The organism is Campylobacter sp. MIT 97-5078, from assembly GCF_006864455.1.
Taxonomy (GTDB): Bacteria; Campylobacterota; Campylobacteria; order Campylobacterales; family Campylobacteraceae; genus Campylobacter_D.
Window position 1 is genome coordinate 1 of sequence record NZ_QHLK01000010.1, and the last position, 57671, is coordinate 57671.

General features: G+C 34.9%; 55 protein-coding genes and 1 pseudogene (1 of these 56 running past the window's edge). 26 read left to right on the forward strand and 30 right to left on the reverse strand.

Annotation, left to right across the window (positions count from 1 at the left end):
* The first annotated feature begins 385 nt into the window (after positions 1 to 385).
* Positions 386 to 766, forward strand: coding sequence for an ornithine carbamoyltransferase (locus DMB91_RS06055; RefSeq protein ID WP_143116865.1), 381 nt, complete (start codon positions 386 to 388; stop codon positions 764 to 766).
* Positions 759 to 1367, forward strand: coding sequence for an RsmD family RNA methyltransferase (locus DMB91_RS06060; protein ID WP_052043202.1), 609 nt, complete (start codon positions 759 to 761; stop codon positions 1365 to 1367). The genes DMB91_RS06055 and DMB91_RS06060 overlap by 8 nt, the downstream gene beginning before the upstream one ends.
* Here the strand turns inward: DMB91_RS06060 and xseA are convergent.
* The 11 genes from xseA to lysA form a co-directional block, all read right to left on the reverse strand.
* Entirely contained in the window at positions 1343 to 2506 is a 1164-nt protein-coding gene (gene xseA / locus DMB91_RS06065) for an exodeoxyribonuclease VII large subunit (protein WP_034904836.1), read from the reverse strand. The two genes, DMB91_RS06060 and xseA, sit on opposite strands and share 25 nt — an antisense overlap.
* Complete coding sequence (ubiE, locus tag DMB91_RS06070; protein ID WP_034904838.1) at positions 2503 to 3216, reverse strand: bifunctional demethylmenaquinone methyltransferase/2-methoxy-6-polyprenyl-1,4-benzoquinol methylase UbiE; 714 nt, start codon at positions 3214 to 3216, stop codon at positions 2503 to 2505. Before ubiE ends, xseA begins: the two co-directional genes overlap by 4 nt.
* Positions 3217 to 3230: 14 nt before the next feature.
* Positions 3231 to 3647 (reverse strand): peroxide-responsive transcriptional repressor PerR, encoded by a 417-nt coding sequence (gene perR / locus DMB91_RS06075; protein ID WP_034904840.1) that lies wholly within the window; start codon positions 3645 to 3647, stop codon positions 3231 to 3233.
* Positions 3648 to 3777: 130 nt separating this feature from the next.
* Positions 3778 to 5631, reverse strand: a complete 1854-nt coding sequence (dxs, locus tag DMB91_RS06080; protein WP_034904843.1) for a 1-deoxy-D-xylulose-5-phosphate synthase — start codon at positions 5629 to 5631, stop codon at positions 3778 to 3780.
* A complete protein-coding gene (gene fliH, locus DMB91_RS06085) occupies positions 5628 to 6476 on the reverse strand; it encodes a flagellar assembly protein FliH (protein WP_034904851.1) in 849 nt (282 codons plus the stop codon). Before fliH ends, dxs begins: the two co-directional genes overlap by 4 nt.
* A gap of 9 nt (positions 6477 to 6485) precedes the next feature.
* A complete protein-coding gene (gene fliG / locus DMB91_RS06090; RefSeq protein ID WP_034904855.1) occupies positions 6486 to 7514 on the reverse strand; it encodes a flagellar motor switch protein FliG in 1029 nt (342 codons plus the stop codon).
* Positions 7514 to 9202 (reverse strand): flagellar basal-body MS-ring/collar protein FliF, encoded by a 1689-nt coding sequence (fliF, locus tag DMB91_RS06095; RefSeq protein ID WP_034904869.1) that lies wholly within the window; start codon positions 9200 to 9202, stop codon positions 7514 to 7516. Before fliF ends, fliG begins: the two co-directional genes overlap by 1 nt.
* A 25-nt stretch (positions 9203 to 9227) precedes the next feature.
* Positions 9228 to 10319, reverse strand: coding sequence for a histidinol-phosphate transaminase (gene hisC / locus DMB91_RS06100; protein ID WP_034904870.1), 1092 nt, complete (start codon positions 10317 to 10319; stop codon positions 9228 to 9230).
* 21 nt (positions 10320 to 10340) lie between these two features.
* Positions 10341 to 11405 (reverse strand): prephenate dehydratase, encoded by a 1065-nt coding sequence (pheA, locus tag DMB91_RS06105; RefSeq protein WP_143116866.1) that lies wholly within the window; start codon positions 11403 to 11405, stop codon positions 10341 to 10343.
* Positions 11402 to 12166 carry an HAD-IIA family hydrolase gene (locus DMB91_RS06110; RefSeq protein ID WP_034904872.1) on the reverse strand — a complete coding sequence of 255 codons (765 nt, stop codon included), beginning with the start codon at positions 12164 to 12166 and terminating at the stop codon, positions 11402 to 11404. The genes pheA and DMB91_RS06110 overlap by 4 nt, the downstream gene beginning before the upstream one ends.
* A gap of 6 nt (positions 12167 to 12172) precedes the next feature.
* Positions 12173 to 13414 carry a diaminopimelate decarboxylase gene (gene lysA, locus DMB91_RS06115; RefSeq protein ID WP_034904873.1) on the reverse strand — a complete coding sequence of 414 codons (1242 nt, stop codon included), beginning with the start codon at positions 13412 to 13414 and terminating at the stop codon, positions 12173 to 12175.
* Positions 13415 to 13592: 178 nt separating this feature from the next.
* Here lysA and DMB91_RS09120 point away from each other — a divergent pair, with 178 nt between their 5' ends.
* The gene (locus tag DMB91_RS09120) at positions 13593 to 13724 is read left to right on the forward strand and encodes a hypothetical protein (RefSeq protein ID WP_260604882.1); all 132 of its coding nucleotides are present in this window, start codon (positions 13593 to 13595) and stop codon (positions 13722 to 13724) included.
* A gap of 49 nt (positions 13725 to 13773) precedes the next feature.
* Positions 13774 to 14361 carry an isochorismatase family protein gene (locus DMB91_RS06120; RefSeq protein ID WP_034904874.1) on the forward strand — a complete coding sequence of 196 codons (588 nt, stop codon included), beginning with the start codon at positions 13774 to 13776 and terminating at the stop codon, positions 14359 to 14361.
* Between the two features lie 167 nt (positions 14362 to 14528).
* On the opposite strand, the gene DMB91_RS06125 is transcribed toward DMB91_RS06120, so the two are convergent.
* The 10 genes from DMB91_RS06125 to bamA all read right to left on the reverse strand — a co-directional run bounded on the left by DMB91_RS06125 (position 14529) and on the right by bamA (position 25522).
* Positions 14529 to 16172, reverse strand: coding sequence for a flagellar hook-basal body complex protein (locus DMB91_RS06125; protein ID WP_034904875.1), 1644 nt, complete (start codon positions 16170 to 16172; stop codon positions 14529 to 14531).
* Positions 16173 to 16195: 23 nt separating this feature from the next.
* Positions 16196 to 16930: a flagellar basal body rod modification protein gene (locus DMB91_RS06130; RefSeq protein WP_034904991.1), complete on the reverse strand. Its 735-nt coding sequence runs from the start codon at positions 16928 to 16930 to the stop codon at positions 16196 to 16198.
* A 49-nt stretch (positions 16931 to 16979) separates the two neighbouring features.
* On the reverse strand, positions 16980 to 19112 hold the full coding sequence (locus tag DMB91_RS06135; protein ID WP_034904878.1) for a flagellar hook-length control protein FliK: 2133 nt from the start codon (positions 19110 to 19112) through the stop codon (positions 16980 to 16982).
* Positions 19113 to 19133: 21 nt separating this feature from the next.
* The gene (locus DMB91_RS06140; protein ID WP_034904880.1) at positions 19134 to 19460 is read right to left on the reverse strand and encodes a hypothetical protein; all 327 of its coding nucleotides are present in this window, start codon (positions 19458 to 19460) and stop codon (positions 19134 to 19136) included.
* A 190-nt stretch (positions 19461 to 19650) separates the two neighbouring features.
* Positions 19651 to 20568 carry a tRNA dihydrouridine synthase gene (locus DMB91_RS06145; protein ID WP_034904887.1) on the reverse strand — a complete coding sequence of 306 codons (918 nt, stop codon included), beginning with the start codon at positions 20566 to 20568 and terminating at the stop codon, positions 19651 to 19653.
* A 3-nt stretch (positions 20569 to 20571) separates the two neighbouring features.
* Positions 20572 to 21558, reverse strand: a complete 987-nt coding sequence (locus tag DMB91_RS06150; protein ID WP_034904893.1) for a hypothetical protein — start codon at positions 21556 to 21558, stop codon at positions 20572 to 20574.
* Positions 21555 to 21911 (reverse strand): RNA polymerase-binding protein DksA, encoded by a 357-nt coding sequence (gene dksA, locus DMB91_RS06155; protein WP_034904894.1) that lies wholly within the window; start codon positions 21909 to 21911, stop codon positions 21555 to 21557. Before dksA ends, DMB91_RS06150 begins: the two co-directional genes overlap by 4 nt.
* Positions 21912 to 21920: 9 nt before the next feature.
* Positions 21921 to 22373, reverse strand: a complete 453-nt coding sequence (locus tag DMB91_RS06160; RefSeq protein WP_034904895.1) for a 23S rRNA (pseudouridine(1915)-N(3))-methyltransferase RlmH — start codon at positions 22371 to 22373, stop codon at positions 21921 to 21923.
* A 3-nt stretch (positions 22374 to 22376) separates the two neighbouring features.
* Positions 22377 to 23219, reverse strand: coding sequence for an acetyl-CoA carboxylase, carboxyltransferase subunit beta (gene accD / locus DMB91_RS06165; protein ID WP_034904896.1), 843 nt, complete (start codon positions 23217 to 23219; stop codon positions 22377 to 22379).
* Positions 23220 to 23296: 77 nt separating this feature from the next.
* Positions 23297 to 25522 (reverse strand): outer membrane protein assembly factor BamA, encoded by a 2226-nt coding sequence (gene bamA, locus DMB91_RS06170; protein WP_034904898.1) that lies wholly within the window; start codon positions 25520 to 25522, stop codon positions 23297 to 23299.
* 80 nt (positions 25523 to 25602) lie between these two features.
* Between bamA and DMB91_RS06175 the strand changes: the two genes are divergently transcribed.
* From DMB91_RS06175 to DMB91_RS06225, 11 genes are all read left to right on the forward strand, one after another.
* Positions 25603 to 26430 carry a prephenate dehydrogenase gene (locus tag DMB91_RS06175; protein ID WP_034904901.1) on the forward strand — a complete coding sequence of 276 codons (828 nt, stop codon included), beginning with the start codon at positions 25603 to 25605 and terminating at the stop codon, positions 26428 to 26430.
* Positions 26431 to 26526: 96 nt separating this feature from the next.
* Complete coding sequence (locus tag DMB91_RS06180; protein WP_034904902.1) at positions 26527 to 27906, forward strand: M23 family metallopeptidase; 1380 nt, start codon at positions 26527 to 26529, stop codon at positions 27904 to 27906.
* Positions 27903 to 28787 carry a UDP-3-O-acyl-N-acetylglucosamine deacetylase gene (lpxC, locus tag DMB91_RS06185; protein WP_034904903.1) on the forward strand — a complete coding sequence of 295 codons (885 nt, stop codon included), beginning with the start codon at positions 27903 to 27905 and terminating at the stop codon, positions 28785 to 28787. Before DMB91_RS06180 ends, lpxC begins: the two co-directional genes overlap by 4 nt.
* 41 nt (positions 28788 to 28828) lie before the next feature.
* A complete protein-coding gene (locus tag DMB91_RS06190; RefSeq protein ID WP_034904993.1) occupies positions 28829 to 29236 on the forward strand; it encodes a glycoprotease in 408 nt (135 codons plus the stop codon).
* Between the two features lie 2 nt (positions 29237 to 29238).
* Positions 29239 to 30123: a homoserine kinase gene (gene thrB, locus DMB91_RS06195; RefSeq protein ID WP_034904907.1), complete on the forward strand. Its 885-nt coding sequence runs from the start codon at positions 29239 to 29241 to the stop codon at positions 30121 to 30123.
* A gap of 26 nt (positions 30124 to 30149) precedes the next feature.
* Complete coding sequence (locus DMB91_RS06200) at positions 30150 to 30422, forward strand: DUF448 domain-containing protein (RefSeq protein ID WP_052043203.1); 273 nt, start codon at positions 30150 to 30152, stop codon at positions 30420 to 30422.
* Positions 30391 to 33027, forward strand: a complete 2637-nt coding sequence (infB, locus tag DMB91_RS06205; RefSeq protein ID WP_034904908.1) for a translation initiation factor IF-2 — start codon at positions 30391 to 30393, stop codon at positions 33025 to 33027. Before DMB91_RS06200 ends, infB begins: the two co-directional genes overlap by 32 nt.
* An 18-nt stretch (positions 33028 to 33045) precedes the next feature.
* On the forward strand, positions 33046 to 33411 hold the full coding sequence (gene rbfA / locus DMB91_RS06210) for a 30S ribosome-binding factor RbfA (RefSeq protein WP_034904909.1): 366 nt from the start codon (positions 33046 to 33048) through the stop codon (positions 33409 to 33411).
* Entirely contained in the window at positions 33398 to 33832 is a 435-nt protein-coding gene (rimP, locus tag DMB91_RS06215) for a ribosome maturation factor RimP (protein WP_034904917.1), read from the forward strand. The genes rbfA and rimP overlap by 14 nt, the downstream gene beginning before the upstream one ends.
* 113 nt (positions 33833 to 33945) lie before the next feature.
* A complete protein-coding gene (gene ribD, locus DMB91_RS06220) occupies positions 33946 to 34938 on the forward strand; it encodes a bifunctional diaminohydroxyphosphoribosylaminopyrimidine deaminase/5-amino-6-(5-phosphoribosylamino)uracil reductase RibD (RefSeq protein ID WP_034904920.1) in 993 nt (330 codons plus the stop codon).
* Positions 34910 to 35401 carry a hypothetical protein gene (locus tag DMB91_RS06225; RefSeq protein ID WP_034904923.1) on the forward strand — a complete coding sequence of 164 codons (492 nt, stop codon included), beginning with the start codon at positions 34910 to 34912 and terminating at the stop codon, positions 35399 to 35401. The genes ribD and DMB91_RS06225 overlap by 29 nt, the downstream gene beginning before the upstream one ends.
* 45 nt (positions 35402 to 35446) lie before the next feature.
* Here the strand turns inward: DMB91_RS06225 and DMB91_RS06230 are convergent.
* The 5 genes and pseudogenes from DMB91_RS06230 to rmuC all read right to left on the reverse strand — a co-directional run bounded on the left by DMB91_RS06230 (position 35447) and on the right by rmuC (position 40221).
* Positions 35447 to 35744, reverse strand: a pseudogene (locus DMB91_RS06230) (hypothetical protein).
* A 208-nt stretch (positions 35745 to 35952) separates the two neighbouring features.
* Complete coding sequence (locus DMB91_RS06235; protein ID WP_034904930.1) at positions 35953 to 36750, reverse strand: TerC family protein; 798 nt, start codon at positions 36748 to 36750, stop codon at positions 35953 to 35955.
* A 47-nt stretch (positions 36751 to 36797) separates the two neighbouring features.
* On the reverse strand, positions 36798 to 37370 hold the full coding sequence (purN, locus tag DMB91_RS06240; protein ID WP_034904932.1) for a phosphoribosylglycinamide formyltransferase: 573 nt from the start codon (positions 37368 to 37370) through the stop codon (positions 36798 to 36800).
* Complete coding sequence (locus DMB91_RS06245; protein ID WP_034904933.1) at positions 37361 to 38749, reverse strand: bifunctional ADP-dependent NAD(P)H-hydrate dehydratase/NAD(P)H-hydrate epimerase; 1389 nt, start codon at positions 38747 to 38749, stop codon at positions 37361 to 37363. Before DMB91_RS06245 ends, purN begins: the two co-directional genes overlap by 10 nt.
* Positions 38749 to 40221: a DNA recombination protein RmuC gene (gene rmuC, locus DMB91_RS06250; RefSeq protein WP_081946917.1), complete on the reverse strand. Its 1473-nt coding sequence runs from the start codon at positions 40219 to 40221 to the stop codon at positions 38749 to 38751. The genes DMB91_RS06245 and rmuC overlap by 1 nt, the downstream gene beginning before the upstream one ends.
* Positions 40222 to 40349: 128 nt before the next feature.
* Here rmuC and DMB91_RS06255 point away from each other — a divergent pair, with 128 nt between their 5' ends.
* Positions 40350 to 42959: an autotransporter outer membrane beta-barrel domain-containing protein gene (locus DMB91_RS06255; protein WP_034904934.1), complete on the forward strand. Its 2610-nt coding sequence runs from the start codon at positions 40350 to 40352 to the stop codon at positions 42957 to 42959.
* A 113-nt stretch (positions 42960 to 43072) separates the two neighbouring features.
* Here DMB91_RS06255 and fumC read toward each other — a convergent pair whose 3' ends face one another.
* Positions 43073 to 44470 carry a class II fumarate hydratase gene (gene fumC, locus DMB91_RS06260; RefSeq protein WP_034904935.1) on the reverse strand — a complete coding sequence of 466 codons (1398 nt, stop codon included), beginning with the start codon at positions 44468 to 44470 and terminating at the stop codon, positions 43073 to 43075.
* Between the two features lie 189 nt (positions 44471 to 44659).
* Between fumC and DMB91_RS06265 the strand changes: the two genes are divergently transcribed.
* Entirely contained in the window at positions 44660 to 45229 is a 570-nt protein-coding gene (locus DMB91_RS06265) for a ribonuclease HII (protein WP_034904936.1), read from the forward strand.
* Positions 45230 to 45252: 23 nt separating this feature from the next.
* Here DMB91_RS06265 and dmeF read toward each other — a convergent pair whose 3' ends face one another.
* On the reverse strand, positions 45253 to 46230 hold the full coding sequence (gene dmeF / locus DMB91_RS06270; RefSeq protein WP_052043205.1) for a CDF family Co(II)/Ni(II) efflux transporter DmeF: 978 nt from the start codon (positions 46228 to 46230) through the stop codon (positions 45253 to 45255).
* Between the two features lie 118 nt (positions 46231 to 46348).
* Here dmeF and DMB91_RS06275 point away from each other — a divergent pair, with 118 nt between their 5' ends.
* The 5 genes from DMB91_RS06275 (at position 46349) to DMB91_RS06295 (ending at position 51386) form a co-directional block, all read left to right on the forward strand.
* A complete protein-coding gene (locus DMB91_RS06275) occupies positions 46349 to 46621 on the forward strand; it encodes a metal/formaldehyde-sensitive transcriptional repressor (RefSeq protein ID WP_034904956.1) in 273 nt (90 codons plus the stop codon).
* A 230-nt stretch (positions 46622 to 46851) separates the two neighbouring features.
* Entirely contained in the window at positions 46852 to 48495 is a 1644-nt protein-coding gene (locus tag DMB91_RS06280) for an L-lactate permease (protein ID WP_034904964.1), read from the forward strand.
* 53 nt (positions 48496 to 48548) lie between these two features.
* Complete coding sequence (locus DMB91_RS06285; RefSeq protein ID WP_143116868.1) at positions 48549 to 49289, forward strand: (Fe-S)-binding protein; 741 nt, start codon at positions 48549 to 48551, stop codon at positions 49287 to 49289.
* Entirely contained in the window at positions 49286 to 50728 is a 1443-nt protein-coding gene (locus DMB91_RS06290) for a LutB/LldF family L-lactate oxidation iron-sulfur protein (protein WP_034904965.1), read from the forward strand. The genes DMB91_RS06285 and DMB91_RS06290 overlap by 4 nt, the downstream gene beginning before the upstream one ends.
* Positions 50721 to 51386 (forward strand): lactate utilization protein C, encoded by a 666-nt coding sequence (locus DMB91_RS06295; protein WP_034904966.1) that lies wholly within the window; start codon positions 50721 to 50723, stop codon positions 51384 to 51386. Before DMB91_RS06290 ends, DMB91_RS06295 begins: the two co-directional genes overlap by 8 nt.
* A gap of 109 nt (positions 51387 to 51495) precedes the next feature.
* Here the strand turns inward: DMB91_RS06295 and DMB91_RS06300 are convergent, their stop codons facing one another.
* Positions 51496 to 52896 (reverse strand): OmpP1/FadL family transporter, encoded by a 1401-nt coding sequence (locus DMB91_RS06300; protein WP_034904974.1) that lies wholly within the window; start codon positions 52894 to 52896, stop codon positions 51496 to 51498.
* Between the two features lie 223 nt (positions 52897 to 53119).
* On the opposite strand from DMB91_RS06300, the gene DMB91_RS06305 reads away from it, so the two are divergent.
* The 3 genes from DMB91_RS06305 to DMB91_RS06315 are packed head-to-tail and all read left to right on the forward strand — an operon-like array spanning position 53120 to position 55262.
* Positions 53120 to 53656, forward strand: a complete 537-nt coding sequence (locus DMB91_RS06305) for a 50S ribosomal protein L25/general stress protein Ctc (protein WP_034904976.1) — start codon at positions 53120 to 53122, stop codon at positions 53654 to 53656.
* Entirely contained in the window at positions 53653 to 54204 is a 552-nt protein-coding gene (gene pth, locus DMB91_RS06310; RefSeq protein ID WP_034904979.1) for an aminoacyl-tRNA hydrolase, read from the forward strand. The genes DMB91_RS06305 and pth overlap by 4 nt, the downstream gene beginning before the upstream one ends.
* Positions 54201 to 55262: an LptF/LptG family permease gene (locus tag DMB91_RS06315; protein WP_034904981.1), complete on the forward strand. Its 1062-nt coding sequence runs from the start codon at positions 54201 to 54203 to the stop codon at positions 55260 to 55262. The genes pth and DMB91_RS06315 overlap by 4 nt, the downstream gene beginning before the upstream one ends.
* 13 nt (positions 55263 to 55275) lie before the next feature.
* Here the strand turns inward: DMB91_RS06315 and DMB91_RS06320 are convergent, their stop codons facing one another.
* The gene (locus DMB91_RS06320) at positions 55276 to 56211 is read right to left on the reverse strand and encodes a bile acid:sodium symporter family protein (protein WP_034904988.1); all 936 of its coding nucleotides are present in this window, start codon (positions 56209 to 56211) and stop codon (positions 55276 to 55278) included.
* A gap of 98 nt (positions 56212 to 56309) precedes the next feature.
* Here DMB91_RS06320 and ilvD point away from each other — a divergent pair, with 98 nt between their 5' ends.
* Positions 56310 to 57671 carry the 5' portion of a dihydroxy-acid dehydratase gene (gene ilvD, locus DMB91_RS06325; protein WP_034904989.1) on the forward strand. The gene runs 327 nt beyond the window's last position, so 1362 of the gene's 1689 nt are visible here — the first part of the coding sequence; its start codon is at positions 56310 to 56312; its stop codon lies beyond the right edge, outside the window.

Genomic DNA, 57671 nt, shown 5'->3' on the forward strand with positions numbered 1-57671 from the left:
TTTTTAAGTTAAGCTAAAATAAAAGCTTTTCAACAAAAGCTTTATAAATTTTTGATTATATCTTAAAAAGGCACTGGCGTGCAATACAAAAAAAAAAAAAAAAAAAAAACGGAAAATTCAAATTTAATGTTACTTTTTCACACTAACTAAAATATTTTTAACGAAAATTATAAATTTTATCCTTAAAAATATTTTAGTTAGTGTGAAAATTATCAGCTATTTATAAAGATAAACAAACTATAATTAAAGCTAAACATTACTCATCTAACAACAAAATTGTAAAATATTAAAAACATTTTACAATGCAAGCTCAAATCACAAAAAATTCCAAAAAATTTGATATAATATATATTTTTAAGAATGAAAATAAAATTAAAGTCAAAACATGAAAATAACTCTAGAATGCAAAGATATTATCCTTGAAAATGCCTTAAGACTTTTTTTAAGAGAGTATTTGGTGATGAAGAAGGACTGCGATTTTTTGGTGTGCGATGAAAAAAGTAATGAGCTAAAACCGCAATTCATCATCGCTAAATCTTCAAGCCAGCTTAGCGTGCCTTTTAGCAAGGAACAGCTTTTAAAGGCTTTATTTGAATTTCATACCGCACTTTGCGAGCTTGCTGAAAAAAAGGCTTTGGAGAAGAAAAAAGCCTTAGAAGAAAAGATAGAGCGTATCGCAAGTGAGTTTAGAAAGAGTTATCAAAACGAGATTGACATGGCTATTGACGCCTTAAAAACTAAGCTTCTTAATGCCCTTGATGAATAAAAAAACACTCAACAAAAAACTTTTTACCCTCATACAAAGCGGTAAATTTAAAGGCAAAAAGCTCATTTTACCAAGTTTAGAGACAACAAGAAGCACAAAAAGTATAGTCCAAGACTGCGTTTTCAATGTCTTACAAAACCAACTAAAAAATAGAATTTTTGTAGAAGCTTTTGGTGGAAGTGCTGTAATGGCTGCAAGTGCTTTAAGCCACTATGCTTTAAAAGCTTATGCCATAGAAAAAGATACTAAAGCTTATAAAATAGCCCTTTTAAACGCAAAGAGCATTGATGAAAATACACTTTTTGTGCATAAAGCAGATAGCTTTGTATTTTTGCCATACTTGCTTACAACACTCCAAGATGAAGTTGTTATTTACCTTGATCCACCTTTTGATATACGAGCTGGCTTTGAAGATATTTATGAAAAGATTATAAATTTGATCTTAAATTTGCATAGTAAAAATATAGTTTATATCATCATCGAACATCACTACAAAATACTATTTGATAAAACTTTAGGCGAATTTATACAAATTAAATATAAAAAATTTGGCAATACGAGTTTGAGTTTTTACACTCATAAAAGTTTAGCTTCTTTTTGAATGTCCTGAGAACAAAGTGTGATAATATCATCTTTTGAAAGCTCTTCAAGGCGAATTTTTTGTCCATTTTTTTGGATGCTTACAAGGTCTTTGCTCTTTTGAAAAAAAGCTTCGTGCTGTAAAAAAGCGTTGTTTAGACTCATAAGCTTGAGCTTAAAATACTCAAGTTTATTGCGTATGAGTGAGTTGAGTTGTTTTTGTAAAAACCCAATTTGTTTGATCTTGTCTTCAATAATGGCATGCAAAGATTTCGCTTTAAAAAGCCTTTCAAGGCTTAGTAAAGAAAAATCTGCATTATGAATTTTGTTTTTCAAACAAGTTTTAAGAGCAAATTCAAGCTCATCAAGCTTTTGCTCAAGCTCATTTTGACTCATAAAAACAAGATCAATCGCTGCACTTGGTGTTGGAGCCCTAAAATCAGCCACAAAATCACTAATCACATAATCAATCTCATGTCCAATAGCCGATATAATAGGTGTTTTAGCGTGAAAAATCGCTCTTGCTAAGCCCTCGTCATTAAAACAAAACAAGTCCTCCCTACTTCCACCGCCCCTTGCAATAATGATTAGATCAAAACCATACTCATCAGCCCTTTGCAAAGCTCTTATAAGAGAATTTGGTGCTATACTTCCTTGAGTAAGGGCATTGAAAATATAAATTTGGGCTAAAAAATAGCCTTTTTGATTGATAAGCTTAAGCATATCCTGCAAAGCAGCAGAGGTTAAGGAAGTGATAAGAGCGATTTTTGAGGGAAAATTTGGCAAGGGTTTTTTGTGAATTGTTTCAAATAAACCTTCTTTTTCAAGTTTCTCTTTAAGTGCTAAAAATTGTGCTTCTAAATCGCCAAAGCCCGAATTTTTCATATCCTTAGCGATAAACTGATACCGCCCACTTTCAGCATACAAGCTCACAAAGCCGTTTAATTCTAAAAAATCTCCTACTTTTGGTTTAAAATCAAGCTTTGAATTAAAGCCTTTAAACATGGCACATGTTATGCTTGATTTTTCATCTTTTAAGTCAAAATACCAATGCCCTGAACCATGAAAAGTGATCTTAGAGACTTCTCCACTAAGGCTAATATTCTCAAAATGTGCCTCAAGCAAACTTTTTGCCTTAAGATTAAGCTCACTGACTTTCATTTTTCTTTTAGAGCAACAAACATTGAACTTATACCAAAACTCAAACTTTCATAATACATCATCTTAAAACCAGCTTCTTCAAGCTCTGCAATCAGCTCTTCCTTGCTTAAAAATACATCGATTGAATGGGGAAGGTATTCATACGCCTGAGCGTTTTTACTGATTAATGAGCCAATTTTTGGCAGTATGTATTTAAGATAAAAATCCCTTATCCAAGCGACAAGCCCACCTTTTTCTCTTTTTGTAAATTCTAAAATCAGCAAAATCCCGCCCCTATCAAGCACTCTAAAAAACTCTTTTAAAGCCTCTTTTCTTTGCACGACATTGCGAATTCCATAACTTATGCTGATGATATTTGCACTTTTATCTTTAAGAGGAAGTTCTTGAGCTTTTGCCTCAATAAATTCAAGTTTTGAAAAGCGTTTTTTAGCAATTTTGAGCATTGAAGTGCTTGGATCTATACCGATGAGAGAAGAGATGGATTTGTGTAGCTCTTTAGCCTTTGCCTGCCAAATTTCAAGCATATCGCCTGTGCCACATGCCACATCAACGATTTTGAGTTTTTTATGCTCATCAAAGCATTTTAGCACTCTTTCACAAGCCTTTTTTCGCCAGCTTATGTCTACTCCAAAACTTAAAATTCGGTTTGCTTTATCATAGCTTGGAGCAATTTGGTTAAACATTTCTACGATTTGTTCTTGTTTTTGCATACGCTTTCCTAAATTTAGCGGTGGCAACATTTAGAGCAACCATCAACCCTTGCACTTATGCTTAAATGATCGATTAAATTGCCTATCTTTTTTTCTATCTCTTCTTGATAAAGGGCTAAGTTTGTGTCTTTAAAATTAAGATCATCTATATGACCGCATTTTAAACAAACAAGATGAATATGTGGCTCTTCGTATATATCATAATAGGTTTTTTGATTAGGCACATTCACTTCAACAACCAAACCTTGTTCTTGTAAGGTATTAAGGTTTTTATATACGGTGGCAAGCGAGATTGATGGATATTCCTCGCGTACTTGCTTATAAAGTTCGTCTATATTTGGGTGTTCGTGACGTTTAAGGATTTTAAGCACGCAAAGCCTTTGTGGAGTAGCTTTTAAATCGTGATTTTTTAAGAGTTGCACAAGTTCCATAAACGACCTTTTTTGTAATTTTATTCATTGTGTAATAATACAAAAAAAAGTTTAAAATAAGTTTATACTAAAGGATATTTTTTATTATTTAAGAATTTAAAAACTTTGTTCTCATCTATTCAAATTTGTTTCAAGTCCGTGCATATTGTTTTATCTGCAAGGCTAAACTTTGTGTATCTAGGCTTAAACTTTGCTCAACCTTATTTGTTTGTCCGTGGGTAATAAATTCATCTTTGTATTCAAAGCTGATAATTTGAATCTTTAAGCCGTGATCTTGTGCGAAAGTTTCAAGCAAACTTGCTATACCACCAATCTTTGCACTATCACTAAAAACAAACCAAATTTGACTTTGCAAGGCAAGTTCTTTTAAAAGCACCTCATCTAAAGGCTTAGCAAAAATCAAATCGATCAAATTTGCATAGTCTTTCAAGCCCTCTTTTTCAAGATATTTAAGCACTCCAAAAGCCCTACCAACACCTTGTCCGTAGCCTAAAAATGCAATTTTGCTTTCATTTTGTATAAGCCACTGAGCCTTTGCTTGCTTTATCTTACAAGGTTTAAACTCATCATTAAGCAAAAAACTTCCCCTTGGATAGCGAAAAGCTATGCAACCTTGATGATGATAAGTATAGTGCATAACTTCTTTCATCATCGCTTCATCTCTTGGTGCGATGAGAGTTAAATTTGGCACACAAGCTAAAAAGCTTATATCAAAGGCTCCTTGGTGCGTTTCGCCGTCCTCGCCGACGATGCCTGCTCTATCTATAGCAAAAACAACATTTAAATTCATAATCGCACAATCATGTATGATTTGATCATATGCTCTTTGTAAAAAGGTGCTATAAATAGCGATAAATGGTTTAAAGCCTTCTTTTGCCATCGCTGCCATGGAAGTTACGGCATGTTGTTCGGCAATTGCCACATCAAAAAATCGCTCTGGATAAAGCTCTATAAGCTTTTCAAGTCCTGTTCCACTTGGCATAGCTGCTGTAACGCCCACTACATCATCAAATTCTTTGGCAAGTTCGAGCAAATTTGTGCTAAAAAGTTCTGTAGCTGACTTTTGGATACTTGAGCTTTTCACAGCTTGTCCGGTTTGTATATCAAAAGCACCTACGCCGTGCCATTTAGCATTTTTACCCTCAGCCTTTTCATAGCCTTTACCTTTGATGGTTTGAGTATGCACAATGCAAGGTTTTTGCATAGCTTTAGCTTTTTTTAGGGCAGGGATAAGTTCATTTAAATTATGCCCATCAATTACTCCAATATACTCAAGTCCCAACTCTTCAAACAAAATTCCCGGAGTTATAAGCTTAAAACTCTCCTCAAAACGTTTTGCCATATAAGTTGCACTTTGAGGCAGATAACTTAAAACGCTTTCAATACGTCTTTTAATTTTTTGATACAATTCGCTTGCCATAGCTCCTGAAAGGTATCTTGAGATTGCTCCAATTGGCTTACTTATACTCATTTCATTATCATTTAAGATGATCACACAAGGATATTTTCTCTCACCGAGCTCATTTAAGGCTTCATATATCATTCCAGCACTCATCGCTCCATCGCCGATTAAAGCTACAGGTGTGCGGTTTTGTTTTTTAAGTCTTATGGCTTTACAGGCTCCAACAAGTAAGGATATACTTGTGCTTGAATGCCCAGCAACAAAATAATCTCCCTCCGTTTCTTTAGTATAACCACTTAAGCCCCTAAACTGCCTAAGAGTGTGAAAGAACTCAGCCCTGCCGGTAAGAAGCTTGTGTGTATAGCTTTGATGAGAAACATCAAAGATAAAAGGATCGTTTTTATGATCAAAAACGCAGTGCATAGCAATACTTAGCTCCACAACGCCCAAATTTGAGCTTAAGTGTCCGCCATTCTTACTCACAACTTCTATAATTCTTGATCTTAAATTCGCAGCAAGCTCATTTAAAGCCTGCAAATCAAGCTCTTGAAGCCTTTCGTGCTCTATACTTAAAGCTGTCATTGGCTAACCATTTTTTTGATTTTATTTAGACGAGAGTTTAAATTTGATTCTATATTTCCTACATCACTAAGCACGATAACGCTACCCTTTGAGATAGCATCATCAAGGCTAACTTTAAGATGAGCAAGTTCTTTAAGTTGAGATTTCACAAAATCATAATCACTTGGACTTACTTTAAGCTCTATACTTACAGCACCTTTAAGCTCTGAGATAAGCTCTTTTGAGAGATTCAAAGCAATTTGAGCTGAATGCTCTTCAAGCTCTTTGTTGATCACTTCTTTTGCAATTTCAATAGCGGTATTGGCAAGTTCTTGTTCGTTTTTAGCTACAAACACATCTAAATTCGCACAAGCTTCATCAAGCTTAGCTACACTTTTAAGATATTTATCTTTAAGCTCGTTTGTTTCTTTATCAAATTCAGCTTTAGCTTTGTTATAACCTTCTTGAGTAAATTTTTCTTTCGCTCCTTCAAGTTCAGCATTTAAGCGGTTGTTAAATTCACTTTCTTGACTTTCAATTTGCATTTGAAGCTTGATGATATTGCCAGACATTTCATCAGTCTTTTTCAGCAAATCCTCGACAAAGCTTGACTGAAAAGGAGTATTTGCCTCACTTTTGCTTTCTTCTAGTGGATCTTGCAAGGTTGGCTCAACTACTTGTGAATTAGGCTTTTCTTCCAAAGGCATAGCTGGGGTAGTGGCTGGAGGAACTGGCACATTTAAAGCCTCTTGTATGCGGTTTTGTTCTTGAGTGCTTGTAAATTCACTCATTACCTTAAAATGATAGTTTTCGACGATGTGTTCGTTTGCGTTGCTTTGTGAAATTACATTGGTATTTTTTGCCATATTTTAAGCCTATTCTATCATTTCATCAGCTTCGCCGGTTTGAACTAGTCCTTGCTCTGCAAGTCTTTGCACAACCTCGACAACTTTTCTTTGTGATTCCTCAACATCTTTAACCCGAACAGCTCCTAAAAAGCCCATTTCTTCAAGGAAAGCTTCACTCGCACGAGTAGACATATTGGCAAGAAATTTTTGCTTAAGTTCTTCGCTCGCACCCTTAAGTCCCACCATAAGGTCTCTTTTATCAGCAACTTTAAGAATTTCTCTAATCGCTTGTGTGCCAAGTTTAGCAATATCATCAAAGGTAAACATTAAGTCCTTAATCGTTTCAGCAAGCTTTTCATCACTTTGTTCGATATAAGTAATAGTTGATTTAGAAGCTTTTTGTCCTAAGCGGTTAAGCACTTCGGCCACAGCTCGTGGACCGCCCACTTCAACTTTATAACTTGCAAGGCTTTCAAGCTTGCTTTCAAGCACAGCAGAAACCCTTTTAATGATACTTGGAGAGATATCACCAAGATTTGCCATTCTAATAACAACCTCAGCTCTTAACTCATCACTAAAATACTCCAAAGTTTCAGCTGCATGAGTTGAATCCATATGAGCTAGGATTAAGGCTATGGTTTGAGGGTGTTCTTTAGTAATAAAGTCTGCAAGCTGTTGAGGCTTAATTTGTGCTAAGTATGCAAAATTTTGATTATTTTCCATACTTTTGGTGAGTTTTTCTAAAATTTTATTTGCGATTTCTGGACCAAAAGTTTTATAAAGTATCTCTTTGGCGTATTCTAAGCCACCGCTTTTGATGTATTGGTTTGATTGAAGTAGGGTATAAAACTCTTCTAAAACAGCTGTTGCGACGGTTTTATCTACCTGCTTTGCCATAGCTATGTAGCGAGAAACTTCAGTAATGATATTGATCTCCATATGAGAAAACACAACGGTCGTCACATCTTCTCCAAGTTGGATTAAAAAAATAGCGATCTTTTCTGGCATAGAAAGATCGTCATAGATCATCTTTTGTTCTTCGCTAAGCTTGATCATCATATATCCTTATGTTCATTATATTCGCTATCATTTTCCACTAAAGTTTGGAGCAAAGTAGCTACTTCTTGACTCTTATCATTCACTAAGGCTTTCAATTTTTCAAGTAAAACATCATACTGCAACGCATCTTCGTTGATATTATCGCCAAAACCAAGCTGCTCTTCCACCCTTTTTCGTGCAGCATTAAATTTCTCCAACGCATCTTCAGCATCTTCGATGAAGCCAGCATCTTTTTGCTCTTGCTCTTCAGCTGCAGCAACATCTGCAAGCATTTTTTGCGTAAATGGCACGATAACTTTTTTGTAAAAAATGAAAAGTAAAATCGCTGCAATAAAATATTTAATAGGTGGGATAAATGGCTCAATAAAGCGACCATAAAAGGTTTTAACCTTACTTTCAACCTTAACATCACTTTTCGCAAATTCTAAGTTACTCACAGCAACTGAATCGCCCCTTGCAACATCATAGTTTATCGTTCTTTGGACTAAATTTTGTATATTTTGAAGTTGGGTATCACTCAACGGGATATATTCAGTTACCACTTCTCCGTTCTCATTTATACTTTCTTGGTATTTTCCATCGATCATTACCGCAGCTGAAGTGCGAAGTATAGTAGCAAATGATTTTTTTGTATTAGTAACGGTCTTTGAAATTTCGTTATTTGTTGTGGTTTGATTTTTAGTGCTAAATTCGCCACTTGTGTTATCTTGCAAGCCTTCAACTGGCGAGATATTTGACACAGCTCCTGGAACACCTTGTATAGTTGGGTCTTTAAAACCTCTTCGCTCTTCATTTAAAGTCTGCTCACTTCTTACTACAGTGTTTGGATCATACACTTCGCTTTGAGATTCCATTTGTGAAAAGTCAAAGTCTATATTAACATTTGCCACAACCTTATCTGTGCCACCTACAAAAGGTGCAAGGGTATTGATAATTTTTTGTTCTAGTTCTTGCTCTCTGTCCCTTTTGTATCTGATTTGAGTAGCAATTAAATCACTTTCATACGCTTGATCTTCTTCAAGAGGCACGCCCTTTTGATCGGTGATTTTTACATTTTCCTTGTCAAGTTTTGGCACAGCTGAAGCAACGATATTTTTAATGCCATCAATTTGCTTAGGCGTAAGCTTTAATCCTTCTTTGATATTAAGCACAACTGAAGCTGTAGGCGGGATTTGTCTTTCGGTAAAAACACTATCTTTAGGGATAGCTATAAACACGTTCGCTCTTTGTATAGGCTCTAAGCTTTCTATAGTGCGTGCAAGCTCAGTTTGTATGGCTCTAAGATACTTAATCCTTTGATCCTCGCTTGTAGCTCCAAACTGCTGTTGATCATAGCCTTCCCAGCCCATTTTAGAATCTTTGATAAGTCCTTCGCTTGCTACCATCATCTTTTGTTTATAGACTTGATCTTGTGGCACTAAAATGGTATTTTCGTTTTGTAAGATATAAGGCACTCCAGCTTGATCAAGTCTCGTAACTATAGCTGCTGTATTACTCGCATCAGTATTTTCTACTAAAACAGCATAGTTTGATTTTGCATTTGAACCTATGCCTTTGTAAAGTGCTAAAAATACCAAAAACCCTATCACTACAACGATAGAAGCAGCTATAACTATGCGTTGTCTTTTACTTAGATTTTGATACAGCTGCCCGATTTGGTGCAGCATATTTTTAAATTCTTCCATACACCCTCAATCTTTTTATATCATTTTATATGATTTTTTCAAATTCAGTAAAAAATCGTCCATTCTCATAAGGCTTGCCTATGGTGATTCTCACTGCGTTTAAACCATATGATTTTAAATTTCGTATTATTATACCCTTTTTAAGCAATTTTTCAGACAAATCACTGCTATTTTTTTCATCAAAGAAATAAGTAATGAAATTTGTATAACTTGGTATAAAAGAAATTCTGTGTTTTAAAGCAAATTCTTCATACAATTTCATCTCATTAAAATTATTTTCTAAAGTTTTTGCAATAAATTTGCTGTCATCTAAAGCAGCAACTGCGGCTTTTAAGCTTAAATTTGTTACATTAAAAGGCGCGCGAAGCTTATAAAAAGCTTTAATGATGTCTTCATTTGCTACGCCATAGCCTATACGAAGCCCACCTAAAGCATAAAGCTTTGAAAAAGTGCCAAGATATAGGGCGTTTTTATATTTTTTAAGCAGTTCTTTTGGCTCTAAATGCTTTTTCGTGTCTTTAAAACTTGCAAATTCATTATACGCAGCGTCAATTGCCACTAAACAATCCTCATTAACAAAGCTTAAAAAATCCTCAACCTCACTTGCATCTAAGCACTCACCCAAAGGATTGTTTGGCACGCACAAAAACACAAGTTTAATCTCATCTTTATGCTTGTTATAAAGCTCTTTAAGCTCGCTTAAATTATGCGTAATTGAGCTTGTTTTATAGCATTTTGCTCCTGTTTGCTTAGCATAAATTTCATACATCGCGAAACTTACTCCGCATTGCAAAAAGGCATTTTGAGCATTAAGCTTTGAATGCACAGCATATTCGATGATCTGATCGCTTCCTGCCCCGATAATAAGCTCTTTTTCACTTACTTTGAATTTATTTGCAAGCTTCATTTTAAGCTCACTCATACTATCATCTGGATATAAATATGCCTTATGGGCGTTTTCTTGCAAGGCTTTTAAGGCTAAGGGGGAAGTGCCAAGTGGATTTTCATTGCTTGCAAGCTTGATCACTTCACTCACGCCGTATTCTTTAGCGATAAGTTCTATATCCTTACCCGGCTCGTAATTACTTAAATTATTTAAAAAATCATTAAATTTCATCATCTCTCCTTTAAATTTCTACTACTCAGCTTTAAGATATGAGCCAAGCCAAACAAGCTCTTTAAGTGACCCTATAGCTTTTTGCACTATTGCATCATCAATATGCCCTTCAAAATCTATGTAAAAGCTGTGTAAAAAGTCTTTACTTTTTACGGGACGTGATTCTAGGCGGTAGATATTGATATTTTCTTTTTTAAAGGAACTTAAAAGATCAAATAAGGCTCCAGGTTTGTCAGCGGTGTGTGCTAGTATCGAAGTTTTACAATTTGGCATTTGTGGGAATTTGTTTTCATTGAGGATTAAAAATCTTGTGCGATTTGCAGCATTATCTTCTATTTTTTCAAAAAGCACAGGCACTTTATAAAGTTTGGCTGCGATTTTTGAGCAAATGGCAGCTGAATATTCATCTTTTGAAGCCAAAAAAGCTGCATTTGCTGTGGATTTGCTCGCAATAAACTCAATCTCATTTAGGTTGTGACTTTGTATGAAATTATGACATTGATTATAGCCTTGTGGGTGAGAATAAATGCGTTTGATTTGTTTTAAATCATCATTTAAACTCACAAAAGAATGGTGTATATCCATATAAAGCTCGCCAAAGATTTTTATCTCCTTAAATTTAGCTAAGCAATCCATCGTAATGCCAACTGCACCTTCTGTATTATTTTCTATAGGCACGACCGCATAATTTACTTCTTTATTGGCTAGCTCTTTAAACACATCTTCAATCGTAGCTAAAGCCCTATAAACACTCATAGTCCCAAAACGAGCCTGAGCAGCTTGATGCGTATAAGAGCCTTCTGGTCCAAGATAAGCCACACTTTGAGGCTTTTCAAGATTTCTTGAAACAGCAAAAATTTCTTGATAAATGGCTTCGATTGCCTCTTCATCAAGCAAACTTTGCTGATTTAGGCTTTTTAAACGTTTGATAATAGCAAGTTCTCGCTCTGGACGATAAATTTGTCCTTTATTTTTATATTTAAGCTCGCCAACACTTTTTACATAAGACATTCGCTTGCCAAGTAGTTTTAAAATTTCATTATCAATCTCATCAATTTTTGCCCGTAAATCCTCTAAATTCATCATTTTTCCTTTAAATTTTGCAAAAACTCAGCCACACTAGGATAGACAAAGTCAAGCTTGCTTTCATCAAGATTTTTTGTGCTTGAAATTTTACCGCTTAAAACAAGGGTCGTTTGCATACCTAAAGCCTTAGCCTGCACTAAATCACCCCTAAAATCATCACTGATTATAAGTGTATTTTCAAAACTTGCCTTTTTATCTTGACTTTTTAAAAGCTCTAATGCCCTTTTATAAAAAGCAAAACTTGGCTTTCCAACCACCTCATAACTTGCATTGCTCGCATATTCAAGCATTTTCATAATAGCACCAACACCCGGATAAAGCTTCTCATTTTTCTTATAAATGCTTGTTTCATGCAAAGCAATTACCCTTACTCCAGATTTTGCAAGCTCTATCATATCAGCAAAATCATTCATCAAAAAGCCATCAAAACTTGCCACAAGCACAGCCTTTGCCTCTTTGTAATCTAAACTAAAACCAAGTTTTTCAAGGCTTTGTTTAAACTCACCTGATCCAAAAGCAGCGATTTTACAAGGCTTAAGCAAGCCTGAAAGCACGGCAAAAGGATCAATATAAGCATTATCCTTTATATTAAGTCCCTTTACTCTTAAATGCTCTAAAAAATCAAGCTTTTTGGTGTTATTTGTAATGATAACATAGGCTAAGTTTTTTTCATTTAAAAAATTGATTAATTCCTTAGCCCCAGCTATCAAGCTTTTATCAGCATCGCTTAAAAGCGTGCCTTGCACATCGATGAAAAACATATTTACTTACCCCTCTTTCAAACACTCAAGCTCATCTTGCACCAAAGCTTCAAAGCTTTGTCTTTTGCGGATAAGCTTGATTTGCATTTTGCCATTTTCATCTTTAAATTTGGCAAGCTCGCACACTTTTGGGCGGGTATTATAATTACTACTCATAGAAAAGCCATACGCTCCAGCATTTTTAATCACGAGTATATCCCCATTTTTGCTTTGCTGTAAAAGTCTATCTTTAGCAAAAAAATCCCCACTTTCACAAATTCCACCCACCACATCACAAGGGTTTTTTTCGCCCTCATTATAAGGCAAAACTATCTCATGATAGGCATTATAAAGGCTTGGGCGTAAAAGATCATTCATCGCTGCATCAGTGATAATAAAGCGTTTTGAGGGAGTGATTTTTTCATACAGCACACTACTTACTAGCTCGCCAGCATTTGCTACTAAAAAGCGTCCGGGTTCAAGTGCTATGGTAAGATCAAGCCCGCTCAAAGAGCTAAGCACGCCTTGAGCATAAGCGTATAAGTCTGGTTCGCTCTCGCCTTCATAAGAAACACCTAAGCCACCACCTATATCAAAAAATTTAAGCTCTATATTAAGTGCTTTTAACTCACGCACAAGCTTAGCTACAAGGGTGCTTGCTTCATGGATAGGGCTTATATCAAGAAGTTGCGAACCTATGTGAAAATGAATGCCAACTGGCTCTAAAAATTCACTTTTATGAGCGTAAAGATACATTTTTCTTGCAAAATCAAATGCAACGCCGAATTTATTAACATTTAGCCCTGTAGAGATGTAAGGGTGGGTTTTTGCATCGACATTTGGATTTACTCTTATACTTATCCTTGCTTTTTTATCAAGCTTTTTTGCCACATTTTCAAGCACATACATTTCAGTTTCGCTTTCAAGATTGATATACAAAATATCATATTCAAGAGCCTGTTTTAGCTCAAGCTCGCTTTTTCCTACTCCGCTAAAAATGATCTTATAAGGCTTAGTGCCAACCTGCAAAGCTCTTTTTACCTCGCCTATGCTTACGCAGTCAAATCCACTATCAAGCTCTTTAAGCAAAGACAAAAGGCTTAAATTTGAGTTTGCCTTCATGGCATAAAAAATTTGAGATTTTCTTGCTTTAAAGGCTGTTTTTAAACGCAAAAAACGTTCTTTAATCATATCAAAATCATAGATATAAAAAGGAGTGCCAAACTCCTTTGCCAAAGCCTTATAATTAAATTTTAAATCCGCACTCATCAAAACGCCTTTTATCATTTAAAAATGCAAATTATAACAAAATTTTGCTTAAAAGGCGTATATTGCTTTACTTTTTAGCATAAGAATGAATAAAAAAATCGTTTTTTATTCATTTTGCAAACATAATGTTAGCAAAGCGTGTTACAATACTTTAATTTCAAATTGAAAAGGAGTAGCAATGAAAAAGATTGTTTTAGCGTGTCCTTTAACCCTGCCACTTTTGGCAAATGACAAGCTTATCGAACTTTATGAAAGCAAAACTTGCGATTGTTGTGATTTTTGGGCAAAATATATACAAGAAAAAAGCTAAGCTTTATGGGATTTATAAAGAACAAAAGCTCATTTAAAAAGGAGAAAATATGCAAACCTTGTTACAAAAAGATGAAAGTCTACTTTTAGGGCTTGACATACAAGAAAGACTTGTTTCAACAATGTTCTACAAAGAAAAAGTGCTGAAAAACGCTCAAATTTTACTTACTGGGGCAAGAAAACTTGGTATAAAAACGCTCATAAGCGAGCAGTATCCAAAGGGTTTGGGTAAAACTGATGAAGCTTTAAAGTTTAAAACTATAGCTGATTTTAATGCTTTGGATCATAATGATGAAAACTCTCAAGTAAGACTTTTTGAAAAAATTTCTTTTAGCGTAATGAATGATGAAATGATTGTAAAATGCATAAAAAGTACAAATTGTAAAAGCTTAGTCTTTTTTGGCATAGAAACACATATTTGTGTTTTGCAAAGTGTGATTATGGCTTTGCAAATGGGCTTTGAAGTATGGCTTATCGAAGATGCTTTGAGCTCAAGAACGAAAGAAAATCACAAAAATGCTCTGCGTTTTATGCAAACTTGTGGAGCAAAAATCATCAACACCGAAAGCTTTTTATTTGGCTTGATGAGTGATGCAAAGAACGAACATTTTAAAGCCATTAGTGCTTTGATAAAATAGCCTTTTTCTCAAGCTTAAAACACAGATTTGAGCTTGAGAATTTATCTTTGGCTCAAGCTTTTGATACATCATTGCAAATTTTTATAAAAAAACGAAGCTATACAATCATCTTGCTTGATTAATTTTTTTAGTTCTTTAACTCAAAACCTATTTATAGCGTTTTAAATTTATTTTTTCATATTAATGGCTCTTTGTATCATCTCATCGCTTGTTGTGATGCTTTTTGAACTCGCATCAAAGGCTTTTTGCATAACGATGAGATTGGTTAGCTCCCTGCTTAAATCCGCATTTGATTGCTCTAACTTACCCCCAACAAAGCTTGCTGTGTAGTTAAAATCACCATTTTGATCGTAAATAAAAGTCGGTGCTCCGCTATTTGAAGTTTGCATAAAATTATTGCTCCCAGCTGAAGCTAAGCCTTGTTCATTGATAAAATTATACAAAGCAAGTTTGCCTATAACGGCAGTGCGTCCGTTAGTAAATTGTGCGACTAAAGAACCATCTTTACTAATATCATATTTCGAGAAAAAGCCTTCAGCAAAGCCATCTGATCTTACAACAAGTTCATCATTTGAACCAGAATTTTTATTGATATATACTCCATCATAGCCAGAGCCTACATTTGCATTTAAAGGTGTGCCAAGATTGACACTGATCGTGCCGCCATTTGGATTTGGCACACTAGCAAGAGAATTAGCGATCAAGGCTCCGTTTTGATTAAATACCAAATTTCCGTTACTTAAACCGCCAACTAATTCGCCCTCGCTATTATACACCCCAGCACTTATGCTGTATTCGATATTTTCGCCAACTTGAGGTAATATACGAGAAAGTGTGTAACGCAAAGTGCTTCTTGAGCCATCGCTATTATACACATCAGCTTCTAAGGTCTTATTATCCGCACTTTCTTGTTCTGTAGCTAAAACTGCAGAGTCTATATACAAGCTACCTCGATCAAGTCCGGCTAAATTCACAGCATTGGTTTGATAGTTTAAATTTTCATCTAAAATTGCTTCTATACTCGATGTTACGCCATTTGCGTCCTTGAAATTTAAGATCACTCTTTCGCCAGCTTTAGCACTAAAAACATCAGCCCTATTAACAGAGCCACTTGCAACGATCTTGCCCTCATTATTTGTAGCGATATTTATGTTATTTGTATTTAATGCTACTTTTACACTTTGAGTTTTAGTTTCAGCATTTAAACTACCTTTAAAGCTCACACTCGTGGTAACTTCTGGAGGAAGATATAAATTTTTAGGCACTGAAAGTATGCCTTGCATAGTTGTTGTACCTATGCTAAAATCTTGATTTGGATTATTTATAGTCCAGCCTGAAGTAACTGCACCAGAACCTAAATTTGTTCCCATAAGAGAAGAAACTCTGTCGCTAAAGCTCATTTGGGAAAAATTTGGATTCATCGTGCCTAAAACATAGTTTCCAAAGCTATCGACTAATTTTCCATTTCCATCTCTTGAAAAAGAACCATTCCTTGTATAATAAGCTTGATTATTTGCCCCCAAAACGCCAAAAAAACCCTTGCCATTTAAAGCCACATCAAACTCACCATCACTTGGCATAAATGAGCCTTGTTCAAAAACAACTTTACTTGCCGAACCTGTGCTACCAAAGCCTGATTGGGCAGGATTGGTTGATTGAGAACTTACTCTTTTATAAAAAATATCTTCAAATTCAGCAGAGGAGTATTTAAAGCCCGGAGTATTAATATTTGCTATATTATTTGCACTTATATCTATCCCAAAATTTTGAGTTTTAATACCATTTACTCCATTATAAAATCCGCTAAACATAACTCCCCTTTGCCTTTTAATTCTTAGCTAATCTCAGCTATCTTATCAAATTTCACATACTGCCCAGCGATTCGAGCATAAGGCACACCATCTTTAAATTGGATACTTTCTATAGGATATGCTCCATACGCACTGGTGGAAGTGCCTCCATCAACATCAGTATAGCTTACTTTCATCGTGTAATTGCCAGCTCCAACATAATTACCATTGTCATCTCTGCCATCCCAATCAATAGTATTTGTGCCAACTTTAAGATCATCTTTTGCCACCTTAATACTTCGCACCACATCACCGCTTGCATTAAGCACCTGAAAAGTCGCTCCATCTTTTGTCTCTTTAGGAAGATACATTTTGGCTGAAATTTTTTGAGTTGCACTTGTGAGTTTAAAGGTGCTTTCTGTGATCACAGCTGTTCTTCCTATGGCATTAAGCACGGATAAATTTCCACTTGAAAGCATAGCGTCTGAAAGCTGGGTCATGGTTTCAACCATTTTTTCCATAGTAGTATTTGTATTTTGTTGCATTTCAAGAGCAGCAAGCTGTGAAGTTTGCGTAAGCATTTTATCACTATCCATAGGATCGGTTGGATCTTGGTGTTGCATTTCTATCAACAAAAGTTTCAAAAAAGCGTCTTTATCAAGCATTGCATTTGAAGCTACTGAACTTGCACTTGAATTCTTTGTTGAGTCTGTGTCTGTCGCCGCTGTCGTTGTTGTTGTCGGCGTGGTAACTGAATTGGTTGTTGTTGCTAAATCCATCTTACTCTCCTTGTAATTTTATCTTTTTTAAAGCAATTTTTGTTCCAAATTAAAAATATCTTGCTAAAACAAGCTCTAGGGCATTATTTTCATTTGTATTTTCAAGCTCACTTTCATAATTAAAAGCATTTTTGTTTTTGTTTTGTCCTTGATTTTGATCTTTTTTGCTTTGATCGCTAAAGTTCATTTCAAGCCCTGTAAATCCCATATTTACAAGCGAATTTTTAAATTCAGCTTGGTTTTGGACAAACAAGTTCATCGCATTGGTATTGGTGTTAAAATTGATATGTAAATTACTTCCTCTTTGGATCAAAGTAACCTCAACTTCACCCAAATTTGACGGATTTAAAGTGATATTAAGCTTGGTAATTGGAGCTTTGTAATTTGCCATTTGCTCTTTTAAATCATTTGCAAAATGCTGCAAAGTCTCTTTAGCATTTACTGCTGATCGAAGCTCGTTTCTTGATACTTGAGCTAAATCCTTAATCAAAGAATTGAGCTCGCTATTATCGTTTTTATTGATATTTAAGGTGCTTTCCTCACCACTTTCTTGCACACTTTCTTTGCCAAAATTCAAGTGTTGTTGCTCTTTTGAAGCATTTTGGTTTTGTTCGCCATTTGCGTTGTTTTGTGCGTTTGAGCCTAAGTTTTCTTTAATATTGATTTTGTTTAAGATATTTTCAAAAGTAGGTTTTGCATCTGTGCTTTTAAGGTCTTTATTTTCTACTCTTAGATTCTCACTCATACTTTTTATCTCACTTACAATCTTTACTTGCTCATTTGAGTTTGCTTTTATCTCACTTTTTGGTGTGCTTTTTTCTTTTACAAGTTCTTTTGTATTTTGATTGTGTAGTGTTTCAAGTTCATCTTTCAAATCAAAATCATTTTTTGTTATTATTTTTTCTATATTTTTAGGTTCAGTATTTTGAATTTTTAAACCTTGGTTTTGAGTTACTTTCTCATCTTCGATTTGAATTTGTGTTTGTATTTTTTCTTTTTCTTTTACAAATTTAGAATTTAAAATTTGAATATTTTGCCCTTCCTTACTCACTTCTTTTGTAAAATCTTGAGTTTGGCTTTTAATTTCTTTTATCTCTTGAGTTTGATTAAGATTCTTAGAAGAAGCTTTTGTGTTTAATTCATCTTGCAAGATAAAAGTATTTTCTTTTATGCTCTTTTCAGCACTAGGTGTTTGCAAAGAAGCGTTTGAGCTGTCTTTGGCTGTATTATTAAACTTATCGTTGATATTTTCTTTTGTATTTAAAACTTTTAAAGTGCTTTTAAATTTATCTTTTTGTGTGTTTAAAGTGCTATTTTTAGCTGTTTTTTCGCTTATATTTTCTTTTGTATTTTCTATTTTATTATCTAAATGATCGATGATTTTATCTTTAAGCCCTTTATTTTGTGAGCTTGTGTCGATTTTTGTAGCTTTGGTATGAGTAAGCTCATCAGCATTTTCGCTAGCTAAAGTTTTTTTACTCTTGTTTTCTAAATCCAAGCTTTTTAACGCTTTTGAAAGCAAATTTGTAGCATCTTTTGAATTTGATTTTTGTGTATTTTGCTTACTTTCTAAGCTCTCAAGTGCGGTAGCTATTTTGGTGTTGAGATATTGCTTGAATACATTTTCAATAGACTTGTTAAAAAACTCACCCTTGTTTAAATTTGGAAAAGCTTCTTTAAACTCAAGCAAGCGATCAACCTTGATGTTTGAAACATTTAAATTTAAGCCTTTAGCAAGCTCTAAGAGTTCGTCTAAATTTTTTGCACCTTTTAAAGCTTCAAGATTGCTTTGTGTGCTTAAAAGCTGTTGAGTTTGGCTTGAAAGATTAGCAAGCTTGATATCCGTGTTTTGAATTTGAAGCTTTTCTAAAACTCCCAAAACTTCCATGAAGCTTAACGACTCAAATATAGACTCGTTCTTACTTTCATCAAAACTGCCAAAGCCTCCTAAAAGATCACTTTTTTCAAGCATAGCTCTTACATCTTGTAATACTTCTTGTTCGCTAATTTGTAAGCGTTCTGGCAAAAATTGATTGGTCTCATCGATAGCTTGAACTAAATTTGCTAAAAAACTTTGCCCTTCATCGCTACTTACCGAACTTGATGAGCTTGTTGGTTCGCTCGCACTTGCTTTAACTTGCTTGAATGCAAGATCGATGATATCGCTTTTTGCTGCTAACATATTATTTCCTCATAAAAAATTTTATAAAAATGACTCTTGGGCTAAACGTGGAAATGACGAACGCAAACTTTCGCTTGGATAAATTTTAAGCATAATATTTGCTTCATTCATCTCTTCAATCAACTCTAAAAGCTCGTTTAAATCGCGAGCATTTTTGATCTTTTCATAGTTTTTTTCATCATTTAAGATTGCAGAAAGTTCTGCTGAAATTCTTACCATTTTTTCATCTTGTGTCTTTGCTTTTAAATTTTCAAGCAAGTTTAAAACTTGCAACACAAGTTCAGGTTTTTTTGCACTTAATTCCTCTTTGAAAGTCTCTAAAGCTTCTAATCTAATCAGCTTTGACATTTTTGTCTCCTTAAAATAAAATATTTTCTCTAAGGATAAGCAAGTTTCGTTCCAACTTTTAAAATTTCAAAAAATAAAAAACTAAACTCAATATAGCAAAGACTTACAAAGAAACTAAAAACTACAAGAAAAATAATTAAATTAAAACAAAAATTACAAAAGATTAAGAAGTATAAAAGCAAAAAAATACTTAAAAAAATGCTTCAAGCTCTTGCTGCATAGCCTTTGCATTCTCACAACGATTGATCTTGTCTCTAAAAGCTGAAGCACCTTTGTAGCCTTTAGAGTATTCGTGCAAATGCTTTCTAAAAAGCTTTACGCCTTGTTCGCCGTAGTGTTTAAGCATAGCTTCAAAATGAAAAGAGATAATTTCTTTTTTTAAAGTTTCGCTGATTTTTTGATCGTTTTTAATCTCATAAAAAATCCAAGGCTTACCAATGCTAGCCCGCCCTATCATCAAAGCATCACTTTGCGTGAAAGCTAAAACTTCTTTAGCATTTTCAAAGCTTATATCTCCGTTTGCTACCACTGGAATTTTTACAGCTTGCTTAGCTTTTAAAATGCCCTCATAATCAGCCTTTCCGCTGTAAAGCTGCTTTCTTGTTCGTGCATGTATGCTAATAAAATCTGCTCCGGCTTGCTCGCAAGCTTGTGCGATTTGATCTGGGATTTTTTCCTCAAAACCAAGTCTAAATTTCACACTTATGCTTTTTTTCTTAGAATACATCTTTATAGTGCTTACAAGGCTTTTTAAAAGTTCTAAATTTAAAAGCAAAGCTGAACCTGCGTTTTGCTTGATGACTTTATTGACTGGACAACCGCAGTTAAAGTCTATGCCATCAATAAATTCAAGGTCATTGAGCATACACACAGCTTTTTTAATCACTTCTTTATCGCTGCCCGCGATTTGGACTATGTATGGGCTTTCAAGGCTTGATTTTTCAAGCATTTTAAGGGTTTTTTTGCTCTCATACACCAAAGCATTTGAGCTTATCATCTCACTTATAGTTAAATCAGCATTAAATTTTTTCACCACTTCCCTAAAAGGCAGATCAGAAAAACCTGCCATAGGAGCGAGGATTAAAGGCTTTTGAGCAAAATCTATCATTATTTATTGCACGAGTGTGTTAAAATCAACTTTTTTGTGATACTCTCTTGCTAAAAGTATGATATTAAACTCTTCATACTCTTTAGAACTCATTTTTAACTCAAGTCTTAACTCATCAAAAAGCCCAAATTCAGCTAAGATAAACAAATACGCTTTAAGCACATCACTATTTTGTTCTTTAAGTTTTTTAAAAATCGCTATTAAGGAATCTGGATCAAGTTTTTTAGTGCTTAATTTAGCGATATCAAGGTATTGCTTTTCACTTAATACTGCTTCATTAAGCAAGCTTTCAAATTCTTGATTATTCATTTGCAAACTGCCTTGTTCAAAGCGTTTGAAAAGATCAGTGATTTGCTGTGCGTTTTTATGTAAGCTTAAACTTTGAATTTGTTTGAAAGTGCCAAGTTTTAAAAGCTCTTCAAAAGCGACAAAATCAAGTTCATTTTGAAATTCTTTTTTATTTTTGAGTCTTAAAAATGCGTAATTTATATCGTTTAAAATGGTATTTTTTTCATTAAGTTGCACAAGTGGATTTTCTTGATTGAGTTTAAATTTCTTTAAATTTACGCTTTTTTGCTCTTTGAGCTCACTTAAGATATCAAGCACTTCATTTAATTTATCATTATTTGGAATTTTTTCAAATGTTTTTAAGCTTTTTACTAACTCGGCTGCGTTTTGAAATTCTTTGATTTTAAAGTGTGGCTTAGGATTTTTTTCTAAAAGTAAATCAAGAGCAAAATTTTGAAATTTGCGAGCGTCGCTATAAAAATCTTTTGTTTTTAAATACCGCAAAAAGGTATAAAAACTCATATGCAAAATCGCACAAACAAACAAAACCAATACCGGCAAAACAACCCAAACCATTACCGGCAAGGCAAATTCATACCCTCCAAGCATAAGGGAAAATTCCGCATTACTCACATGATAGACAAAAGCTCCTAGCAAGACTAAATAAAGCAATCCTGCGAATATAAAAAGCTTGATCCTCATAGTTTTTCTCCTTTTTCTATACTTTGACGACAATTAATGCAATACTTTGCATGAGGTTTGATCTTAAGACGATTCGTATCAATATCTTCTTCGCAAGACTCACAAATCCCATAAATACCTTGTTTGATCCTCGAAAGTGAATTTTCAATCTCATCAAGTTCTTGTTTGAGATTTGAATTTATGGTTTGTTCGATCTGCGAGCTTGTATTAATGCTTGAAAAGTCAATATTATCATTTGGTTCTGAATTATACAAATCCTCGATTTCTTGAGCATTACTATCAAGTTGATTTAAGATAAGTTTTTTTCTCTCTTCTAAAATTTTTTGAAAACTTTTGAGTTTTGATTTCTCCATTTGAAGCCTTTATTTGTGATATGGGTGTTGATAGTGCAGACAAAAAGCACGGTAAATCTGCTCTAAAAGAACGATTTTAACAAGATGGTGAGCAAGGGTGAGCTTGCTTAAAGATAAATTTAAGTCAAAATGCGAAAGAAAACTTTTTTCAAAGCCATACGCCCCACCTATAAAAAAACTTAACTCACTTTTATCTACCAAAAGCCTTGAAAACTCTAAACTATCAAAGCTTTTGCCCCGCTCATCAAGGATGATACTATAGCCTTTTTTATGCGCTAGCATTGGCTCTTCATAGCTTTTTTTCGCTTCGCTTGCACTAAGTTTTTGAGCATTGGCGATTTTGTTGTTAAACACATTGTATTCGCTTAAGCGTGCATAATGACTGATAAGCTTGGTGTATTTGTGCTCAAGGCTTTGAAATTCGCCTTGTTTTTTTTGCACGCAAACGATATGAATTTGCAAAGTCTAACTCCTACTTAAGAGTTTTAAAAAATCGCTGATACACTGCTTGAGCTCACTTCTTTGCACGATAGCGTCAATAAGTCCGTGTTCAAGCAAAAATTCAGCCCTTTGAAAGCCTTCTGGCAAATCAGTCCCTATAGTTTGCTTAATCACTCTTGCTCCTGCAAAGCCTACTAAAGCACCCGGTTCAGCGATAACAATGTCGCCTAAAAAAGCAAAAGAAGCTGAAACCCCGCCCATAGTAGGATCAGTAAGCACACAAATGCAAGGTAGTTTCTCATCAGCTAGAAGTTTTAAGGCTGCTGAGGTTTTACTCATTTGCATTAAAGCAAAAGTACTTTCTTGCATTCTTGCTCCACCTGAAGCACAAACGATGACAAGAGGAGTTTTGTTTGTCATAGCTCTTTGCACCGCTCTTACAACCTTTTCGCCTTCAACCGAGCCTAAAGATCCGCCCATAAAAGCAAAATCAAATACAACAAGTTGTGTTTTTACACCATTCATCAAACATTCACCACTTATTGTCGCACTTTTTCGCCCTGTTTTTTCTTCACTTTCACTCAAGCGTTTTTTGTAGGACTTGCTATCTACAAATTTAAGCGGATCAACAGCGTGCAAAGCTGCGTCATGCTCTATAAAAGAACCCTCATCGCTTAAAAGCTCTATCCTTTGAAGTGGAGAAATTCTCATATGAAAATTACATTTTGGGCAGACATTATTTGAGCTTTGTATCTCTTTGTAATACATTAAAGCATGGCAATTATCACATTTTACCCAGTGATTTGGCGCTTCACTTGGCGAAGCTTGTTTGCGTCTTATGCCTGAAAAAAGTTCTAAAAAATTCATTCTTAAACCTTGTAATAAAACTTCGCCATTATAGCAAATAAAATATTTGACTTTGCTAAGAATAGCAACTTTTTTTCTTAAAATCTCGTTCCAAGAGTAAATTCAAAATTATTTGTATCATCACCGGGTTTGTCATTCAATGCTCTTGCAAAGACAAGCTGCAAAGGACCTATAGGCGTAATCCACTCTATAGCCATACCTGTAGAGTAGCGGTGTATGCTTTTATTAATATCAAGCACTGATCTACCCACTGCACCATAATCAAAAAACAAAGCTCCCCTAAGCTTAATCCTATCTATGATAGGAAAGCTTAACTCAAATGAGTTTGTATAAGCTATGGTTCCACCCTCTTCGTAGCCATAGCGGTTTTTTGGGCTTACAGTTCTATTTTCAAAGCCTCTTATGGAGCTAATACCTCCAAGATAAATTCTTTGATTGATCGGTAATTTACCTGTGTCCCAAATTTTATAAAACGCCCCCTTATAGCGATAAATCAAATCAAGTCCTATATAATCTTGCAAACCCTGATAAAAGTTAAATCTCGTGCTTGAAGCCACAAAATTTTGCGTTCCGCCAACTCCAGCAACTTCAAGAGCTGTTGAAGCGATAATCCCTCGTCTTGGTAGATAATAATCATCTGTATTATTAAATGAAATTGCCGGCATAACCGAGCTTTTCACGCTTCGTCCAAGCTCATAACCAGAAAGCAAAAGCGTAGGACTAAGATAATAGATATTATCTGCTTCATAATTATAGGTTAAACTTACATTAAAATACCTAAAAAACTGCTTTCCAAGCGTAATATCAAAACCTCGACTCTTCTCACTATAAGTATCCCAATCATATTCATTTGCATACACGCTTCCACCCAAACTATAATACGTATCAAATAAGCGGGGATTTGTAAGTCCTATACGACCAGAAAGATAATCATCGCTTTTATCCACACTTATGACACTTTTAAGCCCTGTGCCAAAGATATTCGTATCAGAAAGTGAAGCATTAAGCAAAAGTCCATCAGTTGAACCATAACCAATACCTCCTGAAATCGATCCTGTAGAAGCTTCGGTAACCTCAACGATCAAATCAAGTTGAGTCGCATCAACCCTTTGTTCTTTAATATTTACATCATCAAAATACGAAGTTCTGCGAAGTGCATTAATTGACTCTATCAAATCACTTTTATGATATAAGTTTCCTTCTGTAAGATAAAGCTCTCTACGCACGACTTTATCGGCTGTGCGTGAGTTACCTGAAACAATGACATTTCTAATATACACCTTTTCATTTGGAATAACCTTAAAAACTATGCTTACCTCACCATCAAGTTCATTTTTTTGTATATCTGGATATACTTGAGCAAAAGCATATCCTAAGTCAGCTGTAGCTGTTTGTATGAGTGTTATGTCTTGGCGAATTTTTTCAATATTTGCTGTTTTACCGACTTGAGATTTAAGATCATCAACTTGCTTGGTATTTTCTTCTTCGCTAAAAACAGGATTTTCTATACGAATTGCGGCAATTTTATATGAAATTCCTTCCTCGATAAAATATGACAAATCAGCTTTGTAATTATTTGTATCTGTGCGTAAAAACGCTGATGAAACCTTAGCATCAAGATAGCCTCTTTTCATGTATTCATCACTGATCCTTGCACTATCATTGCCAAGTTCAAAGATTTTCAAAACCCCATCATTCCTACCCCACATCCAGCCCATAAATTCGCGTTCTTTATTTGCTATACTTGGTTCCACATCGCTATAATCAAGCTTTTTACTCCCGCTTAAAAGCACATTTTCTATAGTGATATTTTCACCTCTATTGATGATGAAATTGAGTTGCAAACCGCTTGCATTACTCAAAGGTTCGGTGCTTGTTTCTACCACGGTATCAAAATACCCCTTTGCTTCATAAAACATACGTATGCGTTCAACAGCTTCTTTTACAGAACTTTCATCATACAAATATCCTCGTTTGATATTAAGTATGCTATCAATTTGTTTGCGATCATTTGAGGCAACGCCGGTGATATTAATCCTTGCAATACTTTGCTTTTGTTTAAGTTTAAACTCAAGCACACCATTACTCAACTGCACTTGTATATCACTAAAATAATTTTGCTTGTATAAATTTAAAATCGCTTTATTAATCTCTTTTTCACTTATATTTTGAGGGACTTTAAGCCCGCTTATATCAAGAGCGCTTTGAGCTGAAAGTTGAGTCAATCCGCTAAATTTAATCTCATTAACTTGCACAGCTAAGGCAAAATTTACTAAAAAACAAAAGCCTATTATTTTTTTCATACTAATTTTTTACCTCAATTTGGGTTTTAAGCGTGTATAATAACCAAAAAAATATAATGAAAGGTTTTTGAAAGGATAATATGAAAATAGGTATTATTGGTTTGGGGCTTATGGGTGGAAGTTTAGGACTTTGTTTGAAAGAAAACAAGCTCATTAGCAAGGTGTTTGGGTATGATACGGATGAAAAAAATGCTAAAGAAGCTTTAAATTTAGGGCTTGTTGATGAGCTTGCAAACTTTAAGGAGATTAAGACTTGTGATATTATCATTTTAGCTATCCCTGTTGATGCGATAGTAAGGGTGCTTAAAGAGCTTAAAGATACAGCTTCAAATACAACTATCATAGAACTTGGAAGCACAAAAAAAGAGATCATTAAGAGTTTGCCAAAAGAACTAAAGAGCCATTTTATCGCCGCTCATCCCATGGCAGGTACTGAAAATAGTGGTGCAAAAGCAGCCTTTAAAGAACTTTACAAAAACGCTGTGTGCGTGCTGTGTGAAAGCGAGACAGCTGAGGTAAAACACAGACAAAGAGCGGTTGAGCTTTTTTCATATCTTGGTATGCAAATTATCTTTATGAACGCTTCAGCTCACGATCATCACACCGGCATCATTTCTCATCTTCCGCACGCCATCAGCTTTGCACTCGCAAATTTCGTGATGAAAGAAGAAAATAAAAAAAATATCGTGCATCTAGGCGGTCCTTCTTTTAAAGGAATGAGTAGAATTGCCAAATCAAGCCCAGCAATGTGGGGCAGTATCTTTGAGCAAAACAAAGAAAATTTACTCACAAGCATAGAACTTTTTCAAAATGAACTTGAATTATGCAAGAAAATGATCCAAGATAATGATGAAAAGGCTTTGAAGAAGTGGATGAAAAAAGCAAATGCTTTAAGAGATATTTTATGAATTTAAAAAAACAAAGTAAGCAAGGATAAGGCATAAATTTACTTCTAATTTACTTAAACACATTAAAATATCAAGAAATCTTTAAGGAAAACGATCATGGCACACAGAAGGAAAACGAATAAAATCATCTTTTTACTCGTCCTTGTTGTGATCGTTCTTGCTTTGTTTTTTGCAAAGCAATTTGAAATTTTTGAAAAAAATCCTCCTGTAATTTATGCTGAAGACAAGGTGTATCTAAATCTTGCCGAGCCTATCATTATGCGTATTGCTGATGAACAATCAGGGCTTGCTCACATTAAAATCACACTCAAAAAAGATAGCAATGATAGCGGTGTAGTGATCAAAGATGAAAAATTAACTAATGGATTTGAATCAACGCTTGAAATTTTCTTGCCTAAAAATTCTTATAAAGAAAAGATAAGCTCCTATATCATGCAGGTTGAAGCCAAAGATAAGAGCCTTTGGAATTTCTTTGGTGGAAATACCGCCTTTAAAGAAATTCCTATCGTTCTTGATGATAAAAAACCCCTTGTTTCAATACTCTCAAACTCATATCAAATCGAACAAGGCGGAGTAGCAAGTGTTGTTTTTAAAGCAAAAGATGAGAATTTAGACCAAGTGTTTATCCAAACTGACAAAGGAAAAGTATTTACAGTAAGTCCTTATCTTAAACAAGATTATTATGCAAGCTTAATCGCTTGGGACTCTAAAGATGAGGATTTTCGTGCGTATGTTATCGCTAAGGATAAAGCTGGAAACACTACCAAAGAACGCATACGATTTTATCTTAAAAACCGAAAATATAAAAACTCAAACATAGCCTTAAATGATCGCTTTTTAGAAGGTAAAATTCAAACCCTAGCCGAGCAATACGCCCCACAAGGAAGCAATTTTAACAAACTTGAAAGCTTTAAATTTGTCAATGAAGACTTAAGGCTTAGCAACGAAAAGCACATTCACGCTCTTACAGCTCAAGTCAGCAATCAAACGCTTAAAAACTTTCCTATCAAGCTTTTTCTACCGCTTAAAAACGCGATGAAAGTAGCTGATTTTGCCGATCATCGCTTCTATTCTTATGATAGCGAATTTGTAAGCGAAAGCTATCATATGGGACTTGATCTAGCAAGCGTGGCAAAAGCTCCAATTTTTAGCTCAAATGACGGACAAGTTGTATTTGCTCAAGAAAATGGAATTTATGGTGTAAATATAGTTATCGATCATGGTTTTGGGCTTTACAGCCTATACGGACACTGCACAGTAAGCAAAGTAAGCATAGGCGATAAAGTTAAAGCCGGAGATATCATCGCAAATACCGGAGCAAGTGGCTTAGCTTTAGGCGATCATTTACATTTTGGTATCTTAATACAAGGCGTTGAGGTGCGTCCTGAAGAATGGCAGGATAGTAATTGGATCAAAAACAATATCAGCAAAGTCCTTGATGAGGGCAAAAAAATCATACTAAGTGAGACAAAATGAAACAATTAAGTATTGCAAAAAGCGTCAAAGGCGTAGGTATAGGGCTTCATAAGGGTGAGCCTATAGAAATCACTCTTGAGCCTATGGAGGCAAATTCAGGCATAGTCTTTTTTAGAAATGATTTAAACGCCACTTATAAGGCTTTACCAAGTTCAGTTATCAACACCAAACTTGCCACAGTTATAGGCGATGAAAAAGGTTATGTTTCAACTATAGAACACTTAATGAGTGCCATTAATGCTTATGGCATAGACAATATACGCATAGTTTTAAATGCAAATGAAGCTCCCGTAATGGATGGAAGCTCCATAAGCTTTTGTATGATGCTTGATGAAGCCGGGCTTAAAGAGCTTGACGCACCTAAAAAAATCATGGTAATTAAAAAGCCTATAGAAGTGCGAGATGGGGATAAATTTGTCCGCTTTACTCCAACTAATGAGCCTCGCATTAGTTATACTATAAAATTTGATAATGCTCTCATTGGCGAGCAGCACTACAGTTTTGAGTTTAGCAAGAAAAATTATATAGAAGAAATAGCAAGGGCAAGAACCTTTGGCTTTTTAAAAGATGTTGAAACTTTGCGTGCGATGAATTTAGCCCTAGGTGGCAGTCTTGAAAATACCATAGTTGTTGATGAAAACCGTGTCTTAAATCCTGGGGGCTTGCGTTTTAAAGATGAATTTGTGCGTCATAAAATTTTAGATGCCATTGGGGATTTAAGCTTGCTTGGATATAGGGTGTATGGGGATTATATCTCTTATGCAGGAAGCCATCATTTAAATCACTTGCTTACTAAAGAAGTGCTCAAAGATACAAGTGTATATGAGATAGTCAGCCTTGAGACACAAAAAGCTCAAATTTATGAAAAGGTCTTTGCATAAAAAAGTATTCTTTGCTTTTAAATGCCCTTGCAAAGCCTTTAATGCTGGGTATTTATGAAGATGAGGTTTTGATAAAAAGCGTGCAAAGTGATGAAAGAGCTAGTGAGGCTGTGCCGATTTTGCTTCAAGCTTTACTCAAAAAATTTGAGTTTTCAAGACTTATATATGCCAATGGTCCAGGCTCTTATATGGGTATTAAAATCAGTTTTTTAAGCCTTAAAACTCTAAGCATAGTCAAAGATATACCGCTTCTTGCAGTGAGTGCTTTTGAACTCAATGATTTTAAACCCATAAGAGCAAATAAAAAGCTATGTTTTGTATATAAAAAAGGTGAAATTATCTTAGAAAACACAGAAGCAGGCGAGTTTTTCTTACCCCAAAGTTTGCAAGGCTTGCATTTAAAAAAAGATAATTTGCCTTTTTATTTTTTAGAAGCGATTTGGGAGTGAATTTGAAGATCGTCGTTCCAGCCACAAGTGCGAATTTAGGACCAGGCTTTGACTGCTTGGGGCTAAGTTTAAAGCTTTTTAATGAGGTTGAAATTTTACCCAGCAAAGAACTTATCATCAAGATCAAAGGCGAGGGAGAAAATGATAAAAACTTATATACCAACAATAATGTCTTCGTGCAAATTTTTTATCAAAAGTTTTTTGAACTTACTCAAGAAAAAAATCCTCCTTTTAGTTTTCATTTTACAAACAAAATCCCCTTTTCAAGAGGCTTAGGAAGCTCATCAGCTGTTATAGTTTCAGCCCTAGCTTGTGCGTATAAACTTGCAAAAGTGAAGATCAGCAAAGAAAAAATTTTAAATGAGGCTTTAAATTATGAAAATCACCCTGATAATATAGCCCCTTGCACGCTTGGAGGCTTTGTTTGTTCCATAGTTGAAAATAAACAAGTTTTGAGTATCAAAAAAAAGATTGATGATGATCTTAAAGCCCTTATTGTTGTGCCAAAAAGCGAATTTAGCACAAAAAAAAGCAGAAGTACTTTAGCTCAAAATGTCAGTCTTAAAACTGCTGTTTTTAACCTTGCTCATGCTTCTTTTTTAACGGCGTGCTTTTTAGAAAAAAGATATGAACTTTTACGCCTTGCAAGTAAGGACAAACTCCATCAATTAAGACGTATGAAAGCCTTGAATGAACTTTTTGACGTGCAAAAGCTTGCCCTTGAAAACAATGCCTTAATGAGCGTGCTTTCAGGCTCTGGCTCTAGCTTTTTTTCTTTGTATTTTAAAGATGATATTTTACAAGCTACACACAAAATGCAAGAAAAATTTTCAAATTTTAAGGCTTTAATTTTAGAATTTGACAATAATGGCTTTAAATTTTGCTAAAAATCTAAGAAAAAAAAGATATAATTTTGAAGAAAAAACATACAGCGATTAGAATGTGCGTTATTTGCAAGCAAAGATTTTCCCAAAACGAACTTTATCGTTTTTGGCTTAAAGATAAAAAAATTGTTCTCAATTTACATTTTGGACGTAGCTTTTATCTTTGCGAAATATGCTTGCATAAAGAGGATAAAAAAAGCTTGCAAAAACCTTGTTTTAAGGCACAGGATATCAAAATAACTCTGCATGATTTAAAGGAGATGCAAAATAATGGCAAAGATCAGAATTCACGAGATTGCTAAAGAAATGGGCTATAACAGCAAAGAAGTTTTAGAAAAAGCTCTTGAACTTGGACTGAATGTAAAAACCGTCTCATCAGCAGTGGATGAAGAACTCGCAGCAGTGATTTATGAATACATACAAACCAAGCAAATTCCAGAAAGCTTTAAGGCGAAAATGCCAAAATCAAATAATACAAAAAGCAAAAAAAAGAAAGAGGAAACAAAAACTAGCCAAACAAATAAAGAAAAAGCAAAAAAAGAAACAAAAAAACCGGTTACAAAAGCGAAAAAAACAAATGAAAAAAGCATAAATTTAGAAAAAAACGAAGCTAAAAGCAAGCCAATTCCTCAAGAAAACCTTACCCAAAAAGAAATGACACAAGAACCCAAAAAAGAAGAACCTATCGCACCTCAACAAGCTTCTCTTACCCAAAGAAGAGGACTTGTCATCGTGAAAAAGAAAAAAGACGAAAACCTAAAAGCAAGCCACACTCAAGCAAGCGAAGAAAAACCAAAAACAAGTGCAAGAATTGATCTTAAAGATATGTTTTCAAACACTCAAGAAGAAAGCATTAGAAAACCAAAGAAAAAAGACAAAAAGCCAAGCACTTCAGCTCGCAAAGATGCTATGCAAAAAATGGATTTACTTGGAGGAAATGATTTTAGCGACATAAGTCTTGATGATGAAGATGTGGTGGTTTTGCCGGATTTTAGCAATATAACACAAAAATCAGCCCCAGCACCTACAAATAAAAAACAACCCGGAATTTTAAAGCAAAGTTTTAACCAATTTACTGAAACTAGCATACAAAGAAAAGGGCGTAAAAAGCCACCAAAACGTATTGAAAAGAAAGAAAGCATACAAGTTACTAGCCTTGAAATTCCAAAAGAAATAAGAGTATATGAATTTGCTGATAAACTTGGTAAAAATACAAGTGAAATTATCTCAAAACTTTTTATGCTAGGGCTTATGACGACTAAAAATGACTTTTTAGATGAAGCAGCTATTGAAATTTTAGCTGAGGAATTTGGGGTTGAGATAAAGATCATTGATGAGGCTGATGAGTTTGATTATGTTAAAGAATACGAAAGCGTGCAAGATGAGGGTAAGTTAAGTGTTAGAGCACCGGTGATTACTATAATGGGGCATGTTGATCATGGAAAAACTTCCTTGCTTGATTATATACGAAAATCTCGCATTGCAAGTGGGGAAGCTGGAGGCATTACTCAACATGTGGGCGCGTATATGGTGGAAAAAAATGGACGCAAGATAACTTTCATCGATACTCCAGGACATGAAGCCTTTACAGCTATGAGAGCAAGAGGAGCAAGCATTACTGACATTGCCATCATCGTAGTTGCAGCTGATGATGGGGTAAAACCACAAACTAAAGAAGCCATCAATCACGCAAAAGCAGCCAATGTGCCTCTTATCATAGCTATTAATAAAATCGATAAAGAAGGTGCAAATATCGATAGGGTAAAAACTCAGCTTGCTGAAATGGATATAACGCCGACTGAATGGGGTGGAAGCTATGAATTTATAGAAGTTTCAGCTAAAAAAGGCACAGGGGTTGAGGACTTGCTTGAAATCGTGCTTTTACAAGCTGATATTTTAGAGCTAAAGGCTAATGCTAAGGCTCTAGCTAAAGCAAGCATAGTAGAAAGTTCTTTGCAAAAAGGTAGAGGAGCAGTAGCCACTGTCATCGTACAAAATGGAACGCTTAAGATAGGAAATACCATAGTTGCAGGCGTAGCTTATGGTAAGGTCAGAGGACTTTTTGATGATCAAGGCAAGGCTTTAAAAGAGATAAAGCCCGGAGAATGCGGAGTGATCATAGGTTTAAGTGAAGTAGCTGAGGCTGGAGAAATTTTAATTGCTGTAAATAGCGATAAAGAGGCTAGAGAATACGCTCAAAAACGTCAAGAATACAACCGCCAAAAAGAACTCAGTAAATCCACAAAAGTAAGCCTTGATGAGCTAGGAGCAAAGATTAAAGAAGGTAATTTAAAAGTCTTACCAGTGATCTTAAAAGCTGATGTACAAGGCTCACTTGAAGCCTTAAAAGCAAGTCTAGAAAAACTTAGCAATGAAGAGATCAAAGTCAATATCATTCATGCTGGCATTGGCGGTATTACTCAAAGCGATATAGAGCTAGCAAGTGCCAGTGAAAACTCTGTCGTGCTTGGCTTTAATGTGCGTCCAACAGGAGAGATCAAAGAAAGAGCTAAGGATAAGGGCGTTGAGATTAAAACTTATAATGTCATTTATAATTTAATCGATGATGTTAAGACTCTTTTAAGTGGGCTTATGAGTCCAATTATCAGCGAAGAACAGCTTGGACAAGCTCAAATTCGTCAAGTCATAAACGTGCCAAAAATAGGACAAATTGCAGGTTGTATGGTAACAGAAGGCGTGATCAACAGAGGAGCAAAAATTCGCCTCATTAGAAATGGAGTTGTCGTGTATGAAGGCAATGTAAGCTCGCTAAAACGTTTTAAAGATGATGTTAAAGAAGTGGCAAAAGGCTTTGAATGTGGCGTTGGTATAGAAGGGTGTAATGATATGCGAGAGGGTGATTATATAGAAAGCTATAAAGAAGTTAAGGAAATGGTAAGTTTGTAGGCTACCTAAGGAACAAAAATGAAAGAACAAGAGCTAAGAAAACTTCGCACCCAAAGTGTGTTAAAAGAACTTATCCCAGAAGCTTTAGCAAGTCTTGATGATGAGCTTTTAAGGAATTTAAGCATTACTGATGTGGAGTGCAAAAAAGGCAGATATGATGCCTTTGTGTATATAGATAAGGCTTTTTTTAACACCTATGAACAGGAAAAAATTTTACTTACTTTAAAAAAAGCTGCTAAAGCCTTGCAAAATTATTGTATGAGTGAGCAAGGCTGGTATCGCTGCCCAAATTTTCACTTTAAATTCGATGAAAGACTTGAATATCAAAACCACATAGACGCCATTTTTGAAAAGATAAAAAAGGAAAAAGATGAACGAAAATGATTTAAAAGCTCTTTGTGCCGAAGTTAATGTAAGTTTTTATGATAGCGAATTTGTGCGTGAAAACTCAAAGCTAATTTATAGGGTATATATCATCAAAAAAGGCGGTGTAAGCTTGCAAGACTGCCAAAAAGTAAGCGAGATACTCTCGCCCTTACTTGATGCAAATGAACCAAGTAAAGAGGCGTATTTTTTTGAAGTTTCAAGCCCGGGACTTGAAAGAAAACTTAGCAAACTAGAGCATTTTACCTTAAGTGTGGGCGAATTGGTGCAAATTACTACCAATGAGAAAGAAAAGCTTAAAGGCAAGCTTTTAAGCGTAGATGGTGAAAATTTAACCTTTCAAGACTTAGACGATGAAAAACAAAGTTTTGGCGTAAATTTTAAAGACATAAAAAAAGCTAGAACCTTTGTGCTTTGGTGAAGATTATAAATTTATTCTTAAACAAAAAAACACAAATAAAAACTATAAAAATTTAAACTACAAAGCATTTCTTATCTTTTGCTATACTTTCACAAAAAAGCAAAGAAACAAAGATGACAAAAGAATTTTATATGAAATTAGCCTTAAATGAGGCTTGGAAATTTCAGTTTCTGACCTATCCTAATCCAGCTGTAGGCTGTGTGATCTTAGATAAGCATGGCAAGCTTTTAAGCATAAAAGCTCACGAACAAGCAGGACTTGCTCATGCTGAGTTAAATGCCATAAAAACTGCCTTAAAAGAGCTTGATCCAGCCTTACAAATCCCTGATGAAGCAAATGCAACTCATGAGTTTATACTGAAAAATCATAGCTTTTTACTTAAAGACGCTATTGCTTTTGTTACTCTTGAGCCTTGCAATCATAAAGGCAAAACCCCACCTTGTGCCACACTTTTTAGCAAGCTTGAGTTTAAAAAAGTCTTTATCAGCGTAAAGGATACGCACAAACTAGCAAGTGGAGGGATTGAGTTTTTAAGGCAACATGGTATTGAAGTTGAGCTTGGAATTTGTGAAAAAGAAGGGCTTGATCTGCTTAAGCCCTTCTTAAAATGGCAAAAAAATGAGCCTTTTAAACTTTTTAAACTCGCTCTTAGTCTTAATGGCTCGCCTTTTGGTAAGTTTGTAAGCAATGAATTAAGTAGAACCTATGCCCATAAAATACGTTCAAAGCTTGATTTGCTCGTAGTTGGGGGAGAAACTTTAAGAAAAGATCGTCCAATTTTAGATGCAAGATTAGCTGGCATCGATGCTAAGGCTCCAAATTTATGTATTTTGAGCCATCAAGATCTTGCCAGTTTTGATGAGAAAATCCCAGCTTTTAAGGTGCAAAATCGTCGCATTTACGCTCAAATTCCAAAAGAAGCAAAATTTATCATGTTTGAGGGTGGAGCAGAGTTTTTAAAAAGCTTTGCTAAGGGTATGGATATGTTTTTGATCTTTTCAAACTCAAAATTTATTGCAGAAGCAAATGCGAGTTTAAATTTAGAGCTTAAGCCTTTATATAAAGGCTTTTTAGGAGATGATACTTATGGCATTTATGAGCTTTGAGCCTTTTTTTGTGGCACGAAATGAGCTGATTTTTTTTCATGTTAAAGAGCTACAGAAAAAAAAGACGAGCAAGTATTGCATTTATAAACTCAAAGATGATCGCAAGGAACTTGAATATATAGGCGTTTTAGATGAACTTTTTAAACAAAATGATGAACTTATACTTGCAAAAAGAATGAATAAAATCATCTTATTTAAAAATTTCACTCAAAACACGGATAATTTCAAAGAAGCAAGCTTAAGATCTTTGCTTTTTTTGATCTTATGCTTTGTAGCAAGTGCTGTTTTTTTAGTATTTTGTTTTATGAATGACTTTCAAATGATAGATATATTCTTTTTTGCAGTATTTACTCTAGCTTTTATCTTAAGTTTAAATAATTTTTTAAAAATTACAAAACAAAGCTCTATGCTTAAAGCACTAAAAAAAGAAGAAATTCAAGCATTTATTGATAAAAGTGATTAAAAAATAACTAAAAATCCTTGCAAAATAAGGACTTTTAAAGGTATTTTAGTTTGCATCAGCTGTTTTTGTGATACGATTTCTTATATCGCGACGCACTATTTCCATACCCTAAAAAGCCAAAAACAGCACCCTGCCACATCTTGATATGAGAATATACCTTAGCAAGCATACAATATGCTACACCAAAAACTACTGAAAAGCTAAACTGCTCTAAGAAATTTTTTGGCGGAGTTGTTCGCTCAAGAGTATCGACAAACCAAGGCACATTTAGATCTCTTGGAGAAAAAGACACCTCCTAATCCCACTTTAACAATACCACCAAAACACCTACTAAAATGCCGATAAAAAAGCAAGAGTAAGATGTCTTTGGCTAGGATTTGTAACCATCATTCTTATTCTTTTTTTGATAAAAATATGCAAAAATTTACAAAATTGATTATAGGATTTTATATTAAAGTAATTTTTAGTATAAAATTTAAATTTTACTTTTTTCTAAACTTTATCAAAAATTGTAGTTTGATAATATATCTTAAAGTTTCAAAAAATAATTTTTATTTTTCTTTCAACTTGAAATGTTCTATTTTCTTGTTCAAAATGATATTTAAAATTTCAACCACTAAAGAAAAGATCATCGCTACATAAATATAAGCTTTATCTATATGTAAATCCACACTTTCAGCCACTAAAACCACGCCAACCATAATTAAAAAAGCTAGGGCAAGAATTTTTATACTTGGATAAGTTTCGACAAAATCAGCGATAGGCTTACTTGCAAAAAGCATAACACTCACAGCTATGATGATAGCAATAACCATAATTTGCAAGTTATTTGCTATACCTACAGCTGTAATGACGCTATCAAGAGAAAAAACAATGTCAAGGAGTATGATTTGAGCGATGATGATCCAAAATTTTGAGCTTGTGCTTGTATGATGAGCTTCACCATGGTGCATTTTGAGCTGTTCGACTATCTCAAGCATAGGTTTGATGATCAAAAAAAGCCCACCAAAAAAGAGCACCAAATCCCGTCCTGAAATTTCACTTGGCATAAGTTCAAGCGTGCTTTTAAGCGTAGCATTATCTTCTATAATCATAGGCAAATACACATTAAACAAAGGTGCGGTAAGCTTCATAATCCAAAACAAAGAAAAAAGCAAACCTATACGTGCAAGCATGGCTAACATTAGTCCAAGGTATCTTGTTTTGTCGCGTTGATGAGTGGGAAGTTTATTGACTAAGATTGCTAAAAGTATGATATTATCGATTCCTAAAACGATTTCTAAAGCTGCTAGAGTTGCCAAAGTCAGCCAAGAATCAAGATTAAAAATCCATTCAAAACTTTCTATCATCGCTTGCTCCTATTTGCTATAAAAAGCAAAATTATAAACTTTTTTACTTAATTTGTACTAAAGATTTTCATTATAGTTTGAGGTAAAATTTCATGCTCTAGGGCGTGAATTTTTGCTTCAAATTCCTCAAAACTCAAGCCTTCTTTTTGAAAAGCTTCTTGAGCGATGATTTTTCCGCCATCAAGTTTTTCATTTACCCAATGCACGCTTACTCCCCCAAGCTTCATATCGCTATAAAAACTTTCTTTAATCGCATTTGCTCCCTTAAAAAGTGGCAGTATGGAAGGGTGAAGGTTTATGGCTTTAACATTTTGAGTAAAAACAGGGCTTAAAATCCGCATAAAGCCGGCAAGCACCGCTAAATCCGCCTCATTTTTTTGAATTTCATTCACCAAAGCTTGATCAAATTTTTCTCTGCTTGCAAACTTGCTATGCTCTATGATAAGGGTATCAAGCTTGTATTTTTTTGCCCTTTGTATGCCAAAGGCATCAGCTTTATTACACAAACACAGCACTACTTCAAATTCATTTTCACCAAACTTTTTTTTATGCAATTTTTCAAGTAAATTTTCTAAATTTGAGCCATTTCCAGAAAATAAAATCGCCAGTTTTACAAGCATGAAAGTCCTTTTATGAGTTTTAAAGTATCAAAACTATTTGCATTTGCCTTATATTTTTTAGCCACTAAAGCATGAGCTAGACTTGCATTTGTTGCAGCTTTAAAGGCTGAAAAATCATTTGCAAGCAAAGCAAGTATCATACCACTGAGTGCATCTCCACTGCCAGCCTTAGCTAAAGCACTTGTGCCAAGATTAACAACGCAAAGTTTTTCTTTTTGAGCGATGATAGGATTTGCACCCTTTAAGAGCAAAACGCAGTTAAATTTCAAGGCAAATTTTCTTGCAAAAGCAAAGCGATTAGCTTGAATTTCTTCTATACTTACTTCTTCATTAAAAGTCATTTTTAAAAGCCTTGAAAACTCCTTTGGGTGCGGGGTTAAAACCACATCTTCTCTTTCTAAAAAAGGCAGAATTTTTTCACTCAAAAAACAGTTTGCATCAAGCACAAGGGGGATATTTTTTAAATGTGGCTCATCAAGCACACTAAGATCATCTAGCCCCATGCCAATAGCAGTTGCATTTGCACTTTCTTCAAGCCTCTCTTTACACATGATAAGAGGCGAAAAAGCCCTTTTCCCCACCAAAGAAACAAGCCCTAAGCCAAAGTTTAAAGCCGCTAGAGCACAAAGTGAGCCGGCACTTGCACCTCCAAAAACAAAGCCGTGTCCAAAAGAGCCTTTATTTGTATTTTTAGCCCTTACAATAAGCCTTAAGTCTTTTTTTTCAAGTAAAAAACTATCTGCCTTTTCAAAGCTAAGGTATTTTTCCTTGCAAAGCCCTAAATTTGCGGTTTTAATCTTGCCTACAACTTCCTTTGCAAAGTCCTCAAGCATAAGTTCTTTTATGCAACCCATACTTACGCTTATATCAGCCTTAAAGCTAATTTTTTCCTGTGCATAAGAAGCTAAGCCACTTGGTATATCACATGCTATTTTTAAGGTTCTGCTTTGATTTACTTTTTCAAATAAAGCCTTAGTATTTGTATCTAGCACGCCCTTAAAACCGCTTCCAAAAACACAATCAACTATACAATCAAAGCTTGCAAAAACAGGCTCTTTCTCAAGAAATTTTAAGCCTAAATTGAAAGCAATTTGTTCTTGTTTGGCAAATAAAGCACTTTTTTTAGCTTTTTTATCAAGCACATATAAAAAGGTATTTTTTAAAGTTCGTGCTGCTACTAGCCCATCGGCTGCATTATTGCCGGAGCCAAGTAAAAAAAGCACTCTTGGACTTTTTTTCTTTTTGTATTTTTTTCTAAGCTCTTTTTTGATGATTAAGGCGAGGTTTTTGCCTGCATTTTCCATTAAGATGAGCTCATCAAGTCCTAAATTTATGGCATTTAAATCATGTTCTTTAGCACTAAAACAAAGTGTTTTCATCAGCTTCCTTTTTTTGAATTTTCTTGCAAATTTTTATCCTTATCTGTCAAGAAAGACTCATTTTCAGCTTCTAAAATTTCCTCATCAAATTCAGCCTTAAGCTCTTTACTTGTTTTTACACCCAGCTCTTTAAGCTGATGAAAGCGAGAAGCAAGATTGCCACTTCCTCTAAGAAGCTTTTTTTCGGCTAAATCAAGCTTGTTTTCAAGGGTGCTAAAAGCCCTTTTTACGCCCTCAAAATCCTCAACAAAACCCACAAATTTATCATGGAATTTAGCTAAAGCTTCAAAAGCTTTCATTACATTATCATTGCTTTGAATATGCCTCCAAGCTATATTTATGGTATTTAAAGCCATAAAAAGTGTATGTGGGGTGGTAAGATAAATCTTTTTTTCATAAGCTTCTTTATATAAATTTGGACTATGTTCTAAAGCCAAATCAAGTATGTTTTGATACGGCAAAAAGAGCAAAATAAAATCATAAGTATGCGTATGAAAATGCGTATAAGGCTTGCTTGCAAGCTCATTTATACGAGCTTTTATGTTAAAAGCAAGTTGCTCGCAAATTTGCCTATCGTTTTGGCTAAAATCAAAGTCATTTGGCAGGGAAAATTTTGCATCTATGATAATACTTTTTTGATGATCTAAATACACCACCGCATCAGGATAATAGCTCTTTGAATCAAGCTTTAAATGCTCTTGGAGCTTATATTGCACCCCTTCTTTTAAGCCACTGTGCTCAAGCACGCTTTTAAGCTGAAGTTCAGCGAAATTTCCCCTTGTTTTTTTGTCCCCTTTGAGGATATTTGCAAGCTGTTCGGCGTTTTGGCTTATCTTTTGGCTGTATTCAAACATATTTTTGATATTGGTTTTTAGCTCGATTTCATTGTGAGCGAGTTTTTCATGATAGGCTTTTACGCTAGTTTTTAATGGAGTGAAAAGCTCATCAAGGATTTTTTTGCTCTCATCGCTAAGCATATTTTTATTTTGTGTAAGCAAGAGTTTATGTTGTTTTTCAAGACTTTTTTCAAACTCAAACTTAAGACTTTCAAGATTGGCTTTGTATTTTAATTCAAGTTCATCAAGAATCGCTTTTTGCTCTTTAAAAAGCTTATTTTGTGTTTCAGTGTGAGTGTGTAAGAGGCTTTGTTCTTTTTCTTTAAACTCAGCCTTTAAATTTGCTTTTTCTTTTTCAAACTCAAGCTTTTGCAAGCGTAAATTCTCTTCTTTTGAAGCTAAATTTAGCTCTTGTGCATCAAGCTCACTTTGTGTTTTTATAAGGCTTTCTTTAAGCTCTTTAAGATTGAGTTTGAGGCTTTCATTTTCTAATTTTATAGCCTCATTTTGAGCTTTTAATTCTTGATCTTGAGTGTATAAAAACTTATATATTAGCTTTAAACGACTAAGCTTAAAAGCTAAAAACGAAGCACATACAAACAAGACGATCAAAAAAGTTATGAGGAGTTCTTGCACTTTTTTTCCTTTGTTTTAAAAGTTCAATTCTAGCCAAAAGCCACTTAAATTTTTCAAAAAATGCTTGATATTTTACTTTTATATGATAAATTTTATTTTTTAAAAAAAATTATAAAGAGATTACATTGATGAAAAAACAAAACATTTTTATTATATTTTTATCGGCTGGTTTGTATGCTGATTATACAAACACTTTACCAACAAGCCTTAATCTACCAAGTTCACAAACACACAATGCGATCGTAAGTTGCAACAATCCTCAGCAATGCACTTTTAATTATTTAGGTAGCGGACAAAACTTTACGCTCACAAGTAGCACAAAAACAAATGTGCTTACACTCAATAGACAAGATCCAACCACTGGCACCAACCTTCAAAATTTATCAAAAGGTGTGCCGATTTATTTTGGCAGTTTAAGCATAAGCAATGCAGGCCTTAGTATAAATGACTTTGATAGCATAATCACTAATCTTAATTCTACACTTACAAATTCTAGCCTTGTTTTTACAGGCAGAACAAATACAGGCTCTTTTACAAATTATGGCAATATCAACTTAACAAATTCTGATTTTATCATAAAAGCAGATAAAAATTTTTCTGTGTCAGGTAATTTTACCGCAAGTAATTCAAACACGCGTATTGACTCAGCCTCAACCATATTTCTTGGCGATGTTCTTATAGAAGGGGGAACAGCGACTTTTGAGAAAGGCTTAAGCTTGTCAGGACAAGAAAGAACCGTTTCAAGCTACAAGGGAAAAACAAGCACCTTTACAAATAAGGGTGGTATAGTTACTATAAATGGGAACTTAAATAACGGAGCAAAGACAAATTTGAGTATAAATGATAACATTTGTGTTCAGCTTGGATCGTGCGGTAATGCAAAGTTAGTCAATGAAGGTGGCAGTCTCACTATCACAGGAAAACTCGTCAATCAAACTTTTACAGACTCATCAGGCTTAGCAACTAATCTTACAGGCTCAAGCCTTACTATACAAGGTGGAACTGTAAGCGTAACTGGAGGAGTGGAAAATAAAACTGGCTCAAGCATAGATTTTAAACCAGGAACTAATGGTGCTATGGGCTCTTTAAATGCTAATGTTACAAATAATGGTGGCACAATTAATGCAAATATTAGCGGTGTCAATCAATCAGGAGCCATCACGCTTATCAATGGCACGCTTAGTGGCACAAACACAAACATTGCGATCAGTGGCGGGAGCAATATGACAAGTAGCAAAACTTGTGGAGATGGCTCTATAGTCATTTGGCAAACAGGCACGACAGAACCAAACTGTCCTACTACAGCGGGTGTAGGCAACACCGGTGGTGGCAATACCGGAGGAACAAGTGGAAGCGGCTCTGGTAGTGGCACACCAATAAAACCAAACCAAAATGGCTTAGCTGTGCTTGAAAAAGCTGTTTTTGGTAACAAAGAAGCTTATAATGGTAGGGCGATATTAGCTACTCTAGCTCAAGCAAATATAGTTACTTGCGATAATGAAAGCTGTTCAAATATCCAAACCACAAGCAACACAGCAACAAAAAGCATAAATTCAAACAAAATAAGCACTTTAAGCTCGCCAAATTCAACACAAACAAACACTCATATCATCCAAACATTAAACTCGGCTCAAACAAGCATTTTAAGTAGCACAAGTAATGCAAACACTAATCAAATATCCAAACCACAAGCAAATTCACAAAACCTGCTAAAAAATTCCTTAAATACCCCTCTACGCTTAGCAAATAATGCTAGTGTGCAAACTCTAGCTAATGATGAAAGTATCAAAAACTTTTTTGTCGTGAGTTCTTATGATAGTAACAAACTTGGAGAGATTATCAATGATACTGATGAGGGCATACGAAGCAATTATCTTAAGCAGTCTTATATTATGCTTGATGCGATGAAAAGCAAAGAACTCTTAAGCCCTTATACGAGCGAAGATAAATTTGATATTTCTGCTTTTGCTTCTGGATATTTAGGCGAAGGAAATGGAGGCTTAGGTGGATTGCGTCTTAATCAAACAAAACATTTTAACGAGCATATATTACGATTTGAAGCAAATTATGCTTATGGTAGCATTAAAAAAGATGATGAATACCACAAGGCAAGCTCAAACTCACATATGTTTCAACTTGGCATAGCACAGCTTTATGCTCTTCAAGGCGATTATGAACTTGATGTAAAAACTTATGCTTCTATGGGTAAATTTGATACACAAAGGCAGATTTATTTTCCAAATTTTGATCTTGATTCAAAAGGCAAGTATAATTTTTATCAACTAAACGGCGAAACAAGTTTAGGCTATAGAATCAAACAAGATTATTTTACCCTAAAGCCTTTCATCGGTTTATCACATTCTTATAATATACGCACAAAGGTTGAAGAAACAGGTGATGCGCTAGCTCTTCACTCAGCAAATCACAAAGCCTATAATCTTGATTTGCTTCTTGGTTTTGAAGCGCAAAGCTTTTTTGTAAATAATGCGTATTCAAGCTTTAAGCTTGGTTATGAAAAGATGCTTTATAATAGCCATAAAAACACTATTTTTCGCACTCAAACAGGAGCAAAGCTCAAATATGAAGAGCCTTACAAACAAAGACTTGGTGCAAGTTTGGGCGGATATTTTTATATAGCTAATAATGCAAAAATGGGTTTTGAAGGTTTTTATAAAACAGCATTTGATGACAAGATGGATTATTTTGGAGCAAATATCATCGCTAAGTATGAGTTTTAATCTCAAGCAAACTATAATTTTGATTTAGCATCTTTGATTAAAAACTTAAAAATTCTCAAAAAATAAAATTATAGCCAAATTCATACAAACTCGGCTATAACACACTATATATTTTACTTAGCTAAAGGATGAATCATATCCTTTGGCACCACAAACTTATCATAATCAGCCTCACTCACAAGCTTAAGCTCCAAAGCACTTTCTTTAAGTGATATGCCTTTTTTGTGGGCATTTTTAGCTATCTTTGCTGCATTTTCATAACCTATGTGAGGATTAAGTGCAGTTACTAGCATTAAAGAATTGTGTAGATAGTAATCAATTTTTTCTTTATTTGCACTAATGCCAACAGCACAATGCTCGTTAAAACTTAGCATAGAATCAGCAAGCAAATCAAGACTTTGCAAGAAATTATAAATAATAACAGGCTTAAAGACATTAAGCTCAAAATTTCCTTGAGAAGCTGCAAAGCCTATAGCTGCGTCATTTCCCATCACTTGCACAGCTACCATGGTTACAGCTTCACACTGCGTAGGATTAACCTTGCCCGGCATTATGCTAGAACCTGGTTCATTTTCTGGGATATTAAGCTCACCAATCCCACATCTTGGACCACTAGCTAGCCATCTTATATCATTTGCGATTTTCATTAAATTTGCAGCCAAGCCTTTCATCGCCCCGTGTGTAAAAACCATAGCATCGTGGCTAGTTAGGGCATGAAATTTATTTGGGCTGGCTTTAAGTTCAACCCCTACAAGTTTAGTCAGTTCTTTGCTTACTTCTTCGCTAAAATTAGTCGGTGCATTAAGCCCTGTGCCAACAGCAGTGCCGCCGATGGCAAGCTCTCTTAAAGTAGGTAGTGAAGCTAGAATTTGCTCCTTAGAATGCTCTAGCATAGAAAGATAACCACTAAATTCTTGTCCTAAAGTCAAAGGCGTAGCATCTTGCAAATGAGTGCGTCCACTTTTAATGATATCTTTAAATTCCTCAACCTTTTTCTTTAAAGTTGCTGCTAGAGTATCAAGAGCGGGCAAAAGCTTTTGTTCTACTTGTTGGGCTGCTGCTATACTCATAGCTGTTGGAAAGGTATCATTTGAGCTTTGTCCTCTATTTACATGATCGTTAGGATGCACGAATTTTTCTTTGCGAAAATCTTTGCCAAGTATTTCAGTTGCACGGTTTGCGATGACTTCATTTACATTCATATTGCTTTGTGTGCCCGAACCTGTTTGCCAAATCGCTAGCGGAAAATGTTCATCAAATTTACCTGCTACTACCTCATCACAAGCCTTAACAATAGCTTCTTTTCTTTCATCATCAAGCCCATTTTTTAAGCGATTATTAACTATGGCTGCTGCTTTTTTGAGATGAGCAAAAGCATAAATTAAAACCTTTGGCATTTTTTCTATGCCTATGCGGAAATTTTCTAAACTCCTCTCAGTTTGTGCACCCCAATATTTCTCATCAGGCACTTTAACCTCACCCATAGTGTCTTTTTCTATCCTAAAGCTCATGCTTTCTCCTTTTTATAAAAATTAAACCGCTTAGAGTATAGCAAATTTGCACTAAAAAATCACCAAAAAGCTTTAAAATATTTAATTTTTATTTATAAAATGTAAAGCTAACTCTTTATATAGTCTATCTTGCAAGAATTTTTTTAAGATAAATTCTATATAATCACAAAAATTCAAAAGAGTGTAAAAATGGATCACAAAAAGCTTATAGGTATAGATGAAGCGGGTAGAGGTGCTTTGGCTGGTCCTCTTTTTATGGCAGCTTGCTTGCTTAATAAAAAAATCACTGGCTTAAAAGACTCAAAAGCCTTAAGCACCACACAAAGAAAAAAGCTTTTTACATTTATCAAAGAAAATTCAAGCTTTTTAATCCTTGCATTTTCAAACAAGCAAATCGATGAAAAAGGCTTATCTTACTGCCTTCAAACAGGCTTAAAAATCATACTCAAGCATTTTTCATCTATACAAAATACTGAGTTTTTATTTGATGGCAATACAAATTTTAAAGTTCAAGGCATAAAAACACTCATAAAAGCTGATACTTTAGTGCCAGAAGTTTCAGCTGCAAGCATACTTGCTAAGGTAAGCAGAGATGAAGTGATGATATATTTAGACTCAAAGTATCAAAATTACGGCTTCAAACAACACAAAGGTTACGCAAGTAAAGCTCACATAGAAGCTTTACGCGTATGCAAAGAAAGCGAAATTCATCGATCAAGTTTTAAGCTTAAGTGTTTTGAGGGCTCTTTGTTTGATTAAAGAATGCTTTTTAAAAACCGAACTTAACTTGAAATTTCAACTGATATATGTGCTAAAGCCTTGCAAGTTTGTAACTTTGACTTGATTTTAGCTAAGTTTTGCTGACTTTTTAAACTTAAAATACAAGCATAATGTTCCTTATCGATTTTAAGCAAATGCAAATCTTCAATCTCACCAAATTCTTTACTCAAAGCTAAAACTTCACTCAAAACAGGTTCGTCCATAGTAATATCAAGTAAAATTTTTCCACTATCTTTTATAAGTCCTATAGACCAAATAAAAACAAGAGCTGCTCCCAATAAACCCATAGCTGCATCAAGCCACCACCAACCCAAAAACAAGCCACCAACAAGAGCGATAATTGCAAGTATAGAAGTTAAAGCATCAGCTAAAACATGCACATACGATGCTTTTAAATTCAAGTCTTTAGAATGATCTTTTCCTTTAATTTCCACTTTTTGCTCTTCGTGCGAATAAATGTAATTTTTATGCTCGCTATGATCGTGCGTATCGTGATTATGATCGTGGTTATGTCCGCAAACACCGCCATCATCTTTTAAGAACCACACACAAATAGCATTAACAAAAAGCCCTAAAAAAGCTACAATAATAGCCTCTGTATAGGCTATATCTTCAGGATTTAAAAAACGATGAATAGACTCATACGCCATCAAAAAAGCTATTGCAAGCAAAAACAACGCGCTTGTATAAGCTGTAAGTATCTCGACTTTATAAGTGCCGAAATTGAAACGATGATCTGTAGCATAACGTTTCGCAAAAAAATACCCAAGCAAAGCTAAACCGAGTGCTACAGCGTGAGAACTCATATGCCACCCATCAGCAAACAAAGCTATAGAGTTAAAAAAACTCCCAGCGATAATCTCAACAACCATAGTGATAAGAGTGAAAACAAAAGCATAAAAAATGCGTCTTTGTGCTTTTTCGTTTGAACTACTATAGCTATAAAAGCAAGTTTTTCCGTGTAAATAAGAAGTATTCATCTTTTTTCCTTGTATAAATTTAAATCGTATTTTTTTAAATTAAAGCTCTTTAAGCAAGCTCTAATTTAATTTTTGATACTATACCCTAGTATATCTTAAAATTTGTTAAAGGGATAAAATGGCACACACTATAACTCATAAAAACAAACTCTTAACAAGGCTCAAAAAGATAAAAGGACAGATCAATGCCCTAGAAAAAGCCTTAGAAACCGAAAACGAATGCTTTAAGATACTCCAGCAAATCGCTGCTGCAAGAGGAGCGATGAATGCTTTGCTTAATGAAGTCTTGCAAGGACATATCAAAGAACATTTACTTGACGCAAATACAAAAGCAAGAAGACAAGAAGAAATTGACAATCTTTTGATGATACTTAAAAGCTATTTTCGCTAATAATTCACAATAAGCGTAAATTAAGCCGACAAGCACAAGTGTGTATTTACACACTAATGTAAATAAAAAATAACTTTTTTATTTACATTAGTAACAAGTATCACTTATGCTTATAGTTAAGTTACAATTTTATACATTATTACATTCCACTTAAGCAAACAAAACAAATTTTCATTTTTCCTTTGCTAAACTTAAAATTAAAATACTAAAAATATTTTTAAGGAGTTTTAATGTATCAACAAATTTTTGATCCATTAGGTAATGTTTGGTTAAGTGCATTGATGGCTTTTATCCCTATCTTATGCTTTTTGCTTTGTTTGCTTGTATTCAAGCTTAAGGGCTATCAAGCCGGCTTTGCTACCGTTATCGTAGCAACTTTGGTGGCATATTTTACTTATGGTATGCCTTTTTCACTCATTGGTGCAAGCTTTGTGCAAGGTTTTGCTCAAGGTATGTGGCCTATCGCTTGGATTATCGTTGCTGCGATCTTTCTTTACAAACTTTCAGTTAAAAGCGGTTCTTTTGAAGTAATCAAACAAAGCGTTATGACAATCACGCCTGATCATAGAATTCAAGTTATTCTCATCGGCTTTTGTTTTGGTTCTTTCTTAGAAGGAGCGATTGGTTTTGGTGGTCCAGTAGCCATTACTGCGGCACTTTTAGTAGGTTTAGGACTTCGCCCACTTTATGCAGCTGGACTTTGTTTGATCGCAAATACAGCTCCTGTTGCTTTTGGTGCAGTTGGAATTCCTATCATCGCGATGGCAAATTTAGTTGGTGTTGAACAGCACGCAGTTTCTGCTATGGTAGGTCGTATGCTTGTGCCACTTAGCCTTACCGTGCCTTTCTTCATCGTCTTTTTGATGGACGGCTTTAAGGGTGTAAAAGAAACTTTTCCGGCTATCTTAGTTGCCACATTGAGCTTTACAGCAACTCAATTTATAAGCTCAAATTATCTTGGTGCAGAACTTCCAGATATCGCTTCAGCTGTCATTTCGCTTGCTTGCACTACTATCTTTTTGAAATTCTGGTCGCCTAAAAATATCTTTAGGCTTGATGATTTAAAAGACTTTTCAAACCACGAACAACTTGAATTTGGCAAGGTATTTAAAGCTTGGCTTCCGTTCATCTTACTTATCCTTTGTATCATCGTTTGGACTCAACCTTGGTTTAAAGCTTTATTTGTTAAAGGAGAAGTGTTTGATTATACTCAAGTAACTATGGCATTTAATAATTTAGAAAGCAGTATCACTGATCCAAATGGCAAGGCTATAGATTTAAATTTACCGATAAACTTTATCGCCTTGCAAGCAGGAACTGCTATCTTAGCCGCAGCTTTTTTAACAATCATCTTTTTAAGGATCAAATCAAGTGTCGTTGAAGAAGCATTTGGAGATACTTTAAAAGAAATGGCTATGCCTTGTATCACTATAGGACTTGTTGTTGCATTTGCATTTATCGCTAAAAATTCAGGTATGTCAGCTACATTAGGAACGGCATTTGCACAAACTGGCAATGCCTTTGTTTTCTTTAGCCCAGTTATTGGCTGGATAGGCGTGTTCTTAACAGGCTCTGATACAAGTGCAAACTTACTCTTTGGACCATTACAACAAGTTTCAGCTAATACACTTGGCATAAAAGAAGCTCTTTTCTTAGCAGCAAATTCAGTTGGTGGTGTTGTTGGTAAGATGATCAGCCCTCAAAGTATAGCTATAGCTTGTGCTGCGGTTGGTTTAGCTGGTAAAGAATCAGACTTGTTTAAATTTACTCTTAAATATTCTGTTGGCTTTATCATCTTAATAGGTATTTGGACTTGCATCATCGCATTTTTCCTTAATGGAATAGTCCCTGATGTCGCTTATATACAAAAATAATGTTTTGTGCCTTGCTTTATTCAAGCAAGGCTTATCTTTATTATAAAGGATTTATTTTGAATAAAGTGTATTTTTACGCAACTTGCTTAGGCACTGTTGCCATGCAAGAAATGGTGCTTAATGCGATCAAACTCCTTCGCAAAGAAGGCGTGGGAGTGCTTTTTAAGAAAAATCAAACCTGCTGTGGGCAGCCGAGTTTTAATTCAGGTTATTTTAACGAAAGCAAAGAAGTGGCTTTGTATAACATTCGACTTTTTGAAAAAGACTATCCCATCATCGTGCCAAGCGGTTCTTGTGCAGGTATGATGAGTCACGATTATATAGAACTTTTCAAAGAGGATAAAAGACTTGATGAGATCAAACATTTTAGCTCAAGAGTAATCGAGCTTTCTCAATACCTTGATCAAGTTTTAAATGTAAATTACGAAGACAAAGGTGAGCCTATAAAGGTAACTTGGCATTCAAATTGCCATGCTTTAAGAGTGCAAAAAAGCATTGCTTCGAGTAAAAATCTTATCAAAAGGCTTAAAAATGTCGAGCTTATTGAACTTGAATACGAGCAAGAATGCTGTGGTTTTGGCGGAACTTTTTCTGTAAAAGAACCAGAAATTTCAAACGCTATGGCAAGAGCAAAGGTAAATGATATACAAAACACCGGAACAAAATACATTATCAGTGGCGATGGTGGTTGTTTGCTTAATATCAAAGGCACGATGAGTAGAATGGGGCTTGATATAAAAGGCTTTCATTTGTATGACTTTTTACTTAAAAGACTTGAAGGAGCAAAACTATGAGTGCAGAACACAAATTACCGCACGAAGTTGCTGTTCATGAAAATCTTAGCAATGAACAAATGAGAACAAATTTAACCACTGCAATGCATATCTTACAAAAAAACCGTCTTAAAGTTATCGATGATAAATTTGAGGATTGGCAAGGCTTAAGAGCAAGGGCAAAACAGGCTAAAAACAACGCCTTAATGAGTCTTGATGAGTGTTTGCTTGAATTTGAAAAAAATGCTACAAAAAATGGTATGCATGTGCATTGGGCAAGTTCTGATACTGATGCTTGTGAGATCATTTATCAAATTATGATGGAGAAAAAAGCAAATAAAATCCTCAAAGGTAAATCTATGGCAAGCGAGGAAATAGGCTTAAATCACTATCTTGAAAAAAAGGGCTTAAAAGCCGTTGAAACTGATCTTGGCGAGCTTGTTTTACAGCTTGATGAAGATACGCCGGTGCATATCGTCGTGCCAGCTATTCATAGAAATCGTTATCAAATTGGGCAAATCTTTAAAGACAAGCTTGGTGCAAGCCTTGAAAGCGAACCAGAAAAGCTTAATGCCATAGCTAGAGAGCATTTAAGAAATCAATTTGAAGATTTAAAAATAGGCTTAAGTGGCGTAAATTTTGCGATATCAGAACAAGGAGCGATTTGGCTTATAGAAAACGAAGGTAATGGCAGAATGTGCACCACTGCTTCAGACATACACATCGCCCTTTGTGGCATAGAAAAAGTGATGCAAAGCTTTGAAGATGTGGCAACTATGGTGCATTTGCTTACCCCATCAGCAACAGGACAATTTATCCCAACTTATAACAATATCATTACAGGACCTCGAAAAAATGGGGATTTAGATGGACCAAAAGAAGTGCATATCGTGCTTTTTGATCACAACCGATCAAGAATGCTTGCAAATAAAAATTATTATGAAGCCTTGCGCTGTATTCGTTGCGGAGCATGTATGAACTTTTGTCCGGTATATGATAAAATAGGCGGACACACCTATCAAACCACCTATCCTGGACCTATTGGCGAAGTGATTAGTCCAAATCTTTTTGGTATAGATAAAACCGGCGATATTTTAAGTTTTTGCTCACTTTGTGGGTGTTGCTCTGAAGTTTGTCCGGTAAAAATTCCACTTGCCGATCTCATACGCACACTAAGAAGCAATAAAGCAGGACAAGGAGAACAAAAGCTTTTAGGCGATGAAAATATACATCATAACAAAGCCGAATCTTTTGCAATGAGAAATTTCCAAATGGCAGCGACAAATGGGTGGCTTTGGCGTTTTTCTCTAGGCAATGCACATTATTTTAACTGGGCGGTGCAAGGGCTTAAGAATACATTACCGGTGATTAAAAAATGGAGCGAATTTAAGGATTTGCCTTCCATAAAAACCGATCTTTATAAAGAAGTTCAAAAGCTAGAAGGAGTAAGCTATGAGTGAGAATAAAAGTGAAATTTCAAGTCGTAGCAAAGAAGCGATCTTAAATGCCATAAGACAGAGAAACAAAATAAAAGACTTTGAACGCATACAAACAAGCGATCCAGTCGTGCATATCAAAAGAGTTGGTGACGAAGGGGCGATAGATGAGATGAAACGCAAGATGAGTGATAACAAATTCATCGTCGAAGAGTGCGAAAAACACGAGCTTGAAACAAAGATCAATGAAATCGTCGCTTTGTATGGCTATGAAAAATTTATCTATGGCACAGGCTTAGAGCTTGATATAGATAAAATCAAAGCCAGCGAAAAGGTATGTTTTGATCAAGAAATAGAAAATTTGCGTCATGAGGTTTTTCACAGCGAATTTTCTGTCATTCACGCAAAATGTGGCATAAGCTCACACGGAATTGTATGCGTACCAAGCTCGCCAAAACAACCTAGAATGCTTTCTTTAGCACCGACACTTTGTATCATTTTGCTTGAAAAAAGTAAGATTTTAAACTCACTAGCTGAAGCCTTGAATTTAGTAAAAAGCGAAAATGAAGTCTTGCCAAATAATATTTTATTTATCGCTGGTCCTTCAAGAACGGCTGATATAGAACTTATCACGGTTTTTGGCGTGCATGGCTCACAAAAAGTGCATTTGGTGCTATATTAAAAAACTCTAGGGCTTTTTGCCCTAGAACTTTGCTTAAATTTAATAAAATCAAGCTTCTAAAATTTTCAAAAAGCCTACTTTTTTCTAAGCTTTAAGTGTTAGAATATATTTAGAAAAGATACTTAAAGCCAGCAGTTACGAGGTGTAGCTCACCCCAGCCATCATGTGATTGGATGAAGCTTTTTCGGTTATCTTTTACTGCTAAAGAATACGCTAAGCCCACATCGACACTTTCACTTAATCTTTTTCTTAACCCAAGCCCAAACATAAATGCATTTGCATCAGGTATGCCAAACACACCTTGAGGCGTTGGTGTCTCATCATAAGCAAAAGAAAGCATAAAAGTATAATCATCACCAAAATAACTTAAGCCCAAACGATACGCATTGCTATCTTTCCAGCCTTGTCCGTAATATACAGCATTATAATCAGCCGAATTCATTTGACTTGCTGTAGTTCCGGGCATAGCTTGCTCAAAACTTCCTAAAATGCCAGTTTGTCCATAAAATAGAGCATTAGAATATCCAAATTTAAAGATATTAGCATTACTCCAAAAAGTGCGTTCATACACAAACTCAGCCCTAATTCTACCAAAATCTTGAGCTAAAGCAATATTAAAAATCGCTGGCAAATCCGCATCAAGCTTTAAATTCGCGTCCATATAAGTTGAACCTATATCAATAGGTCCAAGTTTTCCCATTTGAGCTAAGGCATTGAGATTTCCTTTCATATTTAAAGCTCGTTTAGAACGATAAGTCATTGATATAGTCGTGCTTGAAGCGGGTTTGATACTCAAAGCAAGGTTATAGCCCACTCCCCAGCCCTTAGCACTAGAAGTTTGAGTTACATTTGTTGTGCCATACATTGTTGTTCCTACAAGATTACTTGTAAAAGGCACATTTAAGGTATTGTCAAAATCTCCCCAAGAATACAACACGCTCGCACCCATGCCCACACTAATAAAGTCTTGATAAGTCAAAGATATAACAGGATTTAAATCAAGTATAGCAAGGCTTAGATCGTCCATAAAGCCACCGCCTTCTTTATTCCAGTTCATATTGAGCCCTTGAGGTGTAGTAAGTGAAAGCCCATAATGAAGCTTTGTATCCTCGCTTAGTTCATAAGCCTTACTTTTAAAGAAAAATTTTGGTGCAAATTGTTTGGTAGCATTAGCATAACCTTGCACTCTTACACTTTTTGGATCGGTTGTGGAAGGAATGTTTGATATATCTTGTTTTATATCCCCTCCAACCTTAGTAAAATCAAAACCCGGCACATAAATAAGAGTCGCATCAAATTCAAATTCAAATTTATCACTATCCTTACCAAAAGCCATATTTGCAGGATTATAATAACTCGCATCAGCCCCATATGCCCCAGCTACAAAGGCTGAATTTAACGCTGTGCCGTTTAAGCTTTGCTCGGCTAAACGATACCCAGAAGCAAAAGCTAAATTCGAACATAAAACGCACGAGAGGGCAAAATAAATCTTTTTTGAACGTTTATTCATTATTTTCCTTATGTATAGGGCTATAGGGTTGTATTGTATAATAAATAATTTAAATTACACTTAAGCCATTTACTTTAATTCTTGTATGCTGTAAGATAATTTTATATTTTTGCTTTTTTACAAACTCAATATTTTTCAAAAAAGCATTTTCTAAGCTAAATTCAACTTTTTTTTAACTTAAATTTGCTACAATCAAGCCTTTATTTTTTGCGAAAGGAAAAAGATGTTAGAAGGTATCGTTAGAGAGAGTATCGGTAGAAAGGCAGCTAAAGCCTTAAAAAGAGATGGTTATCTAATCGCAAACATCTATGGTAAAGGCTTGGAAAACATCCACGCTGCGTTTAAACTAAACGACTTTATCAAAGAAGTGCGTAAAAAAACCAGCCTCATTTTCGATATTAAAGTTGGAGCAAACACTTATAGTGTTGTGATTGTGGATTATCAAAAAGACCCTGTTACTAGCCAGCTTAAGCATGTGGATTTAAAAGTCGCTCAAAAAGGCGTCATCGGCAAATATATGGTGCCTGTAAAGCTTAGTGGCACAGCTATTGGGCTTAAAAACAAAGGCGTTTTAATCCAAAGCAAAAGACGTCTTAAAGTAAAATGCACAGCTGAAAATTTACCAAATTTCTTCGAACTTGATGTAAGTAAGCTTGATGTAGGTGATGCCTTAATGGTGCGTGATATAAGCTTACCTCAAGGTGTAAGCATTATTGAAGCTGATCGCGTAGCTGTTGTGGGTGTAGAAAAGGCAAGATGATCTTAGTCGTAGGGCTTGGCAATATTGGCAAAGAATACGAAAATACAAGACACAATGTCGGTTTTATGCTCATTGATCTGCTCTTAAACGAGCTTGAAACCACCTCAATTTCAAACACCAAATTTAAAGGAGAATTGTTTAAAAGCAATTCTTCGCCCATTTTACTCTTAAAACCCCATACTTTTATGAATAATTCTGGCATAAGCGTGAGCGCTGTGATGAACTTTTACAAATGTGATCGTTTGATTGTGATTCATGATGATATAGATTTAAGTCTAGGCACGCTTCGTTTTAAAAAAGGTGGTTCAAGTGGAGGACATAACGGACTTAAAAGCATTGATAGTTTTTGTGGAAATGATTATGAACGCGTGCGTATAGGCATAGGTAAAAATGAAGATGTGATTAGCTTCGTGTTGGGGCATTTTAGTGCTGATGAACTTAAAAGCTTAGAGCCTGTTTTAACACAAGCTAAAAATGCTGTTTTAGCCTTTATAAATAGCGATATAACAAGCATTATTTCAAATTTTTCTTTAAAGAAAAAAGAATGAGTATTTTTTTTCGTTTTATCTCTGCAATTTATCTTAAAAGTTTTTTTATCATTTTAATCGCTTTGACTTTTTTCTTTGTAGGTATTGATCTGCTTTTGAATTTTAAAGACTTGCCAAATTCAGCTAATCTCGTTTTTTTGTATGTTTTATTTCTTGCCTGCACGGCGTTAAGCTATATAATGCCTATTTCACTAGTCTTTGCTTTAATCATTTGTTTGATCAATATGATACGATCAAACGAACTTGTAAGCTTTTATGCCTTAAGCTTGTCAAGAAATTTAGTGATTTTATATCCTTTTTTATGGGCTGTGTTCTTTTGTTGTGTGTTTATAGGGCTTAACTTCACGCCTTTTGCTTATGCAAATGATTATAAAAGTAATATCTTAAACAATGCCGTTTTAAGCACGCAAAGTTCGAGTATTTTTGTGAAATATGATGATAAATTTATCTACATAGAAAGTCTTGAGCCTTTACAAAATGAAGTTAAAAATATAAAAATCTTTAGTATTGATAAGTTTAATCTAAGCCAAATTCAACAAGCCTTAAAAGCACGTTTTAAAGACAATATTTGGCTTCTTGAAAATGCAAATGAAATCACCATACCAAGCGAGCTTAAACTTTATGGTGAGGGGCTAAAGATAGAAAATTTTAATGAACTTGAAACTTTAGAAGGTTTTAAGCCAAAGATCATTGAAAGCGTGGCGAGCAAGAGTAATTACACTATCATTGATGCGTGGCAGAGTGTTAAAGCTTTTCAAACTCAAGGCGTGAATACAAGCAGAGTAAAAACAGAGCTTTACAAACTTATCTTTGCACCTTTGTTCGCTCCTTTTTTAATGCTGATTTTATATCAGTTTTTCCCTATCATAGGACGTTTTTTTAATCTTGCTTTTATTAGCTTTATCTTTTTTGTCGTTACGCTTGGCACTTGGGGTTTTTTGTTTTTGCTGACAAGACTGAGCGAAGGTGGTGTTATCAGTGCAGAAATAGGCATTATAACCCCTGTTTTAAGCCTTGCATTTATTTCGTTTTTTATCCTTTATAAAAAGAAATTTTAGCTGGGTTCTCTCATCATTTTTCTTTCAATCTTAAAAGATTAGCCAAAATCCCGCCTGAAATGTTATGCCACACAGAAAATATGGCTCCAGCTACTGTAGCTAGTGGCATAGAAGCAAAATGAATAGCAGCTAAGCTTGTAGCAAGAGCTGAATTTTGCATACCAACTTCTATGCAAATTGTCTTTCTTTTAGCAAGGGGCATTTTTAAAATTTTTGCTAAAAGATAGCCTAAAATATAACCTAAAACATTATGAAGCATAACCACAATGATGATCAAAAGCCCTATTTGCATAAGTTTGGCTGAGTTTATACTCACCACGCAAGCGACGATAGCCATGATCGCAAGCACTGAAATGAGAGGTAAAATTTCTTCTATCCTTGCCGTAAAGCGAGGAAAAAAATGAGAAATCAAAAGCCCTAAAAATATAGGAAAAATCACTATTTGCACTATAGAAAAAAACATGGCAAAAACATCTACTCCAACCTTTTCTCCAACAAAAAATAAGGTCAAAAGTGGAGTAAGTAAAGGTGCTAAAAAGGTAGAAAATGAAGTAATGCTTACAGATAGAGCCAAATCTCCCTTTGCAAGATAGGTTATCACATTTGAAGAGGTTCCGCCCGGACAAGCACCAACCAAAATAACGCCAATAGCAAGTTCAAGTGGCAAGTTAAATAAAAAGCAAAGCACAAAAGCGATTAAGGGCATTAAGGTAAATTGTGCTATAATACCTATGCTTAAATCTTTTGGACGCTTTAAAATAAAAGCAAAATCACTTGCCCTCATCGCCAAACCCATACCAAACATAACTATCATCAGCAAATAATTAATATAACTTGCCTTAATAAAGCTTACTGAACTTGGATAAAACAAAGCCAAAGCCGCAACAAGCAAGATGAAAATAGCCATATATTTTGAAAAAAAATTGCTCACAACTTTTAAAAAATTCATAATTTGCCTTATAAATTGAGATAAAAGGAGCATTATAACCTAAATTATAATAATTTTTGGCTAAAATGCTGATATTATTTAAAATTTTAAGGATATATATGCGAAGTGATGTTATCAAAAAAGGGTATTTAAAGGCACCAAACCGCTCTTTATTAAGGGCTTGTGGGCTTGAAGATGAAGACTTTGGTAAGCCTTTTATAGGCGTAGCTAATTCTTATATAGATATTATCCCCGGACATTTTTACCTCAACAAATATGCCGCCATTATCAAAGATGAAATTCGCAAAAATGGCTGTGTGCCCTTTGAGTTTAACACTATAGGCATTGATGATGGCATAGCTATGGGGCATAGCGGTATGCTTTTTTCTCTGCCAAGCCGTGAAATTATTGCTAATTCAATAGAAAGTGTGATGAATGCACACCAACTTGATGCACTCATTTGCATACCAAATTGCGATAAAATCACTCCGGGTATGCTTATGGGAGCTTTAAGGGTGAATGTGCCAACCATATTTGTAAGTGGTGGTCCTATGAAAGCTGGAAAAAGCACAAAGGGTGAAAAACTTACTTTAAATAGTGTCTTTGAAGCAGTAGGTGAGTTTGAAGTGCAAAAGATAAGCGAAGAAGAACTTAAAGATATAGAATGCAAAGCCTGTCCGAGCGGAGGTTCTTGCTCTGGTATGTTTACTGCAAATTCCATGAACACACTTTGTGAGGCTATGGGTATAGCTCTAAGCGGTAATGGCACGGCTTTAGCCTTAAGTGAAGAAAGAGAAAATTTACTTCGAAAAGCTGCAAAAAGGATTTGTGAGATCGCTCTTGATGAGAAGTTTAAAATCAGAAATATCATCACTGAAAAAGCGATTAAAAATGCCATGGTAGTTGATATGGCTATGGGAGGAAGCTCAAACACTATACTTCATATGCTGGCTATCTCTCGTGAAGCTGGCGCACCTCTTGAGATAAAAAGCCTCAATGATATAAGTAAAAAAATTGCTCACATTGCTAAAATCGCTCCAAGTCTGCCAAGTGTAGCTATGGAAGATGTAGGCAGAGCTGGGGGAATGAATGCTGTGATAAAAGAAATTTCGCGTCGTGATAATGGACTTTTAGCCCTTGATGCCCTTACTATCAGCGGGGAAAGCTTAGGCGAAAGAATAAAGGATGCTCAAATTCTTGATGAAAACGTAATTCACAAGGTAGAAAATGCGTATTCAAAGGTGGGTGGTTTGGCGATTTTGTTTGGAAATTTAGCCGAACAAGGTTGTGTGATAAAAACTGCTGGCATAGTTGGTGAGCGTAAATTTAGCGGTAAAGCTGTGTGTTTTGATAGTCAAGATGAAGCTATAAGGGGCATTATCAAAGGTAAAGTGAAAAAAGGCAATGTGTGCGTGATACGATATGAAGGACCAAAAGGGGGTCCGGGTATGCAAGAAATGCTTTCTCCAACAAGCTTAATT

Coding starts and splice junctions, on each gene's coding strand:
- DMB91_RS06055 (WP_143116865.1), top strand. CDS start 386: ATGAAAATAACTCTAGAATGCAAAGATATTATCCTTGAAAATGCCTTA.
- DMB91_RS06295 (WP_034904966.1), top strand. CDS start 50,721: ATGAGTGAGAATAAAAGTGAAATTTCAAGTCGTAGCAAAGAAGCGATC.
- DMB91_RS06275 (WP_034904956.1), top strand. CDS start 46,349: ATGGCACACACTATAACTCATAAAAACAAACTCTTAACAAGGCTCAAA.
- infB (WP_034904908.1), top strand. CDS start 30,391: ATGGCAAAGATCAGAATTCACGAGATTGCTAAAGAAATGGGCTATAAC.
- pheA (WP_143116866.1), bottom strand. CDS start 11,405: ATGATGAATTTAGAGGATTTACGGGCAAAAATTGATGAGATTGATAAT.
- DMB91_RS06305 (WP_034904976.1), top strand. CDS start 53,120: ATGTTAGAAGGTATCGTTAGAGAGAGTATCGGTAGAAAGGCAGCTAAA.
- rbfA (WP_034904909.1), top strand. CDS start 33,046: ATGAAAGAACAAGAGCTAAGAAAACTTCGCACCCAAAGTGTGTTAAAA.
- DMB91_RS06280 (WP_034904964.1), top strand. CDS start 46,852: ATGTATCAACAAATTTTTGATCCATTAGGTAATGTTTGGTTAAGTGCA.
- pth (WP_034904979.1), top strand. CDS start 53,653: ATGATCTTAGTCGTAGGGCTTGGCAATATTGGCAAAGAATACGAAAAT.
- DMB91_RS06175 (WP_034904901.1), top strand. CDS start 25,603: ATGAAAATAGGTATTATTGGTTTGGGGCTTATGGGTGGAAGTTTAGGA.
- DMB91_RS06120 (WP_034904874.1), top strand. CDS start 13,774: ATGCAAACCTTGTTACAAAAAGATGAAAGTCTACTTTTAGGGCTTGAC.
- lysA (WP_034904873.1), bottom strand. CDS start 13,414: ATGAGTGCGGATTTAAAATTTAATTATAAGGCTTTGGCAAAGGAGTTT.
- DMB91_RS06320 (WP_034904988.1), bottom strand. CDS start 56,211: ATGAATTTTTTAAAAGTTGTGAGCAATTTTTTTTCAAAATATATGGCT.
- dxs (WP_034904843.1), bottom strand. CDS start 5,631: ATGACAGCTTTAAGTATAGAGCACGAAAGGCTTCAAGAGCTTGATTTG.
- purN (WP_034904932.1), bottom strand. CDS start 37,370: ATGCTTGTAAAACTGGCGATTTTATTTTCTGGAAATGGCTCAAATTTA.
- DMB91_RS06150 (WP_034904893.1), bottom strand. CDS start 21,558: ATGAGGATCAAGCTTTTTATATTCGCAGGATTGCTTTATTTAGTCTTG.
- DMB91_RS06265 (WP_034904936.1), top strand. CDS start 44,660: ATGGATCACAAAAAGCTTATAGGTATAGATGAAGCGGGTAGAGGTGCT.
- DMB91_RS06140 (WP_034904880.1), bottom strand. CDS start 19,460: ATGTCAAAGCTGATTAGATTAGAAGCTTTAGAGACTTTCAAAGAGGAA.
- perR (WP_034904840.1), bottom strand. CDS start 3,647: ATGGAACTTGTGCAACTCTTAAAAAATCACGATTTAAAAGCTACTCCA.
- DMB91_RS06315 (WP_034904981.1), top strand. CDS start 54,201: ATGAGTATTTTTTTTCGTTTTATCTCTGCAATTTATCTTAAAAGTTTT.
- dksA (WP_034904894.1), bottom strand. CDS start 21,911: ATGGAGAAATCAAAACTCAAAAGTTTTCAAAAAATTTTAGAAGAGAGA.
- rimP (WP_034904917.1), top strand. CDS start 33,398: ATGAACGAAAATGATTTAAAAGCTCTTTGTGCCGAAGTTAATGTAAGT.
- DMB91_RS06300 (WP_034904974.1), bottom strand. CDS start 52,896: ATGAATAAACGTTCAAAAAAGATTTATTTTGCCCTCTCGTGCGTTTTA.
- fliG (WP_034904855.1), bottom strand. CDS start 7,514: ATGATCAAGCTTAGCGAAGAACAAAAGATGATCTATGACGATCTTTCT.
- DMB91_RS06255 (WP_034904934.1), top strand. CDS start 40,350: ATGAAAAAACAAAACATTTTTATTATATTTTTATCGGCTGGTTTGTAT.
- DMB91_RS06060 (WP_052043202.1), top strand. CDS start 759: ATGAATAAAAAAACACTCAACAAAAAACTTTTTACCCTCATACAAAGC.
- DMB91_RS06235 (WP_034904930.1), bottom strand. CDS start 36,750: ATGATAGAAAGTTTTGAATGGATTTTTAATCTTGATTCTTGGCTGACT.
- bamA (WP_034904898.1), bottom strand. CDS start 25,522: ATGAAAAAAATAATAGGCTTTTGTTTTTTAGTAAATTTTGCCTTAGCT.
- DMB91_RS06125 (WP_034904875.1), bottom strand. CDS start 16,172: ATGTTTAGCGGATTTTATAATGGAGTAAATGGTATTAAAACTCAAAAT.
- DMB91_RS06190 (WP_034904993.1), top strand. CDS start 28,829: ATGCTGGGTATTTATGAAGATGAGGTTTTGATAAAAAGCGTGCAAAGT.
- fumC (WP_034904935.1), bottom strand. CDS start 44,470: ATGAGCTTTAGGATAGAAAAAGACACTATGGGTGAGGTTAAAGTGCCT.
- DMB91_RS06290 (WP_034904965.1), top strand. CDS start 49,286: ATGAGTGCAGAACACAAATTACCGCACGAAGTTGCTGTTCATGAAAAT.
- fliF (WP_034904869.1), bottom strand. CDS start 9,202: ATGGAAGAATTTAAAAATATGCTGCACCAAATCGGGCAGCTGTATCAA.
- xseA (WP_034904836.1), bottom strand. CDS start 2,506: ATGAAAGTCAGTGAGCTTAATCTTAAGGCAAAAAGTTTGCTTGAGGCA.
- DMB91_RS06135 (WP_034904878.1), bottom strand. CDS start 19,112: ATGTTAGCAGCAAAAAGCGATATCATCGATCTTGCATTCAAGCAAGTT.
- ribD (WP_034904920.1), top strand. CDS start 33,946: ATGACAAAAGAATTTTATATGAAATTAGCCTTAAATGAGGCTTGGAAA.
- DMB91_RS06110 (WP_034904872.1), bottom strand. CDS start 12,166: ATGTTTTTCATCGATGTGCAAGGCACGCTTTTAAGCGATGCTGATAAA.
- fliH (WP_034904851.1), bottom strand. CDS start 6,476: ATGGCAAAAAATACCAATGTAATTTCACAAAGCAACGCAAACGAACAC.
- hisC (WP_034904870.1), bottom strand. CDS start 10,319: ATGAAATTTAATGATTTTTTAAATAATTTAAGTAATTACGAGCCGGGT.
- dmeF (WP_052043205.1), bottom strand. CDS start 46,230: ATGAATACTTCTTATTTACACGGAAAAACTTGCTTTTATAGCTATAGT.
- lpxC (WP_034904903.1), top strand. CDS start 27,903: ATGAAACAATTAAGTATTGCAAAAAGCGTCAAAGGCGTAGGTATAGGG.
- accD (WP_034904896.1), bottom strand. CDS start 23,219: ATGAATTTTTTAGAACTTTTTTCAGGCATAAGACGCAAACAAGCTTCG.
- ubiE (WP_034904838.1), bottom strand. CDS start 3,216: ATGCAAAAACAAGAACAAATCGTAGAAATGTTTAACCAAATTGCTCCA.
- DMB91_RS09120 (WP_260604882.1), top strand. CDS start 13,593: ATGAAAAAGATTGTTTTAGCGTGTCCTTTAACCCTGCCACTTTTGGCA.
- DMB91_RS06145 (WP_034904887.1), bottom strand. CDS start 20,568: ATGATAGATTTTGCTCAAAAGCCTTTAATCCTCGCTCCTATGGCAGGT.
- DMB91_RS06130 (WP_034904991.1), bottom strand. CDS start 16,930: ATGGATTTAGCAACAACAACCAATTCAGTTACCACGCCGACAACAACA.
- DMB91_RS06180 (WP_034904902.1), top strand. CDS start 26,527: ATGGCACACAGAAGGAAAACGAATAAAATCATCTTTTTACTCGTCCTT.
- DMB91_RS06225 (WP_034904923.1), top strand. CDS start 34,910: ATGATACTTATGGCATTTATGAGCTTTGAGCCTTTTTTTGTGGCACGA.
- DMB91_RS06245 (WP_034904933.1), bottom strand. CDS start 38,749: ATGAAAACACTTTGTTTTAGTGCTAAAGAACATGATTTAAATGCCATA.